We start from the raw sequence: 57,671 nt of genomic DNA, 5'->3' as shown, positions 1-57,671 counted from the left end.
GTTTTTGGCGTGTTCTGGGGCATGGGAATCCCTTGGTGGGTGGTAACGGGCCTAATGACTGCCGCAATCCTCTACATCCATTTATTCCGCAAATCCGATGACCTCGATGCCATGAATCGCGATTTCTTTTTGGCAAACGTCGCCATTAGCGTACTTGTGATGGCAGGACTCATCGTGTGGATCTGCATGGGAGGCGATGTCAATGCCCTTTACTAATGGTCCGTTCAAGAAGCCCTTTACCATCGAAGATAAAATCAAAATGTTCGACCGCATGGGCGCTACCGCTGCCGTCATTGCGCTGATCATTATTATGCTCATTGAGTCGGGGCATGTGGGCGAGTACAAGAATCTTGCCGACATGGGTCTTACCGCGATGATTGTGGTGCTTGCCGTTTCGCTTGTGGGCAGCTTGTTCTACAAGACGAAAAGAAAATAAAGATAAAAGAATAGCTGACTATATTTCCAAGTCAGCGGAATAGACGGTTTCTGTTGTACCGTCGTCGCATTTGAATAACAGGCTTCCATCATCTTGCATGTCGAGGATGGTGCCTGTTTTTTTGATAGCGCCTGCGCCGCTGTTGCGGTTTTGGTCGGTGCAGTGGTTGTTGACTACGATGGTGCCGCGTGCGCCGATGAACTGGTCCATGCGTTTCCAGGCGGCAACCCACGGGCGAATGCCGAAAGCGCGGAACTGCCCGAGGGCGCGTTCAAGGTTTGCGATAAGCATTTGCAAGAGTTTTTCGCGATTGATTGTTTGACCGCAAATTTCCTTGAGCGTGGTGACGGCGCGGCCCAGGTGCGCGTAATCGAGAGGGCTACTGTTGACGTTGATGCCCACTCCCATGCTAATCGCTGGTTTCGGCGCCCCTGATGCAGACGGTGCGTATACAATCTCCGCCAAAATTCCGCAGAACTTGCTTTTGCCGCAAAGAATGTCGTTGGGCCACTTGACTGTGATTTTTCCGACGCGTTGGTTTCCGAGTCCTTGCGCGTTGGCGTCGTCTTGCAGGCTCTTGAAAACTTCGGCAAAGGTGAGGGCCGCGACCTGCGTGACTTGCGGAGCCGATGCAAGTGGAATTCCGTCAAGCGGAATCAGAATATTGAAGTAAAGATTTTGCCCGGCGGGGGAGACCCAGGTGCGTTCGTGACGTCCGTGTCCTGCTGTTTGCGTGTCGGCCACAAACAATGTTCCCGGTTCAATTTCGCCTGCTGCAGCGCGGGCCTTCATTAAACTGTGAGTGCTTTCAATGCTGTCAAAAAGAAATGCGGGTGCGCTTCCGAATCCGCCGAGTTTCCAGTCGTTAAAGGTTCTTTCTTTGGAGAACATTTATTGGTCTTTTTGCGCGTCTTCGATCATCTTCAAAGCTTCTTCGGGGAAGATTGCAAAGTATTGCTTCTTCTTGTCTTCGAAGAGCTGCAGCAAACGTTCCTGTTCGAACTGTTCGCGGTCGATGTTCTGCATAAAGAATTCGTCGCGGGCGAAGTCGCGGGTGGTCATCTGCTTCTTGATGTCTTCGGAGAGGTCGACGTCGTCCCACAGAATGTAGTACGACCCGACGATACCGTCGGCAAAGATGTCCACGTTCAAGGTGACGGAATTGCTCTTGGTCGAATCTACCAGCTGCACCTTGGTGTCGCGCTTTTCGGGGCGGAACACTTCAACATCGTTCACGGGTTTGTCCAAATCCTGCGACCAGCAGAAAGCTGCTGCGCACAACAAGAACATCACCTTATGCTTGAACGAAAAAATCATAGCTACAATATACAATGAAAACGCCCCAAATAAAAGGGGCGAGCAAAAAAGCGTGATAAAAAGTGGCTTAAAACTTGAATTTGTGGCATTTGGGATCAAACCACGCCGTATTGTTTCCATTTACCGCCGCGCCAACGGATGTAGTTGACAATGGAGCGGTAGAATTCGTCGGAGGCCATGCCGAGCCAGATGCCCACGAGGCCGAGGTTGAGGCCGAAGGCGAGCAGGAGGGCGGTGCCCAGGCCGCAGGTCCACATCATGGCCGAGCCTACGATGGCGGGGAACTTGGAATCACCTGAGGCGCGGAGGGCCGAGGTGATGACCATGTTCGCGGCCTTGAAGGGCTGCAGAATCACGTCGCACCACAGGCAGAGCTTACCCAGGCGAATGACTTCGGGGTCGCTGGTGTAGAACGAAAGCAACTGGGTGCCAAAGATGGCCACGATGATGGCCACGATGAGCCCGCTGGCGCTTCCGGCAATCAGGCTCTGGTGGAGTCGGCGGTTCGCCTTGTCAAAATCGTGGGCGCCTACGAGGTGGGCCACGAGAATCTGGTTTCCGCTGCTCAGGCCCACGCTCAAGATAACGGCGAGCATGGCGAAGTTCGCACTAAAGATGCGGGCGGTCATGGCGATAATGCCCAAGTGCACCACAATCGCTGTCAGCACGACTTGGAAAATCTGGAAGCTAACAGGCTCAACCGCGGCGGGGAATCCGATGCGGATCCAGTCGGGCAGAATCACACGGGAACGCTTGAAGTCGGTACGGCGAATCTTGTGGTGGACCTTGATTCGCAAAATCAGGAACAGGATGCTTGCGGCAATCAGCCACGAAAGCATGGTGGCAAGCGCCACGCCCTTCACGCCCATCTGGGGGAACCCGAGGTATCCGTTCAAAAAGATCACGTTCATGATGGCGTTCGAAATAATCGTGATGATGTTTCCGAACAGGTTCCATACGGTAAGACCGTGGGTCGCAATTAAGGACGTGAGGGTGGATTGCAGGGCGCGGAACGCAAAACCGATAGAGACGATATGCAAGAAGTCGCGGGCGTGGTGGGCGGCATCGCCGGTAAGCCCCATCCAGCTTACAATCTGGTTGTTTAGGGGAATTATAACCAGCGTGATTGCAATGCCTAACAAGAGGCTGCCCAACAACACCATAGTCTGGGTGGTGCCTGCTTGCCTGGGGCGTTCTGCCCCAATGAATTGCGAGGCGATGCTCGCCCCTGCCTGGGCGAATGCGTTGATAGCCATAAAGAGCGCGCCCAGCACGGGCATTAATGCCCCCACGCCCGCCGCTGCCGATTCCGACGTACGCGACAGGAACCAGCTGTCCATCATGGGCTGGCACGTGGCGATGCCGAAGGTAATGAACAGCGGCCACGAAAGGCTTAATAGGGAACGGTCCTTGACTTGCACCTGCATACGGCGCCAATGTTAGAAAAGCCCCAACCTAAAGGCTAGGGTTTTGAAATTTTTTCTGTATACAACTGTATCGGATGAATCACTTTTTAGGGTGACTTTGCCGGATTTTACTCCCCACGGTTCTTGGCGGCAACGTCCTTATACTTGTTGTGGTCGGCCAAGTTGGAGCTAAAGAAATGCGTCATGGAACCGTCGTCTTTTGCAACAAAGTAAAGGGCGTCGGTCGTGGCCGGGAACAGCGCTGCTTCAATTGCCTTGCGGCCCGGGTTCGAAATCGGACCCGGCATGAGTCCCTTGAATTTGCGGGTGTTGTAGGGGCTGTTGCTGTTCAGCTGGCTCTTGTAAATCGGGCCGGTCAGGTTCCTGAAAATGAACCGCACCGTGGGGTCTGCCCCGAGCGGCATGCCAATGCGCAGGCGGTTGTGGAACACACCTGCAATCAGCGGGCGTTCTTCGGGAATGCCGGTTTCTTCTTCGACCACGCTTGCAAGCGTGAGCACCTTGTGCCAGCTGCCGAGGGTCTTCCACATGGAGCCCGGGCGCTTTTCCATTTCGTCGCGGACCTTGAGGTTCGCGGCCACCATGTGCTTCAGGATGGTCTCTTCGTCGGCGTCAATCGGGAAGGGGTAGGTGTCGGGGAGCAGGTAGCCTTCCAGGGAGTTGGCCTCGACTCCGAGCGAGCGGGCGAACTTCGGGTCTTGGACGAGCTTGTTCCAGCGGTTCTCGTCAAAGTCGGGGTAGGCCTTCTTTATATAGGCCGGGATTTCCCACGAGGCGCGACCCTCGGGAATGGTCACGCGGCGTACGGCGACCTTGCCGCTTTCGATAATGGCGAGTACCTGTGGCAGTGTGAGGCCTGCGGGAATTTCGAACCAGCCGGCCTTGAGGCTCGGGTTCAACCTTTTCATGGTCAACCGGAAGGCGAGGTCGTCGCTCCAAATTCCATTCTGTTTTAGGATTTGGAAAACTTTAGAGGGAGAGCTCCCTTTGGGGACCTCGATGAGGGCTGTTTGGGCGTTTTCAGCCGTTGCCCCCATCCTGGACTTGAGGTTTACGGTCAAAAAAGTGCCCAAAAGTGCCAAAATGATGGCCAAAATAAGTAAAATCTTCTTCATATCGCAAAAATTTAAAAGAAAATCTGACGAAAGTCAAAAATAAAAGGTATATTCGTACTTGCATTGTCAAGTTTTTAACCTGTTTCTGAGGAAAGATATGAAAAAGGTGCTCTTAATTGCTCTTGCTCTCATGGTTGGCGTTTCTTTCGCTGCTGGCAAGAAGGTGAAATCCAAGATCGGTGACGTGGACCTGACCAAGGAAAAAGATGGCGGTTCCGTTGTTTGCACGGCTGGTTTCAATGATGAACTTACGATCCTTAAGGATGGCGAAACTGAAGTGCTCGTGAAGGGTCCTTGCGGACAGGGTTGGGTACAGAAGTCTAAGATTGAATACGTTGCACAGGCTGCAGGCGACAAGTCCATGAAACTCGATCAGGTGGACGTGGTCGGCTGGCTCGATAACCCGAGCGCCGTGTTCGTGTTGGAAAACGACGACCTCGACCTCGATGGAGTGAACATCGACCGTGACTTCAAGGAATACTTGCAGCACACGATGGACCGCGAACAGATGGAAATGCACAACAACGAAAACTAATTCGTTTCGCGACATCTCGCTTTCTAGTTGCCTGGCCTAAAAGCCGGGCTTCTTTTTTTTGTGGAACTTGTTGTGCCGCATTTGCGGTGATTAGTCTACATGCGTAAACATTATCAATTTGTTATGTGCTAGAAATCACGTGTAAAATAAGGCCTAATAATCTAAATTTGGTTGCGAAAATTGGTGTATCAGAGGATATATGGCAATCAGATTTAGTGCAAAAATGCTTGGCTTGAGCGTGCTCGCTGCAGGGTTTATTTCTCTTTCGTCCGCTGCCGTGACACCTACCCGCGTGGGTCCGGTAAGCCAGTACGGTCAGCTGCAGGCCGGCAAGAACTCTCAGAACTATGGCCGCATTTACGGTAGCTGTAAGGGCGTGACCGCCGGTAACGAAGTTGCTGTGCAGGGCATGAGCCTTTTCTGGAGCATGGCTAGTGGTGACGAAGGTCCGGCTTATTGGAACGGAAAAACGATTTCGGGATTTGTAGAAAAACAGAACATCCAATTGATCCGTGGCCCTGTCGGTGTTGATGGCGATTGGCAAAATGGAAACGGAAACTATTTTACGAATACGAATTTCCATAGGAATTTAATGGACTCGGTGGTAACGGCCGCCATTAAAAACGATATCTATGTGATTGTCGATTTCCATAGTCATTGTGCAGAACAGATTACGAGTAACGCGCAGTCGTTCTTTAGCTATATGGCTGAAAAATGGGGCGGCTATGACAACGTGATTTTTGAAATCTACAACGAGCCCAAGAACAATTGTTCTGACAGCTGGTTTGACCTGAGCGGAGCGCAAAACTACTGGAAAGAAAAAATTGTCCCTTATGCAAAAACGATTATCAAAACAATTCGTACTTATTCCGACAACCTGATTGTGGTGGGAACTCCATACTATGATCAGTATACCAATGCAGCTCTTGTTGAACCGCTCAATGATGCTAACGTGGCATATTCGTTCCACTACTATGCGGGTGATGATCCGTATCGTCACAAGACTGATGATCAGGGTGCTAGGGCAGAAAAGGCGATGCAAGGCGGACTTTCGGTCTTCGTGACCGAATGGGGTAATTCTGCACCGAGTGGCAATGGTGGCTTTAACAAAGATTATAGCAGTACTTGGTATCAGTGGATGACCAAGAACCAGTTGTCAGGTGCAAACTGGTCTGTATCGAACAAGAATGAAACGGCTTCCTATTTTAGTGGTGGTGCCTGGAATTATTCGGAAAGTGGTAATTGGGTGAATGAAAATGTGTTTGCTCCGATTCGCAACAAGGTGTACACGGCCTGCGCTGTAACGCCTGCGTCGTCTAGCTCCAGCGTAGTCTCTTCTTCTAGCGTTGCATCCTCCAGCTCTGTCCAGTCTTCTAGCTCGGTTGTTTCTTCTTCGAGCGTCGTCTCTTCTAGTTCCATTCAGTCCTCTAGTTCTGCAAAGTCCTCTTCGAGTGTGGCGTCTAGCAGCTCTGTAGTTTCTTCGAGCTCTATTGCCTCGTCTTCAAGCATTGCATCTTCCAGCTCTGTGGAATCTAGTAGCAGCGAAGTGATTTTGGAAAGTTCTTCCAGCGTCGCATTCTCCAGTTCTATTCAGTCCTCTAGCTCTGAGGTTGCGTCTTCTAGTTCTGAAGAGCCTGCAGTAAGCAGCAGCTCTGAAGAATCCAGCAGCAGCGAAGTGGTTGTGGAAAGTTCTTCCAGCGTAGAATCTTCTAGCTCTGAACCGGAATCGTCGAACAGCAGTGTCGAATCTAGCTCTAGCGCTGAATCCAGCTCCAGTTCCGAAGAACCGGTGGAGTCTAGCTCTAGCGCATCGCCTGTCATAAGCAGCAGCTCCGAAGAATCCAGCAGCAGCGAAGCGGTTGTAGAAAGTTCTTCTAGTGTAGAATCCTCTAGCTCTGAGGTGCTCGTTTCTTCAAGTTCCGAAGAGGTGCCGAGCAGCTCGTCTGCAGTCCTCGCCGTCGTTGTGGTGGGCGAACTGGTTCAGAGCATTGCCCAGGGCGGTAATTTCGAAACGGTCACGTTCGATGATGTTGTCTCTTATGCCCGCAAGAGTTGGAATCTCCACTTCTTGAAGATGGAACAGTCGGGTAACCAGGTGACGATTTCGGGTTCTGTGCCGAGTTACATTCAGCCTGGTTCTTACAGCGAAACTATTGAACTCAATGGCGAAAAGTACGAAATCAAGCTCACGGTTGAAAACACCACCATCGCAGCTGCGCCGGTGTCGAATTCGATCTTGCTCTCTATCGAAGGCCGCATGCTCCATGTGGGCGGTGCTGCTTGGGCCGATGTCAATGTATTCGATATGCAGGGTCGCCCGGTTGTAGGCTTTAAGCAGGTGAGCGCCTCCGTTGCTCTCGACATGCTCCGCCAGGGCAACTACATCGTGCGCGTGCGTTCGGGTTCCAACAGCCTGACTCGCCAGATTTCGATCAAGTAATTAGACTCCAGTAGTGTTGAACCCCCGCTTTTTTGGCGGGGGTTTTGTTTTGTATGCATAAATTTGTATATCTGCATAGTTTTGTTATGAGGTTTTTCTATATTTGCGCCCATGAAATTTTCAAATGGTGTAAAAGACGGACTTCCGATTGGACTGGGCTACTTTGCGGTGTCGTTTTCGTTCGGAATTGCCGGCTCCAAGTTGCTTTCTTGGCCGCTGGTCACCTTTATTTCGATGACGAATCTTACCTCGGCGGGGCAGTTTGCGGGGCTGCAGATTATGTCCGATGCCGCGGGGACTTTTATTGAGATGGCAATTGCCACGTTCTTTATCAATTTGCGTTATAGCCTGATGGCGATTTCTTTGTCGCAAAAGGTGGCGCCGAGTTTCGGCACGTTCAAGCGCCTGATGCTGGCAACCGGAATCACCGACGAAATTTATGCGCTTGCTGTAAGCCAGAGTGAACCTGTGACGGCACGTTATTTTGCTGGCCTTATGGTGCTTCCGTATATCGGCTGGTCTTCGGGTACTTTGTGCGGTGCCATTTGTGGCGAAATCTTGCCTGCGGTCGTGACGAATGCTTTGGGTGTTGCTCTGTACGGAATGTTTGTGGCGATTGTGGTGCCGCAAATGAAGGCTCACCGCCCGACTTTGGTTGCCGTGTTGATTGCAATTGCTTGCAGCCTTGCATTCAAATACGTTCCTGCTCTGAGCGGTGTGACGGTCGGTTTTGCGATTATCATTTGTGCGCTTGTGGCCTCGCTCGTGGGAGCGGCAATCTTCCCGGTTAAAGACGAGGAGGAATCATGCACTTAAGAGATTACTTCTTGTTCCTGCTCGTGATGGCTGGCGTAACCTACTTGTTGCGTGCAGTGCCGTTCGTGCTTTTGAAGGGTAAAATCAAGAGCCGTTTCTGGCGTTCCTTCTTGGCGTATGTGCCGTATACGGTGCTTGCCGCCATGACTGTGCCTGCGATTCTTTATTCGACCGATAGCAAACTTTCGGGCGCATGCGCCCTGGTGGCGGCAGTCGTCGCTTCGCTCCTTGGCCTTGGGCTGGTGGGCGTTGCCGTGGTCGCTTGCGTGACTGTGCTCGGCGTCGACGGCATTATGCTGTTGGTGTAATTTCTACATTTGCACTATGCAGCCCGAATTGTGGAAAAAGATTCAGGACATCTGCGATAAGTTGTCCAAAGTCACCTACGAGAACCTGACGAAGATTATTCGTCTGGAATCCACGGGCAGTTCCACAGCGGCACAAAAACTGGATGACAGTTTTCAGAACGATGTTGACGCCTGGATGGGTGGCGGCACCTGCTTTAGCATGACTTGGCATTTGTACCAAGTGTTTAGGGATATGGGGCTAAATCCGCGTCTGGTTATGGGCCACAAGCGCAAAGAAAAGAATATCCACTGCGCCTTGATTTTGCCCGATACCGATTTTCTTTCGTCGACAGAATATCTCTTCGATCCGGGCTACCTGATTTTTGATCCGCTCCCGATTCCCTTGCCGCCTCCGCAAGGCAAGGGCACAGCCTTTTTCCCGCTGGTCCCGAATACGGTAAGGCTGGACCGCCCGACAGTGGACAGCATGGCCTTATGGACGGGCGGTGCGGGAGCGCCAATGAAGCTCCGCTTCGAATATCCTGTCGAGGGAGTCTCTGTCGAAGAATTCAAGCAGCACTGGAATGAAAGCTTTTACCGCGAAATGATGACTTACCCGGTGCTCAACCGCCTGGACCGCGAACGTGGGGTTCAGTACTATTACCAGAAGGGCAATCTCGTGACCCGCGATGCCAATGGTTCTCGTATCGAAAAAATCGACGAATCTGCACGCGTTGAGACCTTGAGCCGCATTTTTGAGCTAAAACCCGAGCTCATAGAGCGTGCAATGCGCATTTTACATAAATAAATTATATATTAAAGGGCGGAATACTGGCGTTGTCTTTTGCAATGCCGAAAGGAGAAAACATGAAGAAAATTGCCCTTATGGCCCTTGTCTCGTTTTCGCTTGTCTTTATGGCTTGCGGTCCCTCCAAACTCGAAATCCAGGAAGCCTCGTCGCAGAGCGACATTATGTTCGAAGTGCGTCAGGTGCTGAACGACTCCATTAGTTTGTTCGTGGGCAATACCTTCTACCTGAACTCCAAACAGGCTGTTGCCGACAACATGTATCCGCTGCTAGTAAGCACGCGCGATCCGTCGGAACTTGAAAAGCCGACCGCAACAGATATCCTCAATAGCGACGAAGACCTGTTGAACTACCTGCGTCGCAAGGCTCCCGACATGGTGAATGTCGGGCTTGTCATTGGCGAAACCGCCTACAACGAAATCGGTTTCGAAGAAGCCGATGCCGTTGCAAAGCTTACGGCCATATTCAAGAAGATGGATGGCGGCTCGCTGGTGCTCTTCCACGAAAAGGGCGGCGAACTGACCGATATGAAGAAGTTGTACTAATAGGGACTTTTATAAAACGGGAAAAGATGTAACAGATGTTACATCTTTTTGCATTTTGGGTTATTTTGTAAATAATAACTTGCGTTATGTAAGTTTTTCATATATATTTAGCGTGTTCATTATTGGATAATTAGGAGGTCCGTATGAAAAGATGTTTGTCTGTTATGGCTTGTGCCGCTTTGGCGTGTTCTGCGGCATGGGCTGGTCAAAAGCATTTCTTTATGTTGGTTCCACCCGATATGGAAGAATGGGTGGCATCGGCTCCCATGATCAGTACCGATGGTGGTGTAACCGGTAAGCCAATGACGGCTTACGGATATCTGTGCGGCTGGTACGAGTACACGTTTGCCGACAATGAAGCTACTGATAACGTGGTGATTTTCCGCGATGATGATGCAACGCGCGAAGATATGCTCGGTGTGAACGGCAACTGGGAAACTGGTTCGGCGGCAACCCCGATTTCTTTGAAAACGATCTTTAGTATGGTTGATTCTCTGTTTTTTGTGCCGGATGAATCACAAAAGACCAATGCAGACGGTTTCTATTATAACGTAAGCGAAGTGACTTCGATAGAGGGTATCTGTTCGTATGAATTGTCTTGGATTGTATACGATTCCGATGCCAAGTTGCACCCGGCATTCTCTTGCTATTCGGCCGGTGGTGAAGGTTGCCAGTTTGGTGCACAGGATGTCGATACGACGGCAGCTGTTAAGGCTGTGAACGATTGTATTGGAGTGACTCCGGGAATCGTGGAATCGACGCTTGATGCGACGACTAAGAAACCGAAATTGACTGCAGAAGGCAAGAAATGCTTTATTGACGAAAAGTATTTTAACCAGCTGTTCAATTATACTGAAAATGTGAACGAAATGAGCTGCTATGACATGCCTGTTTTACACATGCAACAAGGTGGCTGGTGGGAATTCAACTCCGATTACTATATAGCTCCCGGAACACAGGCTCTCGGTGGATTCTTCCCGGTAGAAACAACGACGGATGAGACTGTGAAACTTGCCGGCCCGGACCAAACTCCTGTTGCGGCAGCCCGTACCAAGCGTGATGCCGAGGGTCCGGTGTTCTACGGTCCTTCGCTCAGAAAACTCGACTCTCTGGAAGGCGTTCCTGTAATGGATTTGTTGTGCAATGGCCCAGGTTGGAATAAGGGACTTGACTGTGAAGGCATGTTTGCCGATGGTGGAACCACCGAAGCATTTGTCCAAACGGCCTTTAATTTGCCGAAAACGTATCCGGAAAATTGTGTGTTTGGCTGGAGTTGTGAAACGACTGCTCCTGAGGGTTGGCAGTTCTATAAGAATGGAACAGATACCCCTGTGCAGAAGCAGGTGGATCCTACAGGATATCGCTGGACATCTACGGTTAAAGCCGATGGAACTGGTGGACGCAACCATCATTTCTGCTATGAAACACATGCCAAGTTTACCTACAAGCCGGGACTTCGCTTAGCTCTTCGCGGTAGCGATGACATTTGGGCGTTCATCGACAATAAGCTTGCAATTGATTTGGGCGGTGTCCACCTGGATGCTCCGGGTTACGTGAGCCTTGATGCGTTCAAGGGCGCGAGCGGAACGCTTGTGGATGGCAATATGTATGACGTAGATATTTTCGCTTGCGACCGTCGTACTACCATGAGCAACCTCCAGATTAGAACGAATATGTTCATGCAATCCTTGAACGATGTTGCTATTCAAATCAAGTCTGCCAAGAACGCGGAAAAGCCGGCGGAATCTGATTACTCCATCTGCTATACAAGGATGACTGGAACATGTGGCATCAGTGGAGAACCGGAGACAATTTGCATTGACACTTCCACGGTTCATAAGTTCACTCAGGTTTCATACACGCTTGTCAATGGAGTTTCTCTGACGGATTCGATTGTTGATGGCTTTAAGGATCTTTCTACTCCGGGCGTCTATCACGGAGGCATTGACCTTACAAATATTGCGTCGCCTGTAGTTGACAAGTCCAAGATTAACCTGCCGGAAGGTCGCTATACCTTGTTTGTCAATATTGATGGTAAATCGGCAAAGGTTATGACGTTCCGTATCGGTACTGATGTGATCAAGCCTGTTGCCCGCATTGCTGGCGCAAGCTTTACCGTGAAGAACAGTCTGCCGCAGGCCCTTACGATTACTGTAACGAATTCTGCTGCTAAGTATGCTGTGATGGATTTGCAGGGACGTGTGGTGCGTCAGGGCATGCTCGCTGGTGCTGAAACGGTGGTGCCGAACCTCAATCCGGGTTCGTACATCGTGAAGGTCGCCCGCGAAACCCGCCGCGTGAATGTGCGCTAAATGTCATCCCGGCCTTGCCAATATCCACTTGCAGCTTTGCTGCTTAGTGGATATGGTCCTCGGAACGGGGAAGCCGGGATCTCCTTTTTATGTCAGAACTATTTTAACTTTTTCAGTTCATGCCAAAGCATGGCGAGCCCAATAATGGCGGCTCCCGTGTCGGCAATGGGCTGCGCCATGAATACGCCCTTGAGTTCAAAGAAGTGGGGCAGTATCAGCAGGAACGGAATCAGTAAAATCACTTGACGGCAGGCATTCAGGAACATGGCCCTGAATGCCTTTCCTGTACCCTGGAAAAAGTTCCCCGAAACCATGCCGAAGGGAATCATAAAGAAGGCGGCTGCAAAAATGCGCATGGCCCAGGCCGAAAGCGTGATGAGTTCAGGATCGTTCGGTGCAAACGGTGCCACGAATGTTTCGGCTTGCCACATGAGGATTGCCCAGGTGACAAACATGAAACTGCCCGCATAAATAAAGGCGAACTTGAGTGTTTCCTTGACGCGGTTGTTGAGGCGTGCGCCGTAGTTGTAGCCGATAATCGGCTGGGTGCCGTGAACGAATCCGAGGAGCGGCAGAATGATAATCGAAACGATGCTGTTTGTAATGCCGAAAGCAGAGATTGCCATATCGCCACCCGAAAGTGTGCCTACTGCCTGCACGCTAATGTTTCCGTAGGTGGTCAGGCTCCAGGCGAGTATCGCGTTCATCAGGCTGTTGCAAATCTGCATCACGGAAGGCGGTAAACCGAGAATATAAATCTTACGCACGTAGGCGGCGTGCAACTTCATATGGCGCCAGCGAATCTTGATCGGCGATGATTTCTTGACAAAGAACTGCGTAATGAGAGCCGATGCTACCAGCTGCGATGCGATGGTTGCCCAGGCGGCACCCTCGATACCCCAGTGGAATTTCATGATAAAGAGGTAGTCGAGAATGATGTTCGTGACAGCACCCGCGATTTCGCGGAACATGGCCGTTTTCGGGTGGCCCATCGAACGGATAAAGTGGTTCATGCCGGGGGCAATTGTCTGGAAGATTGCCCCGCACAGAATGATGCGCATGTAGCTGCTGGCCACAGGCAAGGTTTGCTCGCTTGCACCGAACAACTTTAGCAGGGGCTCCATGAAGATTTCGCCCAGCGTGAAGGCTCCAATCGCCATCAGAATCAGGAGCGAAAAGGAGTTGTTCAGAATGATGCTTGCCTGGATGTACTTCTTTTGCCCGAGGCGGATGGCAAAAAGCGTATTGCCGCCCACGCCCACCATCATGGACATGGCCATCATGAACAGGAAAATCGGAAAACAGAGCGTAATGCCTGCAATGCCGAGACTGCCGACGCCTTGGCCCACAAAGAAACGGTCCACTACGTTGTAAAGGGCGTTCACCAGCATGCTGATGATGGCAGGAACCGAGAACTGCAGGACCAGTTTAGGGATACTTGCAGAACCAAAGGAATTAAGGCGCTCGGAATTCAGTTTAGACATTTCGGCGCCAAATGTAGAATTTTTCTTTACAATTTAAAAGGCTACCTGATTTCGGCCACCCTCTTTGGCCACATAAAGCAGGCGGTCGCATTCGGCTATCAAATCCTCGATTTTGCCGATATTTTCGCCCTGACGGCTAGCAAGGCCTAAAGAAATGGTCACCGGGATAATCGTGTCTTTCCACGAAAAGCGGTGGCTTTCCACTGCCGAGCGCAGGCGTTCGGCGCTCTTTTTGGCGTCTTCGGGGCCGATACCTCCCAAAAGCAGCACGAATTCTTCGCCGCCGTAGCGGGCGAGCAGGTCGGATTCGCGCTTTTCTTCTTTAAGAATGCGGGCGATTTCTTTGAGGACCATGTCTCCGCACTGGTGACCCCAGGTGTCGTTCACGCGCTTAAAGTGGTCGGCATCGACCATGATGGCATGAACGTAATAGTTGTTGCGGCGGGCCAGGGCCAGTTCGCCGAGACTTCGGTCTATAAACGTGCGGCGGTTGCTAATCTTGGTGAGCGGATCCATGGTCGCGGCTTCGTACAGCTCGCGGTCAAAGGCTTCTTCGCTTGCGTCCTTGAAGTCGACTTTCAGGACCATCTTGCCGATTTGCAGGCGGTTGTGGTCTTCGAGTTTGCATTCGGCAATCGGTGAACCGTCTACAAAGGTACCGTTGGTGCTGCCAAGGTCCTTGACTGTTACGTCGACACCGTCGAAGGTGACGGCGCAGTGCCTGCGGCTAACCAGTTCGTCGTCCAGGCGGATGTCTGCATCTTGCCCACGACCGAGCACGACCGTCCCTTTTTCGAGCGGTACTTGCTTGAATAAGTGTTGCGGGTAAAGCACAATCAGGTGGGGTCGCATGGGGGCGACGGGTAGCTTGATTGTATTGCCGCTGGCAATTGTTCGGTCCATGTCCTGCATAAGCACTCCGTTTTCGCTTAAAATGTAATAAAAAACAGGTTGACCGGGCTTGTGCATTTTTGTGTGATTTGTCTATCGGGTTTTTGCGCCATTTTTGCGGTTGCTTTGGCAAACATTTGTTAATTGTTTTGCGTGAAAATTGCGGAATTTGCTGAAATTAGGGCGTTTTTTCACTTGTTTGCAACATGGAAGGGCATGAAATGAAAAAAAAAGTAAAAAATGTGCTTTTTTGTAAAGAAAAGGATATTTTTACGTAGGTTGTGGTGTCCCAAAAAGGCCGGTCTTTTTGGTGTACCCAGCTTTAAGGAAGTCATATGAAGAGAGATACACAATTTTCTTTGTGGAAAATGTCGTTATGGAAATATGCCCTGGGCTGTTGCCTGCTCTTTGCGGGGGTGCAAGGAGTTTGGGCTCAACAACAACAGCAAACGAATCCGATAACTTGTAAGGGTACGGTCTACTTTAAAGCTCCGGCTGATTGGACTGCCGCTTATATTGGTGGTCACAATGCCGCGTCTAGGAAAATGACCTTGAATGCAAATGGGTTCTATGAGTATGATTTGGAAAACCTGAGAATTGATGATGCGAGTCATTCCTTTTTCTCCATAGGAAACCAGGGTACAGTGACTGCGACTTTTGAAGGTATAACTAGCACAGTATTTGGTGTTTCGCCGTCATCTGTAGGAGAAAACTGGTATACCAATAATGCAACCCTTCCTTGCCCCGGTGAAAAAGAACAAGTTTACGTGACTGAAGACCCCGATAGACCGGGTAGAACGTTTACTGGAAAGTACCCACCTGGTGCAAAGTATTTCTTTGTGATGATTCCTCCCGAAATGGAAGACTGGATGTCTTCTGTTCCGATGATCAGTATGGACGGTGGCGTGACTGGCTATCCCATGACTGCAGTTGCCGATATGTGCGGTTGGTATTCCTACGTATTCATTGGCGAAAATACGATGTCTGATAACGTGGTGCTTTACCGTGATGACGACATTGAACGAACCGATATGATTGGTGTGAACGGAAACTGGGAACAGGAAGAACATGCCCAGCCGATTCCTTTGGATATGATCTTTAATATGGGTATCGATACCTTGTTCTTTGTACCGGATGAAGAACAGAAGGGGGATAGCCCGGATGGTTATTTCTACAGCGCGTCTGAAGTGGGTGGTATCGAAGGTACTTGCTCCTATACCATGGCTGCTGTGATTTACGATACCGATGCTAGCTTGCATCCGTCTTTCTCTTGCTATTCGGATGGTGCGAGTGAGACAAATGATGGCTGTCAGGGGGTTGGTTCTGCTACTGCTGCTCAGGGTGTGAATAAAATGATGGCTCTTAAAGCCATCTATGATTGTATTGGTGTGACTTCGGGTATTGTCGAAGACCACCTTGATCCGGCGGTTCCGCAGTCGCAGAGAAAACCCAAGTTGAGTACCACGGGTAAAAAGTGCTTTATGGATGACGCGTACTTTAACCAGTTGTTCAATTATACGCCGGGTGTAAATGAAAAGAGCTGCTTTGACATGCCATTCAAACGTGCTAAAGATGGTAAGTGGGAATTTGATTCGGATTATTATACTAGCCCGGGACTTACGGTGCAGGGCGGTTTCTATCCGGTAGAAAATACGACAGATTTGTCTATTCTTACGGCGGATCCGTCTCAGACAACTCTTGCTCCTTTAGCCCGTACCAAGCGTACGGCAGAAGGCCCGGTATTCTATTCTTCGCCCCTTCGTCAAAATGATCCGGTGGAAGATATTCCAAAGATTGATGTTCTTTGCAAGGGTCCCGGTTGGAACTCGGGTATGAATTGTGAGAAGCTCTTTGCCGATGGTGATGGTACTACTACGGCTATTGCGGCACAGCTCAAGTTGGGAACCGGTGCTTGTGTGTTTGGTTGGAGCTGTGCTACTGACGCTCCGGAAAACTGGGCTTTCTTTGTGAATGGAACTCAGACGCCGTCTACAAGAACGGCTGGGGTGCCGCGCTGGACGTCTACGCAAAATGCTGCCGGTACCGGTGGCCGTAACCAACACTTCTGCTTTGAATCGCATGCCAAGTTCACCTATAAGCCTGATTTGAAGTTCAACTTCCGCGGTGACGATGACATTTGGGTGTTTATTGATAATAAACTTGCTGTGGACTTGGGCGGTACGCACCTGGCCGCTCCGGGTTATGTTGATCTCAACAATTTCACTGGATTGAGTGGAAAGTTGGTGGACGGCAATACTTATGACCTTGATATCTTCTTCTGCGACCGTCGTACGACCATGAGTAATGTGCGTATCAAGACGAACATGTACATTATGCAGAAGACGGCTATTAAGGCGACCCCGAAGAAGAACCCGTTGAACATGAACGAAACCATTTATGACCTTTGCTTCACGGTAACAAGCGATGGTTCTTGCGCCGCTGCCATGACGGGTACTGATGAAGGTGCCACATACTGCGGTGTTCAGATTCTGGAATCTGGTAGAATCCCCGCATATACGCTTGTGAACGGTAAGAAGATTACCGAAAACGTGGTTGCCGGATTTAAGGATGTCAATGTTCAGGGTGTGTACAAGTGCGGTATTGACTTGACGAACCTCACTGAACCTAAGCTGGACAAGACCAAGCTTTGCTTGCCGGGCGGTTATTACTCCTTGTTCGTGACAATCGATGGCAAGTCTCAGAAGGTCATGAGCTTCAAGACCACCGGTGAAGTGGATGTGCTTTACAAGAACGGTAATGCAATCTCCGTGGATGAAGAAACCGGTGATGTTGTCCAGAAGGGTAAATACACCGTGGAAACGATTGCCATGGGTGGCGATATGCTTCCGATTTATGTTTCGAACGTTGCCCCTGGTACCGAATCGGAAGAACTTGAAATCTTCCCGGATGATGCCGCGGGTATGGACTATACGCTTAACTACAACAATCTGATGACCATATACAAGAAGGTTGTTGACCCTGCCACGGGTACCGAAGCCTTCCAGAAGCTCCATTCTGGTGAAAAGCTGACGATTGGTAGTAGTGGTGTCGATACGCTTTATGCAACGGTTGATATGGAGAACTTGCAGAATCCGATTACACCGTTCGAAATCAGCGTTTCGGGTAGACCGAACCCGTTGACCGTATACTTCTACTTGCCGCAGATCACGTTTATCGAAAAGATTCCGGAAGAAGGCGAAAATGCCGTTCCTGTCAAGGGACAGACTGCAAAGGCTGATGGCTCTTTCGAAGAAAACTGGGTCGGTTCGATTTACGAAATGTATTTGGCTATCTTGGTCCCGGATTTGGACGGTACTTATAGCCTTTGTACAGAAAAGTGTAACGGCGTCAGCGTTCATATGGGCGCAGAAACTTCCCCGAAGATTGACTTTATGTGGGATGAGGGACAGACTGCAGCATACTTTGTCGATGGTTATACAAAGATATCGATTCGCTCGGTGACCAAGTACCGCTGGGATACGGATCCGTCGATTCATCGTCCGGCAACGATTGTTGCTGAATACAATGACTTCGTGAAGGCCGTGTATAGCCCGATGTACTTCCGCGATCCTCCGGTACCGTTCCCGGTTCTGGCAGACGTGTTCGATGCTCATGGCTCGCTCTCGACGGTGGAACACGCTATTCCTTCGCCGTACTTTAGTATGCAGCAGGAATACCTGGATGGTATCGGTGACTCTGTCGCTATTTACTACGACCGCCGAATCCATAAGGACTCCTTGCCGACCAGGATTTGCGTGATGTGGGATTCTACTACGGCAGAACACCATAATCCGTATGCCGAAAAGTTCTCGACCATGCCGAAGGATTCTTCGATTAACTGTAACGAACTTGTTCCGCTTGATGCAAGCAATATCGACTGCTCTGCACCGTCTGATAGCGGCTACTGCACGAACGTGATTATGGTTGGCGGACTCAAACTGTCTGAAAAGGTGAAGACGTCTGGTGTCGGTAAGGTTTATTCCTTCGCTGAATTCGAAGATAAGGGTAAGCAGGTGAAGCAGGGCTTTGACGGCAAGCTTACTGACCGCATGGCTCCTGTGCCGTTGCGTGCCGAAGTGCGTACCCTTAAGAATGGTGACGACTTGACCGACTACGATAGCCTTGTGGTGGTGATGTCTGAACCGGTTAAGTTGGTGACGTCGTCGAACAAGAAGCAGGCTCTTGACTTCTACTTGAATTCTGCTATTGAACTAGCCGAAGCAAACCGCTATGTGTCTGCTCTGGGTGGTGGATCTTCTGTGGTGACTGCCCAGAGTGATCCGGCTTTGGGTTCCGACGCCAAGACTGGTGAAGGCCGCATCAAGTTCATGTACTTGCGTGGAAGTGTTTCTCCGCATGTGGGTGACTATGTGCGTTTGGCCGGTGACATGACGAACGTGTTCTGGTCCGATACGACCGATATCAATGCGGCTGTTACCGGTGCCGATACGATGCGCTCTGCCAACGATGCTGCATACCACTGGAATTCTCCGACCGCTTACAACGAAACCAAGCGCTTGCCCTCGATGTGGGTTCCGGTGATTGGCGATGCTGAAATTGCTGTGGACGAAATCAAGTATGCTTCGACCGCAAACGTGCCGAGCACCGAAAAGACTCCGGCTGTGTCTGTGAACGTTTACCGCACGACCAAGACCAAGGCTGAAATTTGGGCTGAGGAAGGTGGTAGGCCGGGTCACTTGGTCAAGGCAGATATGTATGCCTTGTACAATGGCCTTACTCCTGAAGAACGTGCATCTATTGCTCCGCAGGATGTGTTCTTCTACTTTGAAGTCCAGTACTTTACCAACCTGGGTAATTTCGTAGCAAGCAAGACCGCAAAGATTTTCTGCGACGATGCCAAGAACATCGAAGTCAATCCGGAAACGGGTGAACGTATCCAGTACTTTAACGGTGGACTTTGCACCGATGCCGGTAACGACCGTAACTTCTACATTGGTTGGAACATGCGTTCTGACAATGGTCGCCAGGTGGGTACGGGTGCTTACATCGTTAAGCTCAAGTCTTACGTGAGACTCGGTTCTGCCGGTAAGCGTGCTAAGCAAGAAAGCACTTCTATTTGGGGGGTCAGACGTTCTCCGAAACCCGATACGGGATACATGAAGTCTATTGCTAAATAAATCGCTTGACTTTTTGACTAGTAAAAAGGAATGGATTCAATCCATTCCTTTTTTATATGGAAGGGCTTGAAAACGCCTGTGTTGAAAACATATTTTTACACAGACTGTTTTTTTTGTGACAAAACTCACGAAGTTTCGTTTTTATAAGTTTTTGTACACAAAAGGAACTAAAATTTCACAAAAAATCAGCAAAAATAAATTGGCTTTTTCCGCAAAAAAGAGTAAATTTGAGGGCGGTCTATGGCATTTCGAAAGGGATTGCCTTTTTGCCATTCTATGTTGGAAGGAAAACCATCGATGGAAACTAAAATGAAAATGAATAAAACGAACCTCCTAGTTAAGTGGGCGTTGGGTGTTTGCTTGCTTCTCGCGGGAGTGCAGAATGCATTTGCTCTGAAATGCGAGGGCACAATTCATGTAAGGTTGCCTAAAGATTGGTCTGCCGCAAATATTGTTGTGGATGGTGGCTTTTTGCCCATCACACCTGCTGCAGATGGTGGCTGGACTGAATTGGATGCCTCAAAATATGGCTCGCAATACGCCGATAACTTTTTGTTTGTTGGAGGTGGAGACTGGAATAGTCCTGGGATATCCCGCGTAGCCTATGATATCAATGGCTGGGACCAGGCTGATAAGTTCACTTGCGCTGATTTTGGTGCTGGTACGAATCTCTACATTTATGATAACCCTGCCTCTGCAGGAAAGACTGTAATTAGCACGGATCCTCCTGATGCAAAGTATTTCTTTGTAATGATTCCGCCTGAAATGGAAGAATGGATGTCTTCTGTGCCCATGCTCAGCTTGGATGGCGGCAACACTGGTAAGCCCATGAAGGCTGTTGATGGCATGTGCGGCTGGTATTCCTACGTGTTCTATAACGAAGAAATTACGGATAATGTGTTGCTCTTCCGTGATGATGATGATGCCCGCGAAGATATGATTGGCGTGAACGGTAACTGGGAAACCGCAGCCGCTGCTCAGCCGATTTCTTTGGGAATGATTTTCAATATGGGCGTTGACTCCTTGTTCTTTGTCCCGGACGAAGAACAGAAGACCAATGCCGATGGTTACTATTATAGTGCTGCCGAAGTCGATGGTATCGAAGGTAACTGCTCTTACACCATGGCTGCTATTATTTACGATACTGACGCCGATTTGCACCCGGCATTCTCTTGCTGGTCTCAGGGTGGAGAAGGCTGCCAGGCTATGAATGGTACTGCCGCTCAGGGCGTCGACAAGACTACCGCTATTACTGCTATTGAAGCTTGTATCGGTGTAACTAAGGGTATTGTGGAATCGACTCTTGATGAAACTGTTCCGCAGGCTTTGAGAAAGCCGAAATTGACTACTGCCGGAAAGAAGTGCTTTATCGATGAAAAGTACTTTAACCAGCTGTTCAACTATGCCGAAGGTGTGAACGAAAAGAGCTGCTATGACATGCCTTTTACTAGGGCTAGTGATGGTAAGTGGGAATTTGATTCCGATTTTTATGTTAGCGCGGGTGTAAAGGTTCCTGGCGGATTCTATCCGGTTGAAACAACGACAGATGCTACTATTTTAGCTGCAGATCCCAATCAGAAACCGGTGGCCAAAGCCCGTACCAAGCGTACCGCTGAAGGTGCAATTTTCTATGGCCCTGCACTTCGTGCCATTGATCCTGACGAGGAAATGCCTGTTATTGATTTGTTCTGTAACGGCGCTGGATGGGATGGTGGTCATGACTGTTCTGGTGTATTTGGCGATGGCGAAGAAACTACTACCTATATCCAAGAAGCTCTTAAGCTTCCTTCTGGCTCTTGCGTTATTGGCTGGTCTTGTCAGGATAGCCCTCCTAAGGGATGGACTTTCTACAAGGCTGACTCTGAGATTGTCGATTCAGCAGCAACACTTGCTGCAAATGGTAATCCTCGTTGGAAGGCTGATCGAAACCAGCATTATTGTTTTGAATCCCATGCTAAGTTTACCTATAAGCCGGGCCTGAAGTTTAACTTCCGCGGCGACGACGACATTTGGGTGTTCATTGACAACAAGCTGGCTGTGGACCTCGGTGGTACTCACTTGGCCGCCCCGGGTTATGCGAACTTGGATAAGTTTGAAGGTAAGAGCGGAAAGCTTGTTGCTGGTAACCAGTATGACCTCGACATCTTCTTCTGCGACCGTCGTACGACCATGAGTAACGTGCGTATCAAGACGAACATGTACATCCAGCAGAAGACTGCAATTAGTGCCAAGGGTAAAAAGAACACGAGTAACCCGTCTGAAACTTCTTACGAAATCTGCTACACCAAGTCTGGCGATGGCTCCTGCGCTGCTGCCATGACGGGTGACGACAAGGAAGAAACCTATTGCGGCGACCAGATTACCAAAGCTGGCTTGAACATTTCCTATACTCTTGTAAATGGTAACTTGGTTTCTTCTGAACCTGTTCCTGGATTTGAAAATGTGTCTACTCCGGGTGTGTACAAGTGCGGTGTTGACTTGACCTCTTTGACCGCTCCGAAGGTGGACAAGGATAAGATGTGCTTGGGCGGTGGCCGCTATACGCTGTTCGTGAACATCGACGGCAAGTCCAAGAAGGTGGCTACCTTCCGTATGAGTGGCGAAGTCGATGTGATTTATGCAAACGGTGTTGCCAAGGATACGAACGGTGTCGATATTCCGAATGGCAAGTATAACTTGCAGACCACCGCTATGGCAGGCGAATACATTCCTATCTATGTGTCTTCTGTCGCTCCGGGCGAAGGTAATACGAAGGGCGTTGAAATCTTCCCGCAGGATGCAATTGGTGTGGAATACACGCTCACATACGACAAGGTCTTGACTCTTTGGTATGATTCCGTGACGACCGAAGGTACCGTCCGCAAGAGACTCGGTTCCGGTCAGAAGCGTAATATTGGTGAATCCGGTGTCGATACGCTCTATGCAACCATTGACATGGATAACATGACCAATAGCATTCAGTCCTTCAACGTGAGTGTGACGGGTCGACAGAATGCTGTGACGATCAGCTTCTATCTGCCGCAGATCACCTTTATCGAATCTATTCCGGAAGAAGGTGGTAACGCCAAGTCCGTTAAGGGCCAGACTGCAAATGCCGATGGTACTTATGACGAATACTGGGTCGGCTCTGTGTATGACCTGTACCTTGCCGTGTTGAAACCCAACGAAGACGGCAGCTACAGCCCCTGCTTGACCGAATGTAACGGCCTCAAGATTAGGAAGGGTTCTACGACCTCTGCAAAGATTGACTTTATTCCAGAAGAAGTGGAATTTAACAACGGCTACGCCACGATTTCTGTGCGCTCGCTGACTAAGTACCGCTGGGATACGGATCCTTCTATCAATTCTCCTGCAACGATCGTTGCCGAATACAACGACTTTGTGCAGGCTGTGTACACTCCGATGTACTTCCGCGATCCTCCGGTACCGTACCCGGTTTTGGCTGACGTGTTCGACGTGAAGGGTGCAACTCCCACTCTGGAACACAAGATCCCGGCCCCGTACTTCAGCATGAGCCAGGAATACTTGGATGGTATCGGTGACTCTATTGCGATTTACTATGACCGCCCGATTCACCAGGACTCCTTGCCGACCAAGATCTGCATTATGTGGGATTCCACTTCGGCTGTTAACCATAACCCGCATAAGGATGGCTATTCTACCATTCCGAAGGATACCTCCATTACCTGTAACCAGTTGGTGGAAGTGTCCAAGAGCAACATTGACTGCTCTAAGCAGGTTGAATACAATGGTAAGGGCGGCTACTGCTCCAACCTGATTACGATTGGCGGCCTCACGCTTTCTGAAGCTGTCAAGACATCTGGTGTGGGTAAGGTTCATTCTTACGCAATCTTTGAAGATAAGGGTAAGAACGTGAAGCAGGGCTTCGCCGGTGCTTTGACCGACCGTATTGCTCCTGTGCCGCTGCGTGCTGAAGTGCGTACCATTAAGAATGGTGACGACCTGACTGACTACGATAGCCTTGTGATTATCATGTCTGAACCGGTCAAGCTCATTGCTTCTTCTAATAAGAAGGATGCTCTGGACTTCTACCTGAATTCCGCAATTGAACTGCCGGAAGCCAACCGCTTTGTGTCTGCCTTGGGTAACACCTCTGCTAAGGTGACTGCTCAGAGCGAGCCTGCCTTGGGTGCTGCTAATGGCGAAGGCCGTATCAAGTACATGTACCTGCGCGGTAGCGTTTCTCCGCACGTGGGCGACTATGTGCGCCTGGGTGGTGACCTGTCGAACGTGTTCTGGTCTGATGCCGATACGACGCATTACACGCAGCCGGGTAGCGATACTCTGCGTGCTGCTTCTGACGCGGCCTACTACTGGAACTCTCCGACGAGCTACAACGAAACGAAGAGACTCCCGTCTATGTGGGTCCCGGTCACGGGTGACGCTGAAATCGCCGTGATTGAAAACAAGTTTGCCTCTACGGCTAACGGCCCGTCTGGCGACAAGGTGCCTGCTGTGACTGTGAACGCTTACCGTACGACTATGACCAAGAACGAAGTCATGGCTGCTGAAGGTGGTAAGCCGGGTCACTTTGTCAAGGCTGACATGTACGCTCTGTTCAACGGCCTCGACGAAGAAGAACGCAAGAAGGTTGATCCTGCTGATGTCTTCTTCTTCTACGAAGTCCAGTACTACACGAACCTTGGTGGCTTTGTTGCAAGCAAGAAACAGAAGATTTACTGCGATGACAGCAAGAACTCTGAAAAGTACTTCAACGGTGGCCTCTGCACCGATGCTGGCAACGATCGCAACTTCTTCATCGGTTGGAACATGCGTTCTGACAAGGGCCGCATGGTGGGTACCGGTGCTTACATCGTTAAGCTCAATTCCTACGTGAGACTCGGTTCTGCCGGTAAGGAAGCTAAGCAGGAAACCACTTCTGTCTGGGGCATCAAGCGCTCGCCGAAGCCTGTGACGGATTACCTGAAAGCTGCTGGCAAATAAGTAATCTGACGAACAGATTTGAAAAAGGAACGGATAAAATCCGTTCCTTTTTTTATATTTATGACATGCGAAAGATTTTAGCTGCTATTTGTTTTTGCACCTTAGCCTTTGCCGCCGAACCGACCGATTTGGATACCCTTTTCCGCGGCAAGGAATACAAACCCGTTTTGAGCGCCTCCCTGCGCGATAGCTCCAAGAGCGAAGCTCTGCCGAAGGCCGCTGCCAAGTCGTCCAAGTCTGACGGCTACTACATGCTCCAGTTTGAATCGGTGGCTGATTTTGATGCCGCCCAGCGTCGCCGCGCCCAGCTTTCTGCAAGCACCGGCTATGCGGTTCAGGTCGTGTTCGATGCTCCGTTCTACAAGCTCCGTGGCGGTGGATGGAGCAACAAGAAGGCTGCCGAAGACAAGGCTCGCGAATTGTCCGCCTACAACATTACCGCTTTCGTTGTGAAGGTGAAGTAATTAAGAAAACCCCGTGTCAAACGGGGCTTTTTTTTGTAAAAGGAATGCCCGGTTTGACCGGGCATGTTTGTTATTCCAAGAGACCCATAGCTTGCTTGATGGCGTGCTCGTCCATGCTCTGCGGCATGAGCGCGCGTTCTTCGGGGGCCACATAGGCAAGCTTGCGTTCAAAGTCGGGGCGGTTTGCGCGGTTGCGTGCCACCGGATCCTTGGCCTTGAGCGAATAGTAGAACGGTCCGGTCTTGATAAAGCGCTTCTTCTGCAAGCCTTGGAGGATTGCTTCGGTGAGCGCCTTCTGGAGCACGGGACCTGCTCTGTCGACATGGTGCAATTCCAGAACGCGCTGCTTCAAGATTTCTTCGTGGATCGGGGCTTCCGAGTCGACATAGAACTTGAGCTGCGTAATGAGAGCTGCCGTCGGGAGTTCTGCAATGGGCTTGTCGTGGGCAGTGCCTTCGATTTTCGGGTGCTGGACCACGTAAGGTTCTGTCATGGGCTTGGCGGCTGCGTCAAAGACTTCGGAACCATCGTCCTCGTCGGCTTCGACGGTGGGCGGGGGAGCTACGCTCTGCTCGATAGCAAGCGTTGCCATGAGGTGTCCGACTTCGTCCTTGTTGGACATGTACCAGAACGGGAGCCAAAGGTTCATGACCTTCCAGCCGAGTTGCTTGAGAATCTGCGGGCGCACGTAGTCGCGGTCTTCGATAGAGTCGCGGAAACGTTCCGTGGTGCAATCGTCTTCGATAAGCGCCAAGAAATGCGTGGGGTTGTTTGCGTCGATGACGACCGGGCCCACGGGAATGCCGCCCTTTGAAGTGTATTCCTGGGCCAAGATCTTTTCGTTCTTGAGAGCCTCGATGACTTCGCTACGGAGCGGAGAGGCTGCAGGTTCGATATCGACCACGGGGTCGTATTGTCTGGACTGCAAGAAATTGAGCCATTCGCGGAAAAGCGAATTCTTTTGCGATGCGATTTTGGCGAGGTCGGTTTCGGTAATGAAGGCGCGAAGTTCGCGCTTGGCAAGCGTCGAGCAAACGGCGATCTTGTGGTCGAGACCGCTGGCGCCTTCGGCTTCCATGCACAAGAGAATCGTGTCGCGGAACTGGTCCACGGCTCTTTCGGGTGTCTTGACGTAATAGCGGATGTCTGCGTTCGGCCTTGTAAAGAAGGCTGCTGCAGGTGTGCCAACAACAAGTCTTGCGCGGATTGCGTCTTCGATTTCTTGACAGGTGGACTGGTGGAATGCGATGATCCCAAGAGTCTTTTCCGGGTGACGTTCCGCGTGGCGGATAGCCGTAAGCGCAATCGTTTCGATTTTGTCGGAAACTTCCTTGATCGAAATGCCCTTGAAGATATCGTTGTTCGGAGGCGGGAACTGCTTGATTCCGTGATTGTAAATGCGTTCGTTGGCAAACGTGACAATCGCCGGGTCGCTATACTGCGAGGTAAACCAGAGTTCTCGGGTCGGAGCGCCCTGACGGAGTGCTGCCGTCAAAATGCTTTCTTGGAAGAAGGCGCTTCGTGTGAGGGCTTCTTCGTGGAAGGCGTCAATCGGCAGGTAGTCGTGACTCGGGTTGTGCGGGTCGCCAATGAGAATGGTCTTGGGCGCTGCAAGCAGAATCGGCAATGCCTCGACCAGCGAGATGGCGTCGGCATCGAGAATAATCGAAATGTCGAAGGTCTGCTTTTCAGGAATGCTGAGTGCGTCGGCAAGTTCTGCGACTGTGAGAATAGTCGAGTCGGCGTCAACGGCGTTGTGCAGTTCCTTGAAGTTTGCGCTGCAGAACTGGTCCAGGAGCGTGCGGTATTCCTTGCTCTTTTGCGCCTTGGCCTTCGGGGATTCCGAGAAGAGCACGGGGCATTCTTTGGTGGCCGCTTGGATCTGGGCGGCTGTCCAGTAATGGGCGAGTGCGCTGCTGAAATCGGTGTCTGCGTTTTCGGGATCCTTCAGATATTCAATGAGGGCCGTGTTGCAGTAGCTTTCCATTTTCTTGAAATGGGCGGTCAGCTGCAGGTGGATGTCGAGGTGGCTCCAGTTGTCATTCCATTGCTGGATTTGACCGAGCCACTTTTCGATGTTCAGGCTTTCGAGCGGAGTCTCGAGATCCAAGTCCTTGTTGATTTGCTTGATCGAAGTCTGGAGGTCGATAACAGAATTCCAGAGGTTCGAAAGTTCCGGCTGCAAGTCCTTGAAGTTATGCCACTGTTCCAGCAGCTGCAACAGCAAGTCCAGCTTGGGGTCGTCCTTGTGCTGGTCGCGGAAATTGTAGATGTACTGGATCTTCTGGTTGAGCTCGACCCAGTTGGAACCTTCGAAGTGCCAGTCTCGCCCGAGCAAGTGGTTGCCGAGCACGGCGCTTTCTTTGTAAGTCTTCTTGTTCGCTTGCAGCTCGAGGAGCGTGTCGATCAGGTCCAAAAGCTTGGCGTCGGAGTCGACGGTCTTGGGCTTGCGGATGACCTGCATAAGGCGCTTGCGCGAAGTGCGGTAACGTTCCGAAAGGCCCTTGAGAGAAATGTTCTGGCATTCGGCAAAGTCGTCACGTGCATTCTGGATGTTTTCGTCGACGGCGTTGTCGGTGTAAATGTCGGATGTCTGCCTACGGTACCGCACCCATTGGTCGCCCGCTTCGGGGAGGTTGGTCAGCGTGTCCTTGTAGGCGTGCCAGTTGTGGCTGCGCAGCTGCCAGTCTTCGAACGTCGGCGTGTTTTCGTCAAAGTTGTCGCGCAGCAGTTCGAGAATGTCGATCATGCTCGACAGGAAAATGCCTGTGGGGAAGAGCCCGGTCGATTCCATTTTCTGGATAATCGGTGTGAGCTTCTTGGCACTTTCTGCGGCGCAGCGGAGCTCTTCGGAAAGGGCTTGCTGCTGTTCGGCTGAAAGGCTTGAAATCTTTACGCCGCGGAATGCCTTGCGGGCTTCTATGCCGTTCTTGTCGAAATAGAGTTCCGACAGAATCTGAATATCTTTCTTGAGTTCCTGGTAGCCGTTAAAGTCCAGCTGGCCGATGCCGCGGAAAATGCGTTCGGGGAACTTTTTTTTAGGCTGCCTTACGTCTTTGAATTCACGCAGCAAGTCCGAAAGCACCACGTTGGTGGGCGGGATGGGCTTGTTGACCGCGTTGTAGTATTCCAAGAAGTCGTTGCGCATGGCGCGAACTTTCTGTTCGAGCGCGTTGCGGTCGCTGTCCGGGAAACTGCGGAAGGCCGGGCGCCAGGCGTTCTGGAAGGCGCGTTTGGTGACGGCGCGCTTGTGGACGACTAAAACCTTTTTGCCTTGGGCGATTTCGTCGGCGACAATATTTGCGGCCACCTTCATTTTTTCGGTGCCGGGGAGCGTCTGGATTGCGTAAGCACAGGCGTTCTCGTTTTCGGCATCCACCGTCACTTTATTCGTATGTGAATCGGTCGTGTAAAGGAAGTGGTGGTCGGCGGGCGAAAAGACGTTGTCGAAATCCTGCTCTTCGAAAAGGGATTCTTGGGCCTGGAATCCTTCTTTGCAAAGGAGAGTGGCCAAGATGGGGTTCCCGTCGATAGATTTGTCGGAAAATCCCTTGCTGAATCGCTTTTTGAGGGCGAGCAGGTTGCTGTTGAAAAATCCGAGGCAGAGACCGTGGCGGGTGAAACGCCAATTGCGTTCGCTGGCGATGGCTTTTTCAAATTGTGAAAAATACAGAAGTAGGCTGAACTTGCCGTTGATGACGGCGTCTTCGGCCGAGGGGAGAGCCACGGTATCTTTAAGGCGTTCGCGCAGAATGATGTTTTCGATGGGCTGGCGCTTGGAAATGGAGACCGTGTTCTTAGTGGCGTCGAAATCGAGCGGAACCAGGAGACTGGGGGCAAGGGCGTTGCCGTCCCACTTTAAGAAACCGAGGAGCAGATAAAGGTCTGTCTCGCCCAAATCGTCGAGCTTGTGGCGCAGAATCGTCGTGATGCTATCGAGGGCGGTGATCTTTTGCTGCGCCGTAAAATTCTGAGAAACCTGGAAGAAGGATTCCAGGGGAAGCGGCCCTTGTGCCTGCACCCATTTTTCGTAGAAGAGGTCTCCGGCTTCGGTAATCAGGGGAGACTGAAGGTCGTTCTTGGTCGAAAAACTGAGTAAACGGTCTTTGGAGTCAAAGAGGGCGGCTTCTTGCCGAATTTTGGCGACAATAGCAGAAGGTGAAGACATACCTTGAATATACCTAATTTATTGCTGGTTGCGGAATTAGGTGGCTAAAAAGGAGTGTAAAAGGCGTGTTTATAGATGCTCGGCGACGGTTGCTATCGCCTGTTCTAACGTTGTCGGTACAATGTGTGTCAAAAAACCTGCTTTATGGAGGATTTGGCCCAAAAGTTCTTGGGGGGTCTTGCCGTTTTCTTTTTCTTGGCGGAGGCTGTGGGCGTGTTCGCGCTTGGAAAGTTTTTTTCCGCTGGAATCCACAATGAGGGGGTGGTGCAAATATAGCGGGCGCGTGTACGGGGGAATATTTAGGTCCGGGTCGCCTTGGCAGGTGTCGGCAATCAGTTGGGAAAGCGCAATTTGGCGGGCAGTGGAATTGCGGATGTCTTCGCCGCGGACAATGTGCGTGATTCCTTCGGTAAGGTCGTCGATGCAGACGGCAAATTGATAGGTCCAAAAACCGTCGCGGTCTCGAATCGGGAAGTCGCCGCATTGATTTTTCGGGTTTTCGGCGAAGTCGCCGAGGCGCTCGTCGTACCAGTTAATTACTTTGTCTGGAATAACAATGCGCAGGCTGTGGGGGCTGCTACAAGGTGCCGCTTGCGTGCGGCACTTGCCTTGGTAAATGACTTCGCCAGTATCGCTTACGGGGTTTTCGGATTGCAGTTGTTTGCGGCTGCAGGTGCAGGGGTACACGAGCCCTTGGGCAGTAAGCTTGTCGAGGACCTTTTGGAAAAAATCAAAGTGCGAACTTTGGATACTTTCGCTGTCGTACTTGAAACCGAACCAGGCGAGATCTTCGCGGATTCCGTCAATATATTCTTTGCGGGCGCGGCCTTGGTCATGGTCTTCGATGCGCAGGTGGATTTTGAGGTCCCATTTTTTGGCGGCGGCGCACACGTAAAGGGCGGAAAGCAAGTGCCCTTCGTGTAGAAAGCCCGTGGGGCTCGGCGCAAATCGGATGATTCCCGGCATATGTGGAAATTTAGAAAAGAATTATATTCTGATTTACTATCTTTTTTTATGATGAAGTTTGATTTGAAAGTTCTCTTTTTGACGGCGACGTCGGTAGCGACTGTGTTTGCCTTGAATGCTTGTTCGGGTTCTCCGGAACCGCAGACGGAGCCTGCTCCGGCTGTTGCGCAGGCGGATTCGGTGGCAACTCCCGCTGCAGAAAAAAAGGCTGAACCTGCAGTTCCTGCAAGCTATAAGGATATCCAGTTTCCGGAGTACAAATATGTAGCCCCGTACCCGAAGGATTACCGCGTAGAAATTGCTCCGGGAATTTCGGGTTATATCGTGAGCGACAGAAGTTTGCCGCTGGTCAATTTTACGGTTTACTTTGAACAGCCGCGTGCACCGCTTGCACTTAAAGACGAAGCTGCCATGTCGATGGTGGGCAGCATGCTTCGCCGCGGTGGCGGTGGCGGCATTTCGGCCAAGGCCCTGGACGATTCTCTGGAATTCATTAGTGCGGGGATTACGTCTTCGGTCGGAACGTTTACCTCGACATTCGATATCGATTGCCTGTCTAAGGATTTCGCGAACATGCTTTCGCTTTCGAAGCAAGTGTTGACCGCTCCGGCCTTTGATAAGGAACAGTTCGAAATCTTGCGTGCGAATTACCTGACTGCCTATGACCGCCGCTATGATACGCCGGCAAAGGTGCTTTCGGCGCTCCGTTCCAAGGTGAACTACGCTCCGAACCCGAGACTTTGGGATGCCAATGCTGCCGACTACAAGAAGGTGACGATTGCCGACTTGAAGCGTTTTGCCCAGGGCGTGTATGCGGATTCCCGTATTCTGTTTGCTCTTTCGGGTGATATCGATAAGGATTCTGCGGTGACCATGCTCAAGGAATTCTTTGAAAGTTGGAATGCCGCGGTTGCCAAGAATGTGAAGAAGAATGCAAAGCCTGTGGTGCAGGAACCGGCTCCGCTTTCCTTTGTGAGGAAGCCTGGAATCTACGTGGTCGACAAGGATATTACGCAGGCCAACATTTCGATGAACCAGCCTTTTGTACGTAGGCCCCATGCGGATTACTATCCGGCTGCGGTGGCAAACTTTATTCTGGGCGGTGGTAGCTTTACGAGCCGCCTGATGAACCGCGTGCGTAGTGACGAAGGCCTTGCTTACAGCGTGTATAGCATGGTAGGCAACGATTACCGCGACACGGCCATGGTGACCATTGCGTTGCAGACCAAGGTGGAATCGGTCGAATTTGCCTTGAAGCTGATTCGCGAAGTCGTGAATGAATTTGCCGAACAGGGCCCCACTGAAGAAGAACTTGCGCAGGCGAAGAAATCCTTGATCGAAAGCTTGCCGAGCCTGTTCGATAGCCCCGAAGCGATTGCCGTGATTTTTGCAAAGGGCGAATTGCAGGGGAAATCTTACGACCATTACTTGGAATACGTGAAAGAAATCAATGCTGTGACTGCCGACCAGGTGAAGGCGATGGTCAAGAAGTATTTTGACATGGATAAGATGACCACCTCGATTGTTGCTCCCGTTTCGAAATTGGAATCGATTAAGCCCTTTACCGTTATTCCTCAGGACAGTCTGGAGTTTAGATAATGTCGTGGCTAAGCCGTATTGCAGGGGGTGTGCTTGCGGGAATGCTCTTGAGCATTTCGGTTTCTTTTGCTGAAGACAAAGCCGCTTCGGATTATGCCGTGTCGGTTAATCCCATGGTGAAAGTGCACATGCATGACAATTTGCGCAAGAAGTTGGGCGGCAATGATGACTTGCGCTCGCTTTGCTCTGGGCTCAAGATTTGCATGAACCAGGTGTTCGAAGGCTGTTTCGAAGATGACATGAAGCCATGGCCCAAGGTCAAGTACGACGACGAGTTCTGCAAACCCTACAAGGAACTTGCTAATCGCGGTTACAAGGCTGACCCTAAGGCCCCGATGGTTCCTGAAATTTATGCGAGACTGGGACGCCAATACCGCGTGGAATATACTTATGCGGGAACGCTTCCGCTTGATGAAAACGTAATCAAGTACCTGTTTGACAACATGCCGTTTACGGCACAGTTGATTAACGCCTATCTCGACGAAAATTACGTGCTTGAATACACGCACCCGAACAGACGGTTCTTTAACGGCAGCAATGGCCGTAGCCTTTCGGGTGAATTCTATTGGGCCTTGCAGGACAGCGCTGGTCAAAAGCTTGGCATGCGCGACCTGTTCTTTGGATATGGCCATGCAAAAATTTTAAAGTGGGCTCTCCACGGAACGGCGATTGCCTACTTGGACATGGACCCGATGCCGGGTAAGATAATTAAGTACAAATTAACTGCAATCGTGTTCCCGGGCAATTCGGTGCTCAATTCCATTATGCAGATGAAGGTGTTCAGAAGCGTTGTGAACACGAAAATCGAGCAGATTGTGAATGATATCAAGAAAGCGTCGGGAATGTACTTTAGCGGCAATAAGGAACCCATGCTCAAGAGTGCGGCCCTCAAGTCCGAAGAGAATGTGCAGTATGTTCTGGATTTTGAAGAAGTCGTGAATGGGGCTCATTGGGAACTTGGCGACTTTGAACGCTTGCAGAAAGCGCGCAAACAAAAGCGTGAACAGGATATGCAGGCGGTGCCTATTATGGTGAAAGATCTTCAGATTATTAAGGAAAAGAAATGACGAACGAAACTTTGGAATCCCTTTTGGAACGCGTGACGGAACGCCGTCGTGAACTTTTGACGTCTGTGGTGGATCGCCGTACAAGACACTTTTGCATGGTGCTCGAAGATTTGTTCGACCCGCACAATATTTCTGCCGTGATCCGTACCGCCGAAGTGTTTGGACTTCAGGACGTTCACATTATTGAAGAAGACAACGCCTATAGCGTGAACAAGTCTATCCTGAAAGGCTCTTATAAGTGGATGAGCCTGTACCTTTACAAGAAGCGCATGCTGTGCATGGAAAAGTTGCGCGCCAAGGGCTACAAGATTGCCGTGGCCAGCACGAATACCACCAATTCTGTTCTGGATTTGGACTTGAGCCAGCCTACCGCTTTTTACTTGGGTAGCGAATTCCACGGGAATCACCCCGATACGCTCGCCCATGCCGATTACGAGTTCAAACTGCCCCAGTACGGTATTACCGAATCGATGAACGTGTCGGTGGCCGGTGGCGTCTTGATGACTTATCTGGACGTGTTCATGCAGAAGGAAGGCCGCGAAAAGTTCTTGCTCCCTAAGGCAGAACGCGATGCTCTGCTTTTGGACTGGCTCGACCGCCATGTGAACGGTATCGAGAATAACAGCCCGATTGTTCGAATCGACGAATAGTCCCCATAAATCTGGCTTTAAAAGCTCTCTTTCGGAGAGCTTTTTCTGTATTCTATACAAAAAATGCTAGATTGAGTTCCAAATGAAAAAGTATTCCGCTCTTTATTTTTCAGTAGGCTTGGTGGTCATCCTTGCCCTGATTATTCTTGTTTTTGGAATATTCTTCTTAAACGAGAAGGACCCTCGCGAAACCTTTAACACCTACTATCTCCGATTTACCCAGGTGAGTACCTTGGTGCTCGATGACCCCGTCAAGGTAAACGGCGTGAAGCTCGGTAAGGTCGAGTCAATCGACTTAGCTGGCCACCGCGTGGTGGTAACCATTAGGCTCCGCACCGACGTGAAAATCCCGAAGGATTCCGAAATCCGCGTGCAGAACATCGGTATCATGGGTGAACGCCAGATCGGTATGATTCTGGGTGATTCGACAAGTTACTTTGCCCCGGGCGATACCATTACGGGCCAGTTCGATGCCGGTATCGCCGAAGCTCTTGGTCTTGTGGGCGAGGTCTGCGACTCGACGAAGGTGCTTCTGGAATCGGTCAAGCAGGCTTTGAACCAGACGATTGTGAACCCGGAATTCCAGGAACGCTTCAGGACGCTACTCGAAAAGGCCGAAAAGCTTGAAGACCGCGTGCTTGTGATGCTGAATACGGCTGACCCGCAGCTTAGGAAGAGCCTTGAAGGCTTGAACCAGGTGACGGTCAAGGTGAATAACTTGATTGATGGCGTGAAACCGCCGATCGACAATATGTTCGCAAACACCGAGAAGGTGATGGGCAACGCCGACAAGTTGCTGGGCGAACTGGAAGAAGTGACTAGCCATTTGGATGAACTCGTCGTGAAGGTCCAGAAGAAGATTGAGTCCAAGGACAACACGGTGGGTATCTTGCTGAACGACCGCACCCTGCATGACGACTTGGTCAAGACGGTTCATTCGGCGGACAGCTTGGTGCGCATTATTTTACAAGATGGTCTAGACATCAACGTGGATTTTTTCTGAGGAAAACAATGATCGAAAAAGCATTGGTGGTAACAAACAAGTTGGGAATACACGCAAGGCCTGCCGGGATGATAGTCGATATCACCGGCCAAGCCAAGAGCGATATATCCATCGTGTTCGAGGGATCGAAGGCAAATGCCAAGAGCATCTTGAATGTGATGATGCTTGCTATTCCTGCAGGTTCCGAAGTTAAATTCGAAATTGATGGCGAAGACGAAGAACAGGTCGCGTCTCAGTTGGAAAGTCTGTTTAATGACCACTTCAACGAAGAACCCTGTTAAAAAGCCGGAACAAGTCCGTACGGTTTTGACGGGCGTTCCTGCATCCCCGGGCTTTGCCATGGGATGTGTTTTTCCGGTTACCAACCGGAAGATTTCGGTGGTAGAGGAGACTCTCCCCGAGAGCCGACTTGCGGACGAAGAACAGCTGTTTTTGAAAGCGGTCCACAAGACGGTCAAGGAAGTTTCGCAGATTAAGGAACTTTCTGAAAGTCGCACCGGGATGAAGGATAGCCTCATCTTTGCGACCCACCTGATGATTTTGCAAGACCCCACTTTGATCAATGGGGTGATTGAAAAGGTTCGCAAGGGCCACAAGAATGCCCGCTGGGCGGTGCATGTGGTCTTGGGCGCCTACATCGACAAGTTTGAACAAATCGATTCGCCTGCCATGCGTGACAAGGCGGCCGACCTGAGGGACGTGTACAACCGCTTGATGGCGGCCATGGAAGATTCCGGACCTGTGCTCGAGGATGTGGCTACCGAAGACGGCGTGGTGCTTGTCGGGCATGAACTTTTGCCTAGCCTTTTGATGTCGATCAAGCCCGGCCAGGTGGCGGGGCTTGCGATGGATACCGGTGGCCGTACGAGCCACGTGGCCATTTTGGCGCGCTCTCTCCAGATACCGTTGGTGTCTGGCCTTAGGAATTTTGCGGCTCAGGTCAAGACCGGCGACACGGTGATTGTCGACGGCTCGAGCGGCCTAGTCATTATCAATCCGAACCAGGATGACGTCAAGGATTTCCATGCAAGACAGGAAGTCTTCGAAAGACAGCGCCGTGAACTATTCACGATGCGCCAGCTGGAACCGATGACGCGCGACGGCAAGTACATTACCCTGCATGCAAATATTGAACTTCCGTCGGAATCGGAAAAGGTGACCGACTTCGGTGCGACGGGTATTGGCCTGTACCGTTCTGAATTTTTGTTCTTGCGTAACGACGCTCCCACTCAAGATGAACAGCGCGATGCATACCGCTACATTCTTGAGACCATGTACCCCTGCCCGGTGACGATTCGTACCTTGGATGCCGGCGGCGACAAACTGGTAAGCGGCATTACGGCGGTGAACGAATCTAACCCGTTTATGGGTTGGCGCTCCATTCGTGTGTGCTTGGATCGCGAAGATATTTTCTGTACGCAACTCAAGGCTTTGCTCCTTGCAAATACCAAGGAAAACTTGCGCCTGCTGTTGCCCATGATTTCGGGCATGGCAGAACTCCGCCGCGCAAAGGCCTGCATTGCAAAGTGCCGCAAGGAACTTGAGGAAAAGGGCAAGAAAGTCGCGAAGGTAAAAATCGGCGTGATGATCGAAGTGCCTGCCGCAGTGATGATTGTCGACAAGCTCGCTAAAGAGGTGGACTTCTTTAGCATCGGTACGAACGACCTTGTGCAATTTACGCTTGCCGTGGACCGTACGAACGAATTGATTACGGATATGTTCCAGCCGCACCATCCGGCGGTGCTCAGCATGATTTACCAGACGGTCCAGGCGGCGCACCGCGAAGGAATCCCTGTGGCGGTTTGCGGTGAAATGAGCGCGGACCCGTTGAGTGTGCTGTTGCTGGTTGGCCTTGGAGTTGACGAATTGTCGATGACTCCGTGGAGTGTGATGTCCACAAAGAAAATTATCCGCTCGATCAACTTCGAAGATGTGCGCGATTCTGCGCTTACGGTGTTGCAGATGGACGATGCTGAAAGCGTGAATGCCTTTATGCGTGGCAAGTATGCCCAGACGATTCGCGACTTGGGTATATCGAGCTTCGTGGGGCAGGTGGATAACAGTAAGAAATAGATGGAATGAGCTTGCCGCGGATTCGCTTTGCGGTAAAGCTCCCTGCATGAAGGGCCGAAGGTTCTTGAAAGCAGGCTTTAGGAGAAAATATGTGTAGGATTGTTTTGTTGGTTGTGTTTTTAGGCGTGTGCGCATTCGCGGGTTCTACGTCTGTGGCGCCGAGTCCGCTTCCGTCGCAAGCGACTGATAGCTTGATTGCGTCGATGCCGTTTACGCCCCCTAATCCGTACGAGGCTTTGGAACAGGTTGCGCCTTCGCAGTTCCAGGATGTGGTGGTGCGCTATGACCGCCTGAAGGCTTTGAGCGAAGACAAGGCACAACCCAAAAATGTCCGCGACTTTGCTCGTGCAGCCCAGTTCTTTTATAAGGAACAGTGGGACAGTGCCTACTTTGCTTATGATTCCTTGCGTGGTCGCGATGCCCAGTTAGATGGCTCCGTGATTTTGCGAATGGCCAAGTGCCTGTTCAAGCTACGCGACTACAAGAACATGCGCGTGGTGCTCGGACTGTACAAGAACCTGGATCAGGATGCTTCTTTTGACCGCGCTGCATCTAGGCTCCGTATTGAAGCGGCGATGGCCGACTCTTCCTTGAGTGACCGAGCCCATGCGGATTCGTTGAAGGTCTTTGTAGAAAAGTATCCGAAATCCGATGATGCGGCTGCCTTGCGTTATCGCTATGCCCAGTATTTGGAACAGTTCAAGCAGATGAAAGAAGCTAAGCGCATTTACTTGAGGCTTTTGACGAGTGCTTCCAATTACAAGGATTCTGCTTTCGCTGCCATTCGTAGACTCCGTAAGGTGCGCGGCGCTCCCGAGACTTTGGAAGAAAAGGTGGCTTATGCCAAGATGGCTTGCGCCAAGGATAATGCAAATGAATGCTTGACGCTATTGGATTCCATTCGCATTTTGGATTCCGTGCTTGTTTCGCTTTCGCCCGAAGCGGCACTCCCGCCGCCGGAAGATTCTTTGCAGAAAAAGCTGGCGCCGAGTTCGCTTGACATAAATACCCGCATTGCTTTGTGGGAAAAGCGCGCTGTGACCTTGCGTACACTCAAGCGCGATGATGAATCCATTAAGCAGTTCAAGTTCTTGCTGGATTCTGTAGAAGCTCGCCCCTTGTGGATGCAGTCGATTTTGCGCTTGTACCGCAACAACGCCGGTCGTTACGAAAAAGAAATCCGCAAGATGGATGCCGCTTTGCAAGATGCAAGCCAGTTCAGCAAGGAAAACGCCAACAACTTGTGGGTGAAGGGCTTTGAATACGAACAGAAAGAAATGTACGATAGCGCCATTGTGTGCTACAAGACTCTTTCGCACAAGCGTTTCAAAAACAATATCAAGCGTCAGTGGGCTAAGTTCCGCATAGGCTTTGTTTACTTTAAGCAAGAAAAGTGGGAAGAAGCGATTCCGGCTTTGATTGAAGCGACCAAGGAACCGTTCCTGTGGAGTGGTAGTGGCGCTCGCATGTTCTTGGGTGATGCCTACATGAGAGTCGGAAAGGATTCCCTTGCCCGCGAAGCTTACCTCGATTGTATTCGCGATTTCCCGCTTGCGTATTACGCTCACCGCAGCCGCATGAAGCTGGTGGGCTACAAGCTGATGGCTGAAAAGGATGTGCCGTATGCGCATGGCGTGCGTATGGCGCCGGAACAGACTCTTGCTTGGGTGCGCGCCTCGCAGAAGATGGGCAAGCCCGATACGACCTACAATCAGGAACGTTACAACCGCATTCGTACGCTGTTCCAGTATGGCTTTAGCGAACAGGCTTTTGCCCTTTACGACGAAGCCCGCAAAAAGAATGCGAAACGTTTGGATTTCTTGTATGAATACGGCAAGCTCTTTTACGAGATGGGCGAAACCGCTGCCGGGTATCGCCTCGCTCGTCAGTTCCAGAATAACATTGATCGCCGCCGCCTGATGGCCCCGCCTATCGATGTGCTGCATTACCTGTTCCCGATTCCGTATATGGACCAGGTGAAGTTCCATTCCGGCGACCGTATCGATCCGTTCTTTGTGTACAGCGTGATGCGTCAGGAATCGATTTTCAACTTTGAAATCATGTCGCCGGCGGGTGCTTGCGGACTTTTGCAGATTATGCCTGCAACGGGCAAGATGCTTGCCGAAAAGGAAAACCTGCCGACGTTTGAACCGCGACAACTGTTTAATGCCTACATGAACATTCGCCTGGGTATTCGCTACTTGGTTGACTTGAAGGCTGAATACAATGACGACTACATGTATGTGCTGGGTAACTACAATGCAGGCCCCAAGCCCACGAAGCGTTGGCAGGCGGCAGGCGAGGGCAAGTCTTGGGACGTGCGTGCCGAAGACATTAGCTATTGGGAAACCCGCGACTACGTAAAGCGCGTCATGGGCAACTACTGGATTTACCAGGAAATCTACGATAGGCTTTGATCGATGCTTTTCCTTCTTTTGACAATTGGGCCGGCGTTCCTTTTTGCCTGCGGAAACATTCTCGAAAAATCGGGCGTGTCTACGGTGGGTAAGCGTACGGGCGGTACTTCGAAACCTTGGGAATTTTTTAAGGGCGTTGTCACCAATAAGTTCTGGTGGCTTGGCATTTGTTGCTCGGGTCTTGCGACGCTTGGCTACTACATTGCCATGGCCCGCTATGACTTGAGCCAGGTTCAACCGATGATGGTCTTGAACCCGGTGCTTACGGCTCTCATGGGTTTCTGCATTTTAAAAGAGGCTTTGACCAAGCGCATTGTGATTGCGATTTGCTTTGTTGTGGCGGGCCTGTTGTACTCTGTCGAAAACCTGGGCGAATCTACGGCCATGCAGAATATCGGAATGCTGTGGGCGTATGCCGGCGGCCTCTCTGCCGTGACGCTTGTGGCGCACTTGTGGGTCAAGGACCGCGAAATGGTGGATTCCTTGATCATGGGTGTCGGCTTTGGGCTTTCCGCCGCATTCTACAAGAGCCTTGCCATGGATTTTGACTTGGACCACATCGAACTTTCGTCTGTAGCGAACGTGCTTTTGGATTTTAGGACGCTTGGCTACATTGCGACTTATAGCATTGCTTTCTTGTATTCACAGGTTTCGTTCTCCCGCGGTCGCGCGCTGTTCATTATCCCGTTCAGTGCGGCTGTTGGTGCCGCGGTGCCGACTTTGGCCGGCGTGCTCGTGTTTTCGGAAGCCTTCCCATTGGGCAAGGTGATTTCGGTGAGCCTCGTGCTGATTGGCGCTTGCCTCTTTATTGTGCGCCGCCCTAGAAGAAAGAAAAAGAAATCGGCTTAAGAAAAGCTTATTATCCGCCGATTGTCGGCCTTTTAATATATATTCAATACATGGTGTGTTGGCGTTTTTTCTCGTCTTTGGTTTGTAAGGCCGGAGGGCCGTTCTCTTGCATATTGTTGCTGTCGGCTTTGGCGCTCTCGGCATGTTCCGACGATTCATCAAGTTCTTCTAAGTCTGAACCGGATGTTCCTGCAAATGATTCTACGGCTGTCGATAGCGTAACGCTCCGATTTGTGGGTGGCCCGGTCATGTTTACCGAGGTTGACCCGATTAATATTGTTTATGAAGACCACGAGGGTGGCGATGCCGGCTGGGTGGAACTTTTCAACACTTCGGCTGATACGGTAGATTTGTCGGGCCTGTATTTGACCGATTCGAAAACGGATCCGTTCAAATGGAAATTCGGTAATGTGAAAATGGCGCCGAATGCATTCTTGCTGGTGTTCATGTCGGGCAAGAATTACCCTGATTATGTGTTGCCGCATGATTCTCTTGACATGATTGGACCTGGTTGCTGGACATGGACCGATTCGCAGAATGACCCGCCGGGTTATAGCTATGCGGACCCTTTGCCGGGCAAGAAGGAAAACTGCTTTGGCGCAAAAGGTGGCAGCCAGTTTGGCGCCGTCATGAAACTTGGCGAGAATGAGGAACTTGGCTGGTCATCGATTGCGGTGTTCGTGGGAACCGGAAGTTCTGATAAGGACGACGTGCTCGATATTTCGGCGGCGAATGAAATCTTGATGCAGGCCTACATTACCAAGGATCGCAAGGTTTCTTTCAGACTCACGCAGCCCGATATTGATGACTGGAAAGGTTACGAAATCGTGTTTACGGGTACGGGCGATTCTTCGACGGTGTACCGCGCGGCTCTCCCGACAGGGACGACGTTCCCGGACCTCAAGAATATTTACGGCACGCGCATGAGTCCCGAGGCGAATGAATCGCAAGAGGTGACTGTTAAAGTTTTTAGCTATATCGCCCGCAATCGCGGACATGAACCGCATGCGGGTTTCAAGATTTCTGAGGCGGGTGGGCGCTTGTATTTGGTGAATGCCGATACGGCGATTGTAGATTCTGTTGCATACCCTGAAATGCCTGTAGGAAAAACTTGGAGCTTCGGAACGTTTGCCGATGGCACAAATGGTTTTGGCTTTGGCGACGCTTCGCCCTATGGCCTTGTGACGCAGCCAGTGGTGCAGTCGCGCTCGCCGGCGGTAGATACCTTGGCTGAAATTCCGTCGTCAGGCTTTTACGACAAGGCTTTTGTGATTGCCTTGCCTGAAAGCGCGAATGTGCGCTGCGAAAAGGGCGGCCTTGCGCCTATGGCAGAGTCTGCAGTCGCGACGGCGCTGACGATTGAATCGACTACGACAGTTCGCTGTGCTGCTTTTGAGGCGGGCAAGCTTCCGGGCGAAGAACTGGTGCGCACGTACGTTTTTGACAAGGCGCCTGCAGTCCCGGCGGTGTTTTTGACGGCGGACCCGAATTCGCTTTTTGATCCGGATTCGGGAATCTATATGGAAGGAAATTTTGCGCAGGATAAGGCGCCTCATTACGGTGCGAATTACTGGCTTGACAAGGAAATCCCCGTGGCGGTGGAATTCATGGAGCCGGGTGTGAATGAGCCCGCATTCGTAAAACGCGCGGGTCTCAAGATTTTCGGAAATTACAGCCGCCAGAATGACAAGAAGTCGGTGTCGATTACCTTCCGCGAAAAGTATGGCGACAAACGTTTGCATTACAGCCTGTTCCCGGAATTTCCGGAGCTGAACAAGTTCAAGGTTTTCATTTTGCGTAATAACGGAAGTAATTTCGGCAACGACTACATTCGCGACCGTTTGGCCAGTTCGATTAGCGAAGGCTTGGGTGTGGATTACCAGCGCGGTCGATTTGCGGTGGTTTACTATAACGGTGAATATTATGGCATCCATAGCATTCGCGAGCGTTCTACCGAGTACTACTTTGAAACACATTATGGGCTGAATCCTGACGATATTGATTTGCTTAAAGCGGACAATTCCGTGTCGGCGGGCTCTGCTGTCGATTACGTGGCGCTGATGGATTGGCTTGAACTCAATAGCCTTGAAAACGAAGACAATTATGCCTATTTGGCTTCTCAAATCGATGTTGACAACTTTATCAATTATATGCAGACCGAAATGTATGCGAATAACCGCGACTGGCCGGGCAACAACCTGAAGAAGTGGCGTAGCAACAATCCGAAAACTCAGTGGAAATGGTTCCTGTACGACATGGATTTCGGAATGGGGAACGGTTACAGTGAATACACGAACAACATCTTTGAATTTGCCGCGGCAGAAGATGGTGAATCTTGGCCGAACGGCCCTGAGTATACGCAGTTGTTCCGGAGACTGCTTGAAAATTCCGGATTCCGTACCGCATTCGTGAACCGCATGGCGGTGCTGTTGAATATGAATTTCTCGAGCACGCGCGTGCTTGCCCGTATTGAACGCATGATGTCTGAAATCGAGTCGGAAATTCCGCGCGATCAGGAGCGTTGGAACTTGAATGCGTCAAGAATGGACCGTCAGCTTGAAGACATCAAGAGCTTTGCGCAGGACCGCCCGGGGGTTGTGTACGATGAACTGCGTGAATATTTTGAACTAGGGCGTCCGATTGCGTTGTCTCTTTCGGTAAGCGGACCGGGTGTAATAAACGTTCACGGACTGAAAATTGATTCGTATCCGCTAGTGGTCAATTTCTTTGAAGGGCTTTCCGTGATGCTTGAGGCTGTGCCAACTAATGGTGGCGTTTGGGCGGGTTGGAGTGATGGCGTAATGGAGCAGACGCGTTATGTGTCCCCGGGGGAAGTGGAAACCTTGACCGCCGTTTTCAAGTGAGTTTCTTTAACTCAATTTTACATTGGAATCTTTGCTGCTTTCACCGCGAACATATGGTGAACGGAAAGTGCTAATATAAACCTTACGAATGTGCACATCGGGGTTTTCTTTAGTTATAATCAAAGTCAGAAAGGCGGTATTTTGCTAAATTTGGGCACATTATGAGTTACAATACCAAGATTCTTTGCATTGGCGCGGGCTATGTCGGTGGCCCCACTATGACTGTTATTGCCGACAAGTGCCCTGATGTGAAAGTGACTGTGGTTGATATCAACCAGGCCCGTATTGACGCTTGGAATAGCGACAACCTCCCGATTTTTGAACCCGGTCTTGATGACGTTGTGAAGCATGCCCGCGGCCGTAACCTCTTCTTTAGCACCGATATTCCCTCTGCCATTAAAGAAGCGGACATTATCTTTGTTTCTGTGAATACCCCGACCAAGACTTTTGGCCACGGCGCCGGCAAGGCCTCTGACTTGCAGTATTGGGAAAAGACCGCTCGCAATATCTTGGAAATCGCCGACGAAGGCAAGATTATTGTGGAAAAGTCTACGCTCCCGGTGCGTACCGCTGCCGCCATGGAACGAATCTTGAACTCTAATGACAAGGGCCTGCACTTCGAAGTGCTGTCTAACCCTGAATTCTTGGCCGAAGGTACCGCCATTAACGACCTTTTTGAACCGGATCGCGTGCTTATCGGTAGTCACCAGACCGAATCCGGTCTTGCCGCCTGCCAGAAGCTGGTGGATGTGTACGCCCACTGGGTGCCGCGCGAACGTATTCTTACGACGAATCTTTGGAGCTCTGAACTCACGAAGCTTACCGCAAACGCCTTCTTGGCCCAGCGTATTAGCTCTATTAACTCGATTAGCGCCCTTTGCGAAAAGACTGGCGCCGATGTGGACGAAGTCGCATTCGTGATGGGTAAGGACCGCCGTATCGGTCCCAAGTTCCTGAAGGCTTCTATCGGCTTTGGCGGTTCTTGCTTCAAGAAAGATATTTTGAACCTCGTGTACCTGTGTGGCTATTACGGACTGCCTGAAGTGGCCGCTTACTGGGAATCGGTGGTGAAAATCAATGAATGGCAGACCCACCGCGTGGTGGACCGCATGCTCGAGACCATGTTCAACACGATTGCAAGTAAGAAGATTGCCGTGTTCGGCTTTGCCTTCAAGGCAAATACCGGCGACACTCGTGAAAGCCCTGCAAATCTTGTTGTGCGTGACCTGCTCGCTGAACATGCACTGCCGGTCGTTACCGATCCGAAGGCTATTCCTGATGCCAAGCGTGACTTGAAGGATGTGCTTGACCAGGTACAGTTTGAGGAAGATCCGTACAAGGCTGCCGAAGGCGCTCATGCCGTGGTGGTTTGCACGGAATGGAAGTGTTTTGCTGAACTGGATTGGAAGCGTATATACAAGGGTATGGCCAAGCCTGCCTTCGTATTTGACGGCCGCAATATCTTGGATGCCGATGCTCTTCGTGAAATCGGCTTCGAAGTATCCAGTATTGGTAAGGGGAAAGCGGAGTAAAGTTTTTCGCAATGTCAAAAGTTCGTTTTTTAAATGTGTCTGTGGATAACCTCACGATGAGTGAGGCTATTTCTGCTGCAGACGATTTAATCAGACAGAAGAAGTGTGCTTTTGTTGCGACGCCAAATGTGGACCATTTGGTCTTGTTGGAGAAGAACAGCGGGTTGCGCGATGCCTATGAAAAGGCTGACCTTGTTTTGGCAGACGGCATGCCCATTATTTGGTTCTCCAAATTCTATGGGGGCAAGATAAAGGAGAAAATCTCGGGTTCCGATTTTTTGCCGGAACTTTGCGGAATGGCCGCTAAAAAAGGCTATAAGATTTTTTTCCTGGGGGCCGATGAAGGCATTGCGCGTAAGGCTGCGCGGAATTTGGAAAAGAAGTATCCGAAACTGCGCGTGGTGGGCTGTTATTCGCCTGCAAAGGGCTTTGAAAACAACCCGGCCCAGATGGCCGAAGTCGATCGCCGCCTGGCCTTGACCGAACCGGATATTTTGGCTGTTGCCCTTGGTTGTCCGAAACAGGAAATCTTGATTTCGCAAAACAAGGATCGGTGGCATATTCCGCTGAGTCTTGGAATTGGTGCGAGTCTTGACTTTGCTGCGGGTCGTAAGAAAAGGGCTCCTCGATGGATGTCGAACTGTGGCCTTGAATGGTTCTACCGTATGTGGCAGGAACCGGGCCGAATGTTTAAGAGGTACATTCTGAGGGATTGGCGTTTTCTTATGTTGTTGTGGAAGTACAGAAAGCAGAAGAAATAGTTTCCAAGGGGAATACTTTTGGAAAGACTGTTTACCAACATCATAAAATACTATTACTGGTTTCTTGTTGCCATTGCAGCAAGTTTGATGTTCGGTGTTAAAGATGTCTCTTCCGTTTTAATATTGTGTGTCGCTGCGACGGCGTTGATTTGCCAGTCGACCATTCGTTGGAAATGGTTCGACGGGCTAGTCTTTGTGTACCTCATGTATAGCTTGGTAAGCTATTTCTTTGTGGAATACACGTATTCGATGCGATTGTATTACTTGGGAATAAGAGGCCAGGTTGTTCCGATATTGTTTTATTTTATTGCTCGCAGCCAAACGTTTAAGACGGACGATTTTTTTGAAAACTTTAGAGCCCCGCTGTTCTTTGCAATGGTGTGCGGCGTGTACTTCTACTTTTTCCAGCCCTATTTTTACATGTCGTACAAGGCTGACGTTATTTGGTCCAATTTCGATTCGGATGTCAACGAACTGTCGGGAAAACTGTTGTACGAATTTACAAGAATGTCGTCGTTCTGGCCGCATTCTTATTTTATCGGTTATTCGTCGCTGTTCCTGTTTATGTATTCTGCAAAAAAAATAGTGGTTGATGAATGCTACAAGAAATTTGACTTGGCTTGTTTTGCGTTGAGTTTTTTCTGCCTGTTCTTTGCACAGCAGCGTGTTTCGATAGCTTTTTGCGTTCTGTTCTTTGTCTCGCTTACGGTGTATGCAACGATTAAACGTTTGCCATCGCGAAACCTGCTTTATTCCCTGTGGATTTGCGCCGGCATCTTTGGAACGGGAATATTCCTGCTCGTGATGAACTATTTGGATGTCGACTTTGTGGATTATGTTCTAAACCGTTCCGTGAGTTACGATGGAAATATTGTCCAGGACCGATTTGCACTCTTTGATAAGTTTATTGAGCAGTTGAACTTCTTTGGGCGGGGACTTGGACGTTTTGGTCATGGCGCTGTCGAAGAAGGGTATTTGGGCATTCCCGATAGTGATTATGTGCGAATCCCTGCAGAGCTTGGCTTCTTTGGCCTTGCCATGTTGATGGGAATTTGTGCGTACAGCCTTGTTTCTGGCTTCCGGATTTTCAAGTATGCTTTTTTTGAAGTGTGTACCATTTGTTTTTGCCTGACGGCCATGATCGGAGCTGCCGTGTGGGAATTGGGTACTTTGCAGCCGTTCCTCTATTGGTTCTGCATAGGCCATATTCAGAGCAAGTTTGACCGCCGTGATGAATTGGAAGGCGAATACGAAGCTTATTTTGAAAAGTTGCGCCAGCAAAGTGACGGCGAAGATGAGGAGGACGCCGAAGAATGAGTTCTGCGGTAGAAGTCTCTGTCATCATCGTCAATTACAAAACGTGCGAATTGTTGCGTAATTGTCTGCGTTCTGTGTTTGAACAGACGAAAGATATTTCTTTTGAAGTCATTGTTTCTGACAATGGGTCGGAAGATGGCTCCGTAGAAATGGTGCGCAATGAGTTTCCGCAGGTGGTTCTTGTCGAAAACAAGGCGAACCTTGGATTTGGTGCGGCTAATAATCGTGGTCTGAATGTAGCCAAGGGCGAATTTGTTTTTTATTTGAATAGCGATACCTTGCTGCTCAACAATGCCATTAAGGGCTTCTGTGATTATTGGAAAGGCCATGAAAGCGAAAATTTGGGCGCTTTAGGATGCAACTTGGTAGATGCCGAAGGAACCCTCACGGAATCACATGGCGTTTTCCCGGAAAATGGAAAACTGATAAAGGCCATGATGCATCACTTGGCTGCGTTTGCGGTCAAGAATGCCATGAAGTTCCTTCACATGGATATTTCCAAGCTTCGCCCGGTTCCAGTTTATAAGAAATTTGTTGGTGATGTTGATTTTGTTATCGGGGCAGATTTGTTTGTGAAAAAGTCTGAACTAGCACGTTTTGATGAAAACTTTTTCTTGTATTATGAAGAAACGGATATGCAATGGCGCATGGCTAAGATTGGCTTGAAACGCAGATTGATTGATGGGCCGAGGGTAATGCACCTTGTTCGCGGAGGTCGCGGAAAAATGGATGATGTCCTCCGGTATGGTTCTTTTTCTATAATTCAGTCGGAAATATCCAAAGTTCGTTACACGAAAAAGAATTTGTCCAAGTCAGTTTCTTTTGCCCTTAAGGTGATGATTCTCTTGCATTGGTTGTCTCCATATATTTTTAAGAATACCCGTCAGTATTTCGGGGTGATGCGGAGTGTGTAAATGATTCCCAAGAAAATTCATTATATTTGGATCTCTAGCACGAAAAATGCGGCTAAACCCGAAAATATAGAACGTTGCTTGCAAAGCTGGAAAAAAGTTTTGCTTGATTATGAAATTGTCGAATGGAACGAATCGAATTTGCCAATAGAAGAGTTCGTGTATGCCAAGGAAGCGTATGAACAAAAGAAATGGGCTTTTGTTTCGGATTTCTTTAGGCTGTGGGTCCTTGAAAAATATGGCGGCATTTATTTAGATACCGATGTCGTTTTTTATTCGACGCTTGATCCGTTTCTTGACAACAGACTCTTCTTAGGAACGGAATTCACTGACCAAATTTCAACTCACATTATTGGTGCAGAAGCACATCATCCGTTTTTGAAGTCTTGCTTGGATTATTACGAGAATCGCCATTTTGTTGTTGATGGTGAAAATGATATGACTCCGAATTCCTGCATTATGACTCATATCTTTATCCAGAAATATGGTTATAAGGGTGAGCTCGTGCGTTTTGACGGAAAGCCGAGTGTGTTTGATGATTTGGTGATTTATCCAGACTCGTACTTTATGATTAACACATACGATGGATGTAATGTTTGTGTCCATGAGCAGAATGGAAGTTGGCGCAATGCGGGTGCAAAAAATCCGGTTCTCGAAGAAGTGATGGAATCGTATTTTTGGAAAAAATTCTGTAGAAAGACGGTATTCTCGTTTGGTCTTGTAAAAAAATGGGTTTATCTTTTGCTTCCGATGTGGGCTATAGTTTTGTATTCAAAGCATAGTGCGAAAATCAAGAATAATAAACGTGCTGCCAAAGTGAAGTGGAAAGTTTGATTGCTGTATGAAGTTACCTAAGTTCCTTGAATGGCGTAAGTTTTCGTTGCCCATGATGGGCGTTCTCTTCCGTATTTTGAAGTTGATTACGTTCCGTGACAGGAATCTTTGGGCTTTTGGTTGCTGGATTGGGAAAAAATATGATGATAACGCCAAGTTCTTGTTTGAATACGTGAACAAGAACCATTCGAACATTCGTTGCGTTTGGCTTACTCGTAACAAGAATGTTGTTGCTCAGGTACGTCAATTGGGTTACGAGGCTTACCTTAGTTCTTCGTTCAAGGGCGTGATGATGTCTCTTCGCTGCGGTGTTGCCATTATGACAAATGGCTTGGATGATTTTGGCGCGATTCCTTTGGTGGGCGGTGCAAAAATCGTAGCACTGTGGCATGGTGTTGGCGGGTTCAAGAAAATCTATAATGAGAATTATTCCGGCCTCAAGTTGAATGTAAAGAGAACTGTGGATGCGGTTTTCAACTGGGTTGGCCGCGACATATCTTTAGGAACGTCGGAATATACCGCTGAACGAGTGATGGAACAATTCGATGTCAAACGAGACTCGATTGTAATTACCGGACAGCCGCGTAACGACCTGTTCCGCGAAAAAATGGAACGCTCGTCATTGGTTTCAAATGTGGATTTTGATTCGTATTCGAAGGTTGTTCTTTACATGCCGACTTATCGCGTGAGCCCGAATACTCATCGGGACACCGTCAAGGATATTTTGCAGGAACTTTCTTCTAGCGAAAAGTTTCAGGATTATTTGAAAAAGGAAAACATCCTTTTCTTGGTCAAGCTGCATCCGCTGACTCAGTTCGCGATGAAATCGGATAACTGCCATTTTCAGGTGCTCGGCGATAAGCAGGTTCGGTCTGTGCAGCATTTGCTGATGGCTGCGGATTGCTTGGTGACAGATTATTCTAGTTGCAGCGTCGATTACGCCTTGTTGAATAGGCCGATTGTATTCTATGTTCCTGATGAAGCGGATTATTTGTCGTATTCCTCTTTGAATGACGCTTACGGACGCGTTGTGACGGACAAGGCGCTGAATGTCGATGATTTGATTGAAAAGATTTCTGCAGGGGATATCGCTTCAACAAAGCAACTGAATGATTTGTTCGAAGATGCTTCTATTGTTGGAACTTGTTACAGCGAAAATATGTATCGTGCCATATGTAACCAGTGCAATTTGGAGGTGGTATGATTTCGATTGTTCTCCCGTCTTTCAATAGAGCGCGCATTCTTCCTAAGGCTGTTGAAAGTATCCTGCGCCAGACGTACAAGGATTTTGAGCTGATTATTGTTGACGATGGATCTTCTGACAATACGCGTGAAGTGGTAAAAAGCTTTAACGATGATAGAATTGTCTATGTGCACCAAGAAAATGCTGGTGCATGCGTTGCTCGTAACAACGGAATTGATCATGCCCGTGGAGAATACATCGCATTTCAGGATAGCGATGATATTTGGCATGAAGATAAGCTTGAAAAGCAATTGAAGGCCCTTCAAGAAAAAAATGCCGACATTGTATTTTGCAGAATGAATAGAATGTCTGATGGGAAAAAGATTGGCCTTGTTTCGGATTATTTTAAGGAAGGCTTCTTGTCGAAAGATGTGATGCCCATGTCTATCGGCACACAAACCCTTATTGGCAAAAGCATTGTTTTTAAGCAAGAAAAATTTGATTCTGAAATGCCTAGGTTTCAGGAATTTGAATTGCTTGTGCGTGCGCAAAAGAATTATTCCATATATTGTATGGAAGAACCTCTAGTGGATTACATCATTCAAACGGATTCTCTTTCTGTGAATCCTTTAAAATACACACAAGCGTGGGAATTGATGCTCATGAAGCATCCCGATTTTTTAGAGCGCTACAATTCCTCGCGTGATCGTATGGCGTGTGATGTTGTAAGAAACGCCTTTTTGACTGTTGATAAAAAATTGCGTTGGCAAATGATAGTTATGGCGCTTAAGTTCAAGACATCGCCGAGAATGATTTACCGCTTGTTGAAATTTTCTTTATTTAACTAAAATATTTATTTTTTCAAGTCGATTTAAAGCCTCGTTCAACGTCTTGTCTTTCTTGGCAAAGTGCAGGCGGATAAGGTGATGGACATCTTCCTTGAAGAAACAGGAAGCGGGAACTGCTCCGACACCGATTTTTTGGGCTAGGTCTACGCAGAAATCCACATCGCTCTTGTAGCCGAACTTGCTGATGTCCGCCAGTACAAAGTAGGCGCCTTGAGGATCGGTGAAAGGGATCCCTAAATCCTTGAGACCCTGCGTGAAAAGATTTTTCATGTGGGTGTAGTGCTGCTGCAGACCGATATAGTAGTCGTCGCCAAAGTTCAAGCCGACAACGGCGGCTTCCATAAGTGGCGCTGCCGCACCGACGGTCAAGAAGTCGTGGACTTTCTTGACTCTGTCAATGATGCGTTCGCTTGAAATTACATAGCCAAGCCGCCATCCTGTAATAGAGAAAGTCTTTGAAAGGGAAGAACAGACTAGAGTCCTTTCTTCCATGCCCTTGAGGGTGGAAATATGTGTGTGCTTGTGCGGGGCGTAGATGATGTGCTCATAGACTTCGTCGGTAATGACGTAGATGTCATGTTTGATGGCGAGGTCTGCAATAATCTGGAGTTCCTGCTCTGAGAAAACCTTGCCGCTGGGGTTCGATGGATTGCAGACGAGCAAGGCCTTGACGCCTTCGGTGCAGATTGCTTTTTCAAGTGCATCCACGTTGAATTTGAAATCGGGCGGGATTAGAGGAACATAGATTGGCTCTGTGCCGCAAAGAATGGTGTCTGCAATGTAGTTTTCAAAGAAGGGGGAGAACAGCACGACTTTGTCGCCAGGATTTGTCACGGCCATCATGGCTGCTACCATGGCCTCTGTACTGCCGCAGGTGACTACGACGTTTTTCATGGGGTCGATGTGTTGCCCGGTAAAGTGACTCTGCTTTTTGGCCAGGGCTTCCCTAAAGTTCGGAGCACCCCAAGTGACTGCGTATTGGTGGGGGCCTTCGTCGGCGACCGTTTTCAAACGGTCGGTAATTTCTTTAGGCGGCTCAAAGTCTGGAAACCCCTGGGAAAGGTTGATGGCCCCGCAATCCAAAGAAATGCGAGTCATTTGGCGGATCATCGAATCGCTAAATCGAGATGTTCTAACACTTAAATCTTTCATGATGTGGAATTTTTCTTGCTGACTTAATTGGACTCAAACATGTCGATGCGCACTTTGTGCTTGCCGCCCATGAAGTCGGTTGCAAGGTAGATGTCTGTAATTTGCTTGCAGAGGTCAAAACTGATAATGCGTGCGCCCATGCAGAGAACGTTTGCATTGTTGTGGAGCCTGGTGAATTCGGCTGATTTAGTGTCTCCGCAAACAGCTGCGCGGATGCCCTTCTGCTTGTTTGCCATCATGCTCATGCCGATTCCGGTACCGCAGATGAGAATGCCTGTATCGACTCGTCCGCTTGTGACTTCTTCGCATACTTTCTTGGCGTAGATGGGGTAATCGACGGCGTCTGTGGTATCGGTGCCAACGTTTATAATTTCATAGCCTTTGGATTCTAAATATTGGATAAGGGACTGCTTGTATTCCACTCCAGCGTGGTCTGCGCCAATTGCAATTTTCTTGATCATATGAATCCTTTGGTTAGGAATTGAACAGCTCTTCGTCACTAAACTTCATGAGGGCCTTGCAAAGAGGGATGTCCTCTTTGCGGGTAATCTTGATGTTGTTCGTAAAGCCTTTGGAAAAGTAAATGCGTTCGCCGTAATAGGTGCAGACGAGGTCTGCGTAAATGAAATCGTGCTTGTCTTCGGCTTCGGCTTTTTCGTACATGGTACGAATCAACTTGTAGTTGTAAGCTTGCGGGGTCTGTACACGCATAATGGAACTACGATCCAATTCTTTGAGTCCGCTTTTGCCACCGTCTTCGGTAAACAGCACCGTTTCGTAGCAGGGAATAGCGAGAGATGCGTTTCCTTTTTCGTGCGAGACTTTTAACATCTCGTTGATGGCTTGCTGGGGCAGAATGGGGCGGGCTGCATCGTGAATAATTACCTGGTCTCCATCTTCCAGTTTGTCCTTCAAAAAGAAAATGCCGTTGCGGGAAGAGTCGTGACCGGTCGCACCGCCTTCTACAATCCACCTTACCTTGGGAATTTTAAATTCGTCCAGAATTTCTTTGAGGTGCTCGATCCAGTCCTTTATGCAAACAATGAGAATTTCATCAATGTTCTCGTTCCGCTGAAAATTTTCCAACGTATAAACAATGACAGGCTTGTCGTTCAACGAGAGAAATTGCTTGGGCATGGCTCCCCCCATCCGGGTTCCGGAGCCACCTGCCAGAATAATTGCTACATGCTTCATTGAAAAATCCTATTGTCGTTATTGTTAGGCTACGTCGATGTCCACAAGTTCCTTCATGAACATTTCCATGTACTTTTTGTCCCAGATGGTGACGCGTAGGAATCCGGCGGAATCACCCTTGCCGCAGAAGATGAGAATGCCGCGATTCTTGAGTTCGTCGGTGATGTATTCTGCGGTCTTATGCTTGGGCGTAATGCAGATAAAGCAGCCTTCGGTCGGAATGAAGGAGTAGCCGGTTTCTTTAAGTGCATTGAGCAGGTAAGTTTTGCCCGCTTCGAATTTGTCGGTGAGTTCCTTCACGACGCGGTCGTAGTTGGCAACCATTTCTTCAGCAACGGCAAGTGCAACCGCGTTCACAGTGTAGTGCGGCTTGTAGTTGCGAACGTACTGGGCGTTTTCTGCGCTCGAAATGACGACTCCGATGCGGAGCCCCGGCATCGAAAGCATCTTGGAGAATGTGCGGAGAATGACGAGGTTGTCGTATTCCTTCAGGAGCGGGAGAGCCGTTTCTTTGTGGAAGAGATAATAGGCTTCATCAACGATGACAAGCGCGTTGTTTTCCTTGGCCTTGTCGAGCACCTTGCGGATTTCGTCCATGGTGTAGGCGTTACCGATAGGCATGTTCGGATTCACGAGAGAGACTAGGCTCGTGTTCTCGTTGATTTCGGCGAGAAGCTTTTTGATGTCGAACGTGTAATCTTTTTCATAGTGGACGAATTTCGTGTTCATGCCTTGCATGTCGGCGTAGACCTTGTACATGCCGAATGTCGGCGTGACACAGACGAGGTCCTTGCTCGGCTCGCCGAACACTTTAATCACGTATCCCATGGCAACGACGCTTCCGTCGGTGAGGGCGATGTTGTCGGCGGTGAGGCCGATGACCTTCGCATATTCTTCAGTGAGCTTGGATTCTTCGGGGTAGATGGAAAGGTATTCTGGGGTGACTTTCGCCATTGCTTTGTCAAAGAGCCATTGCGGGATTCCATCTGGGTTTTCGTTCTGATCGAGCCTTACGTATTTGCCGCGACCTTCCGGCTGGTTGGTGCGAAAAAATCCCTTTATGATGGGGTTGACATAGTACATGATACGATTCCTCTTTTTTATAAGGAGACATCTCGATGATGTTTCTTTGAAGGCAAATATAGCAAAATGGGATGGGGTGTCCCTACTTGTTGAACGAAATGCGAATGAAACGGTAAGGAATCGCTATCAGTATCATAATAACGCAGCAGATAAGCATGTAGACTAAAGGGTTGTTTTTTACGAATGCTCCATCGTCTACGCGCGATAGGGCAATCATGGCAAGCCTTTGATAAATGTATAGCGGAAACAAGTGGGCACCAAGCCAAAGAAGCGCTTGATTCTTTATTTTCACTTTCATTGTGGCCAGAATGACGCACAGTGCGAAAACGATGCATTCCAGATTGAATAACGGTGACGGGATTCGGTTGTGCAATAAATGAAGTGCGATGAATGCTATTGTCGATGCTGTGAATGCGAATGCATAGTTCTTTTGTAGTGTGGGTACGAGCTTTTCTTTGAAATAGGAAAATAAAAGTCCTGCGTCAAAAGCAAAAATAGTGTTGTACCACCATTCTTTTTTGGTAAGGGCTAGAGTTACAAGCGCAATGATGAATAAAAAGCTGGCGAAAACGAGGGCTCTTTTAGGGTTGAGAACCTGAGCTTTTGTCGTGATGAAAAAAGACAACCAGACAATGGCGTAACAAAGTACAATTACGAAAATATACCAGTTGCTGTTTCCGATACTATCCCATCCGGTAAATGAAAGCAATACCTCGGAAATGGTCATTTCTTTGCCGATAAATTGGTTCAATATAAAGAATGCGAGTACGGCCACGTCGAAATTTAGGATGGTCGGTAAAATTCGCTTTAACGGCATATTTTTTACGTAATCCGCTTTCTTTTTGAAAATGGATTCCATGATTCCGTAGCCGGAATAAAACAGAAACATGACAACTATGAGTTGGTCCAGCTCGCGGTCGATTTTTACAAAAAGCTGGTCGGGCATGGCGGAAAAATCATAGCCGCTACCGATGATATACTGAAGGATGTGTCTTACGAAAACGAAAAGAATGAAAATTCCTTTTATGGAATCGCATTGGTCCCGCTGTAGAAAATCATTGTAGAAATCTTTTTTTGAGAATTTGATTTTCCAGAAGCAGAGTATGAGTATGCCAATGTAGAAAGCGATCATAGGTCTTTACGGAAAAAAGAAATCCTTAATGCGCTGCGTTGCGTTGGCGTCGTCGTATTTGATGAATAGCTGTCGCAAGAAAGCTCTTTTTTGCTTTTCTGGGTCCTTCCCTTCTGCGATGTCCCGAATGGCGTCTTGCATCTGTGCCAAATTATACGTTAGGTGACCGGCGCAAATCGATTCTATGGGCTCGATAAAGAACCCGCGCGTTTCGCGGTAGCGTTCGATATCGTAGAAGTAATAGATGATGGGACGATCCATGTACAAGAAGTCGTACACGGTTGTCGTATAGTCCGTAATGATGCTGTCTGAAATGGCTAATAGAGGGTTGAGGCTGGTCTTGATTTTTTGGACCAAATCCTTGTAGAAAAGGATGTGCTGTGTTCCTTCGGCTTTGACAACGTTTGTGTGAGCTTGTTGAATCGGATGAACTTTTGCGATGATTAACGTTCCTGTTTCGGCTAGGGTCTTTTCAAGATTGCCGAGCTCGTCTTCGGTGACGTTTCCCCAAATGGAACGCTTTTTTGCTTTTTGAGCGTCGTAAAATTCACGTGCCGGATTTTCGTAGTCGCGATGTGTGGGAACGTAGGTAATCAGTTTGCTGATCTTGAATCCGACAAGCTTTTCGATTTCGCTTCTTAATGCGGAATGGTCTTTGAAAAGGATGTCGTTGCGAGGAAAGCCGAGAGAAATAAAATGGGGATAGTAATGGCAGTTGTCAAGAGCGATAAATTTGGAACTGATATCGGATATAGAAAGGTGATAATCGTACATCCTGTACATATCCCGCTGTTCCTGAAGCATTTTTTCGAAGCCACCGTGATTTTCCCAACGGTGAAATTCGTTTTTGATAAGTCCTCCAAAATAATTGAGGCAAATGGCTCTTTGCGTCGGGACCTTGTAGGGTAGGCGAGTGTAGTCCGAATCCGTGAAGACCGTGTAGCATTTGGCTATGGCCTTGCGCGTGCCCTTCCCGTCCTTGAATCTTACGTAATGGATGCGTTCGGGGTGAAAATTCTTGCAGTAATCCTTATAGGATTGCAGACGGTCGTCATGGTAATAAAGCAGATAGAATTCGTAATTGTCAAATTTGGGGTCGCGGACCATGTCGTTGAACAAACAAAGAACGTTGTCAGATTCCCCGTTCAGAATATCGTAGCCGTCAAGCCCACAATTTTCGTGTGGGTAAAAGAAAACGGCTTTGGGATTCTTTTTCGTTTTCTTGTTGATTAACCGCTTGATTTCCAGTTTGAGTTTGTCTATCGCTTTCATTTTTTCTTCTTGAATTTCATTTTGACAAGGTCAACGAGTTCTTGCATGTCGGGATTCTTGCGAAGCATGAGCCAGTACAGGAGTAAAGCCGTACTGCTTCCGACAATGATAGTTACAATATGAGGCAATTGCAAGTAGGTCATGAAGTAAACGGGGATACATGCTAGTATGCAGCGGATAAGGTATGGCGAAAAATCCTTAACTTGTTGAATGTAACCGAGATGGAACAGTTTCCCGGTGTAGTAAGTGTTGATGAATACTGCAATTTGATTATACAGAAGCTTTGAAAGACAAATGGCAAAAACCCCGAAAGGGATGGCGCATATTAGAATTGTGATAGAAATGGCTTTTTTGATGATTTCAAGTTTGAGAAATAAATCAGAGCGACCCTTGACTTTGAGTAGATTTAGGTTGATTGTGCTCAAGTGGTCAAACATGCTTGAGAAGGCGAATACATGCAAGAAAATAACCGCCTTTGCCCATTTTTCCGTTAGACAGAAAAGAATAATTGGTTCGGCGAGAGCGCAAAGAATTCCCGAAAAAATGAAAATGGTCAAGGATGTGATTCGAATGTATTTCCTGTAAACACGGACTAGGTGTTCCTCGTCATCTTGAATTTTGGCGAGAATCGGGTAGGTTACGGTTTGAAGTACTCCATTAATTGTGTTATTGGGCAAGTCGGAGAAGTTGGAACCGCGTGAATAGTATCCAAGGTCTTGGGCGGAATAGAATTTGCCGATTGCGAAGGTGGTCATGTTGCGGTATATTGTGTGCAACAATCCGGCGGCAAGGAGGCGGCTGCCGAAAGAACCTAGCCTCTTGAAAGATTCCATGCTGAACCCTGTCGTGGGAATCCAACGACAAATATAGCAGATGAAGATGAGGTTGATGCCGGCGGCAATTAGTTGCTGGTAGACTAGTGACCAAACGCCATGTCCGATATAGGCGAAACCGATGCCGCAAACGCCGCTGATGAGTGTTGCAGCAACCTTTCGTTGTGCCAAAGCCTTGAAGTCCAGCTTGATATTGAGCATGGATACTTGGACTGCCATGATGGCGTTGATAATCAACGTTATGGCTTGGACTCTCAGGATTGGGCACAGTACTTGAATTTTGAAGAAATTCGCGATGAAGGGCGCTGCGAAGAAGAGCAGTGCGTAGATAGCGATGGAAATGCCTAGGTTGAAGTAGAATACAGTGCTGTAGTCTTTTTTGGAAGGGTCTTTGGTCCGAATCAAGGCGGAACTGAATCCGCTATCGATGAAGGCTTGGGAAATTTCAAAAAAGATGGCAAGGAGACCGATTGTTCCGTAGTCTGAAGGCAGCAACAGACGTGCCATGATGATTCCAAGTAGGAATTGAATTCCTTGGGTGGAAATTCGTTCGATAAAATTCCATTTGGAACTGCGGATTGTCTGTTGCTTGATGGAGGTCATTTATTTTTCCAGTAGAACCTTATGTAGGACTGGTGCGGGATGCGTTTTTCTTCTGGCGGAAGTTGCATGTAATCACCGTAGAAGGTTCGTAACATTTTGTCGTAGCCATTCATTGCCCGGAATTTTTCTCCTTCGAAATCGACTAGGACTGTGTTTTGGAATGTTTCGATAGGAATGTATTCAAACCCGCCGTCTACAACGGCGTAGTTTGTCCAAAATTGGGTAGAACCATAAGGGATTCTTTGAATCCGTTTGTTAAAAACCCTTTGAAGTTTGTGCCCGCCCAGCCCGTTCAATGTTTTAATCTTCTTTTTTATGAGCTTTAGCTTGTTGACGATTCCCTGTTGGTCCATGATGCGTGTAAATTGGATTTTTTTGGG

The 57,671-nt window shown here is 49.3% G+C and carries 44 protein-coding genes (2 of these 44 running past the window's edge); 28 read left to right on the top strand and 16 right to left on the bottom strand.

The window, feature by feature from the left end:
- Together QZN53_RS00575 and QZN53_RS00570 are read left to right on the top strand one after the other, a co-directional pair.
- Positions 1-216: the end of a 4-hydroxybenzoate octaprenyltransferase gene (locus tag QZN53_RS00575; protein WP_294650832.1), read on the top strand. The gene continues 678 nt to the left of window position 1, outside the view; 216 of the gene's 894 nt are visible here — the last part of the coding sequence; the start codon falls outside the window, past its left edge; its stop codon occupies positions 214-216.
- Entirely contained in the window at positions 203-436 is a 234-nt protein-coding gene (locus QZN53_RS00570) for a hypothetical protein (protein ID WP_088627999.1), read from the top strand. Before QZN53_RS00575 ends, QZN53_RS00570 begins: the two co-directional genes overlap by 14 nt.
- 18 nt (positions 437-454) lie before the next feature.
- On the opposite strand, the gene QZN53_RS00565 is transcribed toward QZN53_RS00570, so the two are convergent.
- The 4 genes from QZN53_RS00565 to mltG all read right to left on the bottom strand — a co-directional run bounded on the left by QZN53_RS00565 (position 455) and on the right by mltG (position 4,295).
- Positions 455-1,327: a biotin--[acetyl-CoA-carboxylase] ligase gene (locus tag QZN53_RS00565; RefSeq protein ID WP_163436704.1), complete on the bottom strand. Its 873-nt coding sequence runs from the start codon at positions 1,325-1,327 to the stop codon at positions 455-457.
- Entirely contained in the window at positions 1,328-1,753 is a 426-nt protein-coding gene (locus tag QZN53_RS00560) for a hypothetical protein (RefSeq protein ID WP_088627997.1), read from the bottom strand.
- Positions 1,754-1,848: 95 nt separating this feature from the next.
- Positions 1,849-3,180, bottom strand: coding sequence for an MATE family efflux transporter (locus QZN53_RS00555; RefSeq protein ID WP_163436702.1), 1,332 nt, complete (start codon positions 3,178-3,180; stop codon positions 1,849-1,851).
- A 107-nt stretch (positions 3,181-3,287) separates the two neighbouring features.
- On the bottom strand, positions 3,288-4,295 hold the full coding sequence (mltG, locus tag QZN53_RS00550) for an endolytic transglycosylase MltG (protein WP_163436700.1): 1,008 nt from the start codon (positions 4,293-4,295) through the stop codon (positions 3,288-3,290).
- A 97-nt stretch (positions 4,296-4,392) separates the two neighbouring features.
- Here mltG and QZN53_RS00545 point away from each other — a divergent pair, with 97 nt between their 5' ends.
- The 7 genes from QZN53_RS00545 (at position 4,393) to QZN53_RS00515 (ending at position 12,038) form a co-directional block, all read left to right on the top strand.
- Positions 4,393-4,830, top strand: a complete 438-nt coding sequence (locus tag QZN53_RS00545) for a hypothetical protein (RefSeq protein ID WP_163436698.1) — start codon at positions 4,393-4,395, stop codon at positions 4,828-4,830.
- Between the two features lie 199 nt (positions 4,831-5,029).
- Positions 5,030-7,270 (top strand): cellulase family glycosylhydrolase, encoded by a 2,241-nt coding sequence (locus tag QZN53_RS00540; RefSeq protein WP_163436696.1) that lies wholly within the window; start codon positions 5,030-5,032, stop codon positions 7,268-7,270.
- Between the two features lie 111 nt (positions 7,271-7,381).
- The gene (locus QZN53_RS00535) at positions 7,382-8,086 is read left to right on the top strand and encodes an AzlC family ABC transporter permease (RefSeq protein ID WP_163436695.1); all 705 of its coding nucleotides are present in this window, start codon (positions 7,382-7,384) and stop codon (positions 8,084-8,086) included.
- Positions 8,077-8,394 (top strand): AzlD domain-containing protein, encoded by a 318-nt coding sequence (locus QZN53_RS00530; RefSeq protein WP_088627991.1) that lies wholly within the window; start codon positions 8,077-8,079, stop codon positions 8,392-8,394. The genes QZN53_RS00535 and QZN53_RS00530 overlap by 10 nt, the downstream gene beginning before the upstream one ends.
- A 16-nt stretch (positions 8,395-8,410) precedes the next feature.
- Complete coding sequence (locus QZN53_RS00525; RefSeq protein ID WP_163436693.1) at positions 8,411-9,181, top strand: hypothetical protein; 771 nt, start codon at positions 8,411-8,413, stop codon at positions 9,179-9,181.
- Positions 9,182-9,240: 59 nt separating this feature from the next.
- Entirely contained in the window at positions 9,241-9,726 is a 486-nt protein-coding gene (locus tag QZN53_RS00520) for a hypothetical protein (protein WP_163436691.1), read from the top strand.
- Between the two features lie 143 nt (positions 9,727-9,869).
- The gene (locus tag QZN53_RS00515) at positions 9,870-12,038 is read left to right on the top strand and encodes a fibro-slime domain-containing protein (RefSeq protein WP_163436690.1); all 2,169 of its coding nucleotides are present in this window, start codon (positions 9,870-9,872) and stop codon (positions 12,036-12,038) included.
- Between the two features lie 98 nt (positions 12,039-12,136).
- Here the strand turns inward: QZN53_RS00515 and QZN53_RS00510 are convergent, their stop codons facing one another.
- Together QZN53_RS00510 and QZN53_RS00505 are read right to left on the bottom strand one after the other, a co-directional pair.
- Complete coding sequence (locus QZN53_RS00510) at positions 12,137-13,522, bottom strand: MATE family efflux transporter (RefSeq protein ID WP_163436688.1); 1,386 nt, start codon at positions 13,520-13,522, stop codon at positions 12,137-12,139.
- Between the two features lie 33 nt (positions 13,523-13,555).
- On the bottom strand, positions 13,556-14,434 hold the full coding sequence (locus QZN53_RS00505) for a GGDEF domain-containing protein (protein ID WP_163436687.1): 879 nt from the start codon (positions 14,432-14,434) through the stop codon (positions 13,556-13,558).
- Positions 14,435-14,781: 347 nt separating this feature from the next.
- Between QZN53_RS00505 and QZN53_RS00500 the strand changes: the two genes are divergently transcribed.
- The 3 genes from QZN53_RS00500 to QZN53_RS00490 all read left to right on the top strand — a co-directional run bounded on the left by QZN53_RS00500 (position 14,782) and on the right by QZN53_RS00490 (position 24,980).
- Entirely contained in the window at positions 14,782-19,551 is a 4,770-nt protein-coding gene (locus tag QZN53_RS00500) for a fibro-slime domain-containing protein (RefSeq protein ID WP_163436685.1), read from the top strand.
- 309 nt (positions 19,552-19,860) lie between these two features.
- A complete protein-coding gene (locus QZN53_RS00495; RefSeq protein WP_163436683.1) occupies positions 19,861-24,516 on the top strand; it encodes a fibro-slime domain-containing protein in 4,656 nt (1,551 codons plus the stop codon).
- 65 nt (positions 24,517-24,581) lie between these two features.
- Positions 24,582-24,980: an SPOR domain-containing protein gene (locus tag QZN53_RS00490; protein ID WP_163436682.1), complete on the top strand. Its 399-nt coding sequence runs from the start codon at positions 24,582-24,584 to the stop codon at positions 24,978-24,980.
- Between the two features lie 70 nt (positions 24,981-25,050).
- Here QZN53_RS00490 and QZN53_RS00485 read toward each other — a convergent pair whose 3' ends face one another.
- Both QZN53_RS00485 and QZN53_RS00480 read right to left on the bottom strand, forming a co-directional pair.
- The gene (locus QZN53_RS00485; RefSeq protein ID WP_163436680.1) at positions 25,051-29,148 is read right to left on the bottom strand and encodes a hypothetical protein; all 4,098 of its coding nucleotides are present in this window, start codon (positions 29,146-29,148) and stop codon (positions 25,051-25,053) included.
- A 69-nt stretch (positions 29,149-29,217) separates the two neighbouring features.
- A complete protein-coding gene (locus QZN53_RS00480) occupies positions 29,218-30,114 on the bottom strand; it encodes a glutamate--tRNA ligase family protein (protein ID WP_163436679.1) in 897 nt (298 codons plus the stop codon).
- 48 nt (positions 30,115-30,162) lie between these two features.
- On the opposite strand from QZN53_RS00480, the gene QZN53_RS00475 reads away from it, so the two are divergent.
- The 16 genes from QZN53_RS00475 to QZN53_RS00400 all read left to right on the top strand — a co-directional run bounded on the left by QZN53_RS00475 (position 30,163) and on the right by QZN53_RS00400 (position 50,022).
- On the top strand, positions 30,163-31,713 hold the full coding sequence (locus QZN53_RS00475) for a pitrilysin family protein (RefSeq protein WP_294650799.1): 1,551 nt from the start codon (positions 30,163-30,165) through the stop codon (positions 31,711-31,713).
- A complete protein-coding gene (locus QZN53_RS00470; RefSeq protein ID WP_163436677.1) occupies positions 31,713-32,780 on the top strand; it encodes a hypothetical protein in 1,068 nt (355 codons plus the stop codon). Before QZN53_RS00475 ends, QZN53_RS00470 begins: the two co-directional genes overlap by 1 nt.
- The gene (locus QZN53_RS00465) at positions 32,777-33,430 is read left to right on the top strand and encodes an RNA methyltransferase (protein WP_163436676.1); all 654 of its coding nucleotides are present in this window, start codon (positions 32,777-32,779) and stop codon (positions 33,428-33,430) included. The genes QZN53_RS00470 and QZN53_RS00465 overlap by 4 nt, the downstream gene beginning before the upstream one ends.
- An 82-nt stretch (positions 33,431-33,512) precedes the next feature.
- Complete coding sequence (locus tag QZN53_RS00460) at positions 33,513-34,433, top strand: MlaD family protein (protein WP_163436674.1); 921 nt, start codon at positions 33,513-33,515, stop codon at positions 34,431-34,433.
- Positions 34,434-34,441: 8 nt separating this feature from the next.
- Positions 34,442-34,714, top strand: a complete 273-nt coding sequence (locus tag QZN53_RS00455; RefSeq protein ID WP_073319470.1) for an HPr family phosphocarrier protein — start codon at positions 34,442-34,444, stop codon at positions 34,712-34,714.
- On the top strand, positions 34,686-36,506 hold the full coding sequence (gene ptsP / locus QZN53_RS00450; RefSeq protein ID WP_163436672.1) for a phosphoenolpyruvate--protein phosphotransferase: 1,821 nt from the start codon (positions 34,686-34,688) through the stop codon (positions 36,504-36,506). Before QZN53_RS00455 ends, ptsP begins: the two co-directional genes overlap by 29 nt.
- Positions 36,507-36,595: 89 nt before the next feature.
- On the top strand, positions 36,596-38,923 hold the full coding sequence (locus tag QZN53_RS00445) for a lytic transglycosylase domain-containing protein (protein ID WP_294650788.1): 2,328 nt from the start codon (positions 36,596-36,598) through the stop codon (positions 38,921-38,923).
- 18 nt (positions 38,924-38,941) lie between these two features.
- Positions 38,942-39,772, top strand: coding sequence for an EamA family transporter (locus QZN53_RS00440; RefSeq protein WP_294650787.1), 831 nt, complete (start codon positions 38,942-38,944; stop codon positions 39,770-39,772).
- A 50-nt stretch (positions 39,773-39,822) separates the two neighbouring features.
- A complete protein-coding gene (locus QZN53_RS00435) occupies positions 39,823-42,636 on the top strand; it encodes a CotH kinase family protein (RefSeq protein ID WP_163436668.1) in 2,814 nt (937 codons plus the stop codon).
- Positions 42,637-42,797: 161 nt separating this feature from the next.
- Complete coding sequence (locus QZN53_RS00430; protein WP_163436666.1) at positions 42,798-44,168, top strand: nucleotide sugar dehydrogenase; 1,371 nt, start codon at positions 42,798-42,800, stop codon at positions 44,166-44,168.
- An 11-nt stretch (positions 44,169-44,179) separates the two neighbouring features.
- A complete protein-coding gene (locus QZN53_RS00425) occupies positions 44,180-44,929 on the top strand; it encodes a WecB/TagA/CpsF family glycosyltransferase (RefSeq protein WP_163436664.1) in 750 nt (249 codons plus the stop codon).
- A gap of 18 nt (positions 44,930-44,947) precedes the next feature.
- On the top strand, positions 44,948-46,246 hold the full coding sequence (locus tag QZN53_RS00420) for a hypothetical protein (RefSeq protein ID WP_163436663.1): 1,299 nt from the start codon (positions 44,948-44,950) through the stop codon (positions 46,244-46,246).
- Positions 46,243-47,160: a glycosyltransferase family 2 protein gene (locus QZN53_RS00415; protein WP_163436661.1), complete on the top strand. Its 918-nt coding sequence runs from the start codon at positions 46,243-46,245 to the stop codon at positions 47,158-47,160. The genes QZN53_RS00420 and QZN53_RS00415 overlap by 4 nt, the downstream gene beginning before the upstream one ends.
- Positions 47,161-47,991, top strand: a complete 831-nt coding sequence (locus tag QZN53_RS00410; RefSeq protein ID WP_163436660.1) for a glycosyltransferase family 32 protein — start codon at positions 47,161-47,163, stop codon at positions 47,989-47,991.
- A gap of 7 nt (positions 47,992-47,998) precedes the next feature.
- A complete protein-coding gene (locus QZN53_RS00405) occupies positions 47,999-49,195 on the top strand; it encodes a CDP-glycerol glycerophosphotransferase family protein (RefSeq protein WP_163436658.1) in 1,197 nt (398 codons plus the stop codon).
- The gene (locus QZN53_RS00400; RefSeq protein ID WP_163436656.1) at positions 49,192-50,022 is read left to right on the top strand and encodes a glycosyltransferase family A protein; all 831 of its coding nucleotides are present in this window, start codon (positions 49,192-49,194) and stop codon (positions 50,020-50,022) included. Before QZN53_RS00405 ends, QZN53_RS00400 begins: the two co-directional genes overlap by 4 nt.
- Here the strand turns inward: QZN53_RS00400 and QZN53_RS00395 are convergent.
- The 8 genes from QZN53_RS00395 to QZN53_RS00360 form a co-directional block, all read right to left on the bottom strand.
- Complete coding sequence (locus tag QZN53_RS00395) at positions 50,011-51,174, bottom strand: aminotransferase class I/II-fold pyridoxal phosphate-dependent enzyme (protein ID WP_163436654.1); 1,164 nt, start codon at positions 51,172-51,174, stop codon at positions 50,011-50,013. The two genes, QZN53_RS00400 and QZN53_RS00395, sit on opposite strands and share 12 nt — an antisense overlap.
- Positions 51,175-51,197: 23 nt before the next feature.
- Entirely contained in the window at positions 51,198-51,635 is a 438-nt protein-coding gene (gene rpiB / locus QZN53_RS00390; RefSeq protein WP_163436652.1) for a ribose 5-phosphate isomerase B, read from the bottom strand.
- Between the two features lie 13 nt (positions 51,636-51,648).
- Positions 51,649-52,368, bottom strand: a complete 720-nt coding sequence (locus tag QZN53_RS00385) for a 2-C-methyl-D-erythritol 4-phosphate cytidylyltransferase (RefSeq protein WP_163436651.1) — start codon at positions 52,366-52,368, stop codon at positions 51,649-51,651.
- 24 nt (positions 52,369-52,392) lie between these two features.
- Positions 52,393-53,451 carry a histidinol-phosphate transaminase gene (locus QZN53_RS00380; RefSeq protein WP_163436649.1) on the bottom strand — a complete coding sequence of 353 codons (1,059 nt, stop codon included), beginning with the start codon at positions 53,449-53,451 and terminating at the stop codon, positions 52,393-52,395.
- Positions 53,452-53,533: 82 nt separating this feature from the next.
- Positions 53,534-54,583 carry an acyltransferase family protein gene (locus tag QZN53_RS00375; RefSeq protein WP_163436647.1) on the bottom strand — a complete coding sequence of 350 codons (1,050 nt, stop codon included), beginning with the start codon at positions 54,581-54,583 and terminating at the stop codon, positions 53,534-53,536.
- Between the two features lie 6 nt (positions 54,584-54,589).
- Positions 54,590-55,855: a CDP-glycerol glycerophosphotransferase family protein gene (locus QZN53_RS00370; RefSeq protein WP_163436645.1), complete on the bottom strand. Its 1,266-nt coding sequence runs from the start codon at positions 55,853-55,855 to the stop codon at positions 54,590-54,592.
- Complete coding sequence (locus QZN53_RS00365) at positions 55,852-57,291, bottom strand: lipopolysaccharide biosynthesis protein (RefSeq protein ID WP_163436644.1); 1,440 nt, start codon at positions 57,289-57,291, stop codon at positions 55,852-55,854. The genes QZN53_RS00370 and QZN53_RS00365 overlap by 4 nt, the downstream gene beginning before the upstream one ends.
- Positions 57,288-57,671: the final stretch of a phosphorylcholine transferase LicD gene (locus QZN53_RS00360; protein ID WP_163436642.1), read on the bottom strand. The gene runs 441 nt beyond the window's last position; only the last 384 of its 825 coding nucleotides appear in the window; its start codon lies beyond the right edge, outside the window; its stop codon occupies positions 57,288-57,290. Before QZN53_RS00360 ends, QZN53_RS00365 begins: the two co-directional genes overlap by 4 nt.

It is taken from the genome of uncultured Fibrobacter sp., assembly GCF_900316465.1.
In the GTDB taxonomy this organism is placed as follows: domain Bacteria; phylum Fibrobacterota; class Fibrobacteria; order Fibrobacterales; family Fibrobacteraceae; genus Fibrobacter.
Note: the sequence above shows the minus strand (reverse complement) of the source record. Positions and strands in the feature narration are given on the sequence as shown.

Excerpts from the sequence above, each read along its gene's own strand:
- QZN53_RS00455 (WP_073319470.1), top strand. The coding sequence starts at position 34,442 with ATGATCGAAAAAGCATTGGTGGTAACAAACAAGTTGGGAATACACGCA.
- QZN53_RS00525 (WP_163436693.1), top strand. The coding sequence starts at position 8,411 with ATGCAGCCCGAATTGTGGAAAAAGATTCAGGACATCTGCGATAAGTTG.
- QZN53_RS00365 (WP_163436644.1), bottom strand. The coding sequence starts at position 57,291 with ATGACCTCCATCAAGCAACAGACAATCCGCAGTTCCAAATGGAATTTT.
- QZN53_RS00370 (WP_163436645.1), bottom strand. The coding sequence starts at position 55,855 with ATGAAAGCGATAGACAAACTCAAACTGGAAATCAAGCGGTTAATCAAC.
- rpiB (WP_163436652.1), bottom strand. The coding sequence starts at position 51,635 with ATGATCAAGAAAATTGCAATTGGCGCAGACCACGCTGGAGTGGAATAC.
- QZN53_RS00410 (WP_163436660.1), top strand. The coding sequence starts at position 47,161 with ATGATTCCCAAGAAAATTCATTATATTTGGATCTCTAGCACGAAAAAT.
- QZN53_RS00535 (WP_163436695.1), top strand. The coding sequence starts at position 7,382 with ATGAAATTTTCAAATGGTGTAAAAGACGGACTTCCGATTGGACTGGGC.
- QZN53_RS00405 (WP_163436658.1), top strand. The coding sequence starts at position 47,999 with ATGAAGTTACCTAAGTTCCTTGAATGGCGTAAGTTTTCGTTGCCCATG.
- QZN53_RS00485 (WP_163436680.1), bottom strand. The coding sequence starts at position 29,148 with ATGTCTTCACCTTCTGCTATTGTCGCCAAAATTCGGCAAGAAGCCGCC.
- mltG (WP_163436700.1), bottom strand. The coding sequence starts at position 4,295 with ATGAAGAAGATTTTACTTATTTTGGCCATCATTTTGGCACTTTTGGGC.
- QZN53_RS00565 (WP_163436704.1), bottom strand. The coding sequence starts at position 1,327 with ATGTTCTCCAAAGAAAGAACCTTTAACGACTGGAAACTCGGCGGATTC.
- QZN53_RS00555 (WP_163436702.1), bottom strand. The coding sequence starts at position 3,180 with ATGCAGGTGCAAGTCAAGGACCGTTCCCTATTAAGCCTTTCGTGGCCG.
- QZN53_RS00385 (WP_163436651.1), bottom strand. The coding sequence starts at position 52,368 with ATGAAGCATGTAGCAATTATTCTGGCAGGTGGCTCCGGAACCCGGATG.
- QZN53_RS00490 (WP_163436682.1), top strand. The coding sequence starts at position 24,582 with ATGCGAAAGATTTTAGCTGCTATTTGTTTTTGCACCTTAGCCTTTGCC.
- QZN53_RS00520 (WP_163436691.1), top strand. The coding sequence starts at position 9,241 with ATGAAGAAAATTGCCCTTATGGCCCTTGTCTCGTTTTCGCTTGTCTTT.
- QZN53_RS00465 (WP_163436676.1), top strand. The coding sequence starts at position 32,777 with ATGACGAACGAAACTTTGGAATCCCTTTTGGAACGCGTGACGGAACGC.
- QZN53_RS00475 (WP_294650799.1), top strand. The coding sequence starts at position 30,163 with ATGATGAAGTTTGATTTGAAAGTTCTCTTTTTGACGGCGACGTCGGTA.
- ptsP (WP_163436672.1), top strand. The coding sequence starts at position 34,686 with ATGACCACTTCAACGAAGAACCCTGTTAAAAAGCCGGAACAAGTCCGT.
- QZN53_RS00510 (WP_163436688.1), bottom strand. The coding sequence starts at position 13,522 with ATGTCTAAACTGAATTCCGAGCGCCTTAATTCCTTTGGTTCTGCAAGT.
- QZN53_RS00375 (WP_163436647.1), bottom strand. The coding sequence starts at position 54,583 with ATGATCGCTTTCTACATTGGCATACTCATACTCTGCTTCTGGAAAATC.
- QZN53_RS00470 (WP_163436677.1), top strand. The coding sequence starts at position 31,713 with ATGTCGTGGCTAAGCCGTATTGCAGGGGGTGTGCTTGCGGGAATGCTC.
- QZN53_RS00500 (WP_163436685.1), top strand. The coding sequence starts at position 14,782 with ATGTCGTTATGGAAATATGCCCTGGGCTGTTGCCTGCTCTTTGCGGGG.
- QZN53_RS00445 (WP_294650788.1), top strand. The coding sequence starts at position 36,596 with ATGTGTAGGATTGTTTTGTTGGTTGTGTTTTTAGGCGTGTGCGCATTC.
- QZN53_RS00380 (WP_163436649.1), bottom strand. The coding sequence starts at position 53,451 with ATGTACTATGTCAACCCCATCATAAAGGGATTTTTTCGCACCAACCAG.
- QZN53_RS00415 (WP_163436661.1), top strand. The coding sequence starts at position 46,243 with ATGAGTTCTGCGGTAGAAGTCTCTGTCATCATCGTCAATTACAAAACG.
- QZN53_RS00435 (WP_163436668.1), top strand. The coding sequence starts at position 39,823 with ATGGTGTGTTGGCGTTTTTTCTCGTCTTTGGTTTGTAAGGCCGGAGGG.
- QZN53_RS00570 (WP_088627999.1), top strand. The coding sequence starts at position 203 with ATGCCCTTTACTAATGGTCCGTTCAAGAAGCCCTTTACCATCGAAGAT.
- QZN53_RS00430 (WP_163436666.1), top strand. The coding sequence starts at position 42,798 with ATGAGTTACAATACCAAGATTCTTTGCATTGGCGCGGGCTATGTCGGT.
- QZN53_RS00460 (WP_163436674.1), top strand. The coding sequence starts at position 33,513 with ATGAAAAAGTATTCCGCTCTTTATTTTTCAGTAGGCTTGGTGGTCATC.
- QZN53_RS00560 (WP_088627997.1), bottom strand. The coding sequence starts at position 1,753 with ATGATTTTTTCGTTCAAGCATAAGGTGATGTTCTTGTTGTGCGCAGCA.
- QZN53_RS00480 (WP_163436679.1), bottom strand. The coding sequence starts at position 30,114 with ATGCCGGGAATCATCCGATTTGCGCCGAGCCCCACGGGCTTTCTACAC.
- QZN53_RS00545 (WP_163436698.1), top strand. The coding sequence starts at position 4,393 with ATGAAAAAGGTGCTCTTAATTGCTCTTGCTCTCATGGTTGGCGTTTCT.
- QZN53_RS00425 (WP_163436664.1), top strand. The coding sequence starts at position 44,180 with ATGTCAAAAGTTCGTTTTTTAAATGTGTCTGTGGATAACCTCACGATG.
- QZN53_RS00395 (WP_163436654.1), bottom strand. The coding sequence starts at position 51,174 with ATGAAAGATTTAAGTGTTAGAACATCTCGATTTAGCGATTCGATGATC.
- QZN53_RS00495 (WP_163436683.1), top strand. The coding sequence starts at position 19,861 with ATGAAAATGAATAAAACGAACCTCCTAGTTAAGTGGGCGTTGGGTGTT.
- QZN53_RS00505 (WP_163436687.1), bottom strand. The coding sequence starts at position 14,434 with ATGCAGGACATGGACCGAACAATTGCCAGCGGCAATACAATCAAGCTA.
- QZN53_RS00400 (WP_163436656.1), top strand. The coding sequence starts at position 49,192 with ATGATTTCGATTGTTCTCCCGTCTTTCAATAGAGCGCGCATTCTTCCT.
- QZN53_RS00540 (WP_163436696.1), top strand. The coding sequence starts at position 5,030 with ATGGCAATCAGATTTAGTGCAAAAATGCTTGGCTTGAGCGTGCTCGCT.
- QZN53_RS00515 (WP_163436690.1), top strand. The coding sequence starts at position 9,870 with ATGAAAAGATGTTTGTCTGTTATGGCTTGTGCCGCTTTGGCGTGTTCT.
- QZN53_RS00530 (WP_088627991.1), top strand. The coding sequence starts at position 8,077 with ATGCACTTAAGAGATTACTTCTTGTTCCTGCTCGTGATGGCTGGCGTA.